Consider the following 56397-nt stretch of genomic DNA (forward strand, 5'->3'; position numbering starts at 1 on the left):
CCAGTGGGAGAGGACATGGTTAAGGAGAACACATGGTAGTTATTCGTATGGCCCGGGGCGGCGCCAAAAAGCGGCCTTTTTATCACATCGTGGTGACCGATAGCCGTAATCGTCGCGATGGCCGTTTCATTGAACGCCTGGGTTTTTATAATCCCATTGGTGCTACCGCCGAGTTGCGGATTGACAAAGAACGTGCCGCTTACTGGCTGAGCCAGGGCGCCCAGCCTTCTGACACGGTGGCCGGCTTTTTCAAGAAAGAAGGCGTGAGTAAGACGGGTGTTGCCGCCGCCTGAGTCGGAAGAATGGGTGGTGCTGGGAAAAATTTCCGGCATCTACGGTGTGCGCGGCATGGTCAAGGTGTTTTCCTTTACCGATCTGCGTGATGCCATTCTCGACTACTCACCCTGGTTGCTGGGGCCTGAGCGCCACGCCTACCGGCTGGAAGAAGGGCGCATGCAGGGTGAAGGGGTGGTTGCCAAGCTGGTCGGTGTGGATGACCGGGAGCAGGCGCGTGCGCTCATTGGCCAGGAGATCCGGATTGCCCGAGCGCACTTGCCGGAGCTGCAGCCGGGGGAGTTTTACTGGCGTGATCTGCTCGGGATGCAGGTGCTGAATCAGGAAGGCCAATGTCTGGGAACGGTAAAGTCTTTTCTGGAAACCGGTGCCAATGACGTCATGGTGCTGGACGATGGAAAAGGCGGGGAACTATTGATTCCCTGGTCGGACGAGACGGCTGCCGGTGTGGATAGGGACGCCCGGCAGATTCACGCCGATTGGCAAGCGGATTGGTGATGCGCTTTGATATCATCACCATTTTTCCGGAGCTGATTCACGGTTATCTGCGTGAGGGGGTGCTGGGGCGCGGTCAGGCCAAGGGGTTGATTCAGGTGCATACCTGGAATCCCCGGGATTTCAGCGATAACGCCTACCGCCGCGTTGATGATCGGCCCTTCGGAGGTGGTCCGGGGATGTTGATGATGGCGCCGCCTCTGCTGGCTGCCATTGCTGCGGCGCGAGCGGCCAACCCCGGAGCGCCGGTGCTGTATTTGTCGCCCCAGGGGCAGCGTCTGCAGCAGTCTGCAGTGCAGGACTTTGCGGGCACGGAAGGATTGATTTTGCTGGCAGGCCGCTACGAGGGCATCGATGAGCGGGTGCTGGCTGAGGTGGATGCTGAGTGGTCCATCGGCGATTATGTGCTGGCGGGCGGTGAACTGCCGGCCCTGGTGCTGATGGAAGCGGTAGCCCGGCAGTTGCCGGGTCTGCTGGGACATGCCGACTCGGCCGCCGAGGACAGTTTTGCGGACGCGGGATTGCTGGATTGTCCCCACTATACGCGTCCGGAAGTAGTGGGCGGGAAGAAGGTGCCGGAGGTTTTGCTGTCCGGGGATCATGCCCGGATTCGCCGTTGGCGCTTGCAGCAGTCCCTGGGGCGTACCGCTGAGCGGCGTCCGGATGTGTTGGCGCAACGGGTTTTGAGTGCGCAAGAGCAGCAGTTATTGGAAGATTATCGCCGTCAGGACGGCGAGGTGCAGTAATACTAGGTGAAGGAGCAGGGCTGTGAACATCATTGACGAAATCAACAAAGAACAGGTGCAGTCGGAGCTTCCGGCTTTTGGTGCGGGCGATACCGTGGCCGTACACGTCAAGGTCAAGGAAGGCGACCGTGAACGTATCCAGATTTTCGAAGGCATTTGCATTGCCCGTCGTAATCGCGGTCTGCATTCCGCCTTTACGGTCCGGAAAATCTCCAATGGAGAAGGGGTGGAGCGTGTTTTCCCCTCATACTCGCCGCTGGTGACCAAGGTAGAAGTCAAGCGTCGCGGTGATGTGCGTCGCGCCAAGCTGTACTACCTGCGTAATCTGTCCGGCAAAGCGGCCCGCATCAAAGAAAAACTGGGCTGATGATATCTGCCGCGCTACCCGGCAAAGTCCGGGTTCGCTGTGGATAATCGGGTGATGACGCCAGCGTTCGGGGAAATTCTGGAACACTGGCGTTCTGCGTCCGGCGCTGACCAGGCGGCACTCTGGGCGGACCCGGGTCAGAGGGTATTGCTGCGCTCGGCCTGGCAGCAGGATATCCTGCCTTGCTGGTGGGGTGCTGGAGGAGATACCGAAGCCCTGCAGGTGGTAGTGGATAGCCAGTCCATCTGGGCCGAAGCGGAGCAGCTTCCGGTGGAGCTGCTGGCTGCTGCGTTGGTCATTCAGGAAAGCAAAAGATTGCAGATGGACAAGCCGGCCCTGCCGGATGCTTTGCTGCTGGAAGCCCGCCCACCCATGCCTCTGGATATGGAAGTCGATCTGCTGTCCAAGGCGGTGGAAGAAGCTGACCTGGAGCAACTGTCTCCCCTGCTGCAAAGCATGGCGGATGATGATCATGCCCGGCGGATTGTCCTGAACCGCCTTGCCCAGCGTCTGGCCGATGACAGTCATGCTCAGGGTCTGCGCAGTATTCTTTTCGGGCAGTGGCACGACGCCGCTGCCGAACTGCCCGCACGGCCTTTTGCGCTGGGTGCTCTGGCCCTCCTGCACAGCCACTGGCAACAACCTGCCGGGGTGGCGGTGGTGGTTCCCGAAGGGCGCGCCAGCCGCGATAGCGAAGTGGACAAGCCCTTGCTGCATGCTTTGCGAGAACGGGATCTGCCCGCCTTTATGGGGCGGGTGCGGGCCATGGGTGATCAACCCCTGGATGCCATTCGTCAGCTTTTCCTGACCGTGACCCTGATGATTATTGAGGGCGGGCACCGTCATGAACCCCAGGCGTTGATGCGCCTCTATGTCTGGCTGGGCACCTTGCTGACTTTGCCCCATCGTAGTTTGCGCCAGGCCCGCAAGGTCCTGTTCAGTGCCGCCGCGAGCACTTTCAGCTTTGCGGGGTGGCAGCGCCGTGAAGACTGGCCGGATTTCAGTACCCTAGCCGCTTATCGCGAACGGGCCTGGTCTGAGCCTGTTCCGGCGCCGTTTACCTGGCAGGGCGCATTGTATGCGGCGGCATCCGGTACGGCTGCCGACTGGTGGTTGCAGGTGGCCGAAAGAGCGGTTGATCAGGATAATCCCCCGGGTTTTTGGCCGGTCTGGCGTACCGCCCAGCGTGCCGGAACCATTACCGGGGGACCATTGGCGTGGATTCATCCGCTGGTGGTATTACGTTTCTATTTTGATTGAATAAGCGCTTGCAGGCCGATGGCGCAGCCTTCCATTGAGGATCGTCAGCGTATTGATGGCTTTCTGGATGCGCTCTGGCTCGAAAAAAATCTCGGTGAAAATACCCTTGCTGCCTACCGGCAGGATCTGCTCCAGTTATCTACCGCCCTGGCCGAGCTGGATGTCGATTTAATCAGCGCCGATACCAGTCATCTGGGGCGTATTCTCGGGCAGAAACTGCAATCGGGTGCGGCCCTGCGTTCCGTGGCCCGGCTTCTGTCCAGCACCCGTCGCTTCTACGGTTATGCCCTGCGTGAGGGCTGGATTACCCGCAACCCCAGCCAGAACCTGCAAAGCCCCCGTCTGGCCCGTTATCTGCCCCATGTGCTCAGCGAGACGCAAATCGAGGCCCTGCTCGCTGCTCCCGATCTGACCCGGCCTCTAGGCTTGCGTGATGCCGCCATGCTGGAATTGATGTATGCCTGCGGGTTGCGGGTTTCCGAACTGGTCAATCTGGAAATGCGGCAACTGGACTTGACGGCGGATCTGGTGATGGTTTTCGGCAAGGGGCGCAAGGAGCGGCTGGTACCCATGGGCGAGATGGCGGCCGAGCGGGTATCAGCATATTTGCAAAACGCCCGCCCGCAGATTCTGGGTGAGCGGATTTCTGCCGCCGTATTTGTGACCGCGCGGGGAGCGGCCATGACCCGCCAGCGTTTCTGGCAGAATATCGAGGGCTATGCCAAAGTGGTGGGAATTGAGCAAACAGTTTCCCCGCATAGTCTGCGTCATGCTTTTGCCACCCATCTGCTCAATCATGGTGCCGATCTGCGCAGCGTGCAACTGATGCTGGGTCATGCCAATCTGGGCACCACCGAAATTTACACCCATGTGGCCCAGGCCCGCCTCAAGGCCCTGCACGAAAAGCATCACCCCCGCGCGTAGAAGGGGCGTGGGTGGGGGTGGTTTTTTGCTCCTACGTTCCTTGCAAGCTTGCGCGATTCGACTAACTGACATCAAGAAATCTCAGCCCAAGCCGTGGAGCAGATCACAATGTCCCTTCCCGCTATACATCCTCAACGTGACCCCGGCACCGGTATAGTCACTATCGACAATGAACCCGTGGTTTTCCACTGCAATCATTACAACCGGTTTTTACAGTTGGTGGTCGAGGACTGCCACTATATCCAGCGGGATCCCATCCTCAAGCAGTCTGCCGCCGAGGTGAGTTTCCGGCAACTGCGCAGACATTTTCAGGGCCATCCTGACTGGACCGTGGAAGAACGGCTGGCTTATGCCGAAGCCGTCTATCGTTTTTGCGGCTTTGGTGATTTGCCCCTGGCTTCATTTCGTCTGCCGGATGATCCGGAAAATGCCTTTCAGATGGTCGAAAAACATTCCCATTATGGTTTTGCTTTGCGCCTGAATTACGGAAAAAGACGCTGGGCAGGAGAACATTTTGATCTGGGCTTTGCCATTGGTGCCTTATCTGCAGTTTATGAAAAGCCTTTTTCAGGTCATCTGGGCAATCGTTCAGGAGATCAGGCCCTGAGCCGGGGAGATGAACAAACAGAATTCTGGATGAATGAAGTGCATATAGCTCATCCCGATGGCCAAATGAGCGACGCGCAAAAAAGTATGCTGCTGCCACAAGTAACAGAAGTAGTGGATATTCCTGAGCGTACATTTGGGCTTCATGTGGATGAATCGGCCATCATAGCCGCCGTAAGCGGCATGCCCCTGGCCGGTGACGCGGATGGATTGATTCGTGAATTCGGGGTCTGTCTGACCCGCCACTATGCGGACTACTACAATCTGGTGTCATTCCGTTTTGAGGAGGCGCTGGTCAACGCCCTGGCCACCCATCCGTTGCTCGATGAAATGTTGTGGTACGAATATCCCGCCCTGTTTTATTACAAGGAAAAATTTTCCGGATTGCGGGGTAAAGAGCTGGCCGACACCCTGCTTATTGAAGCAGGTCATATTTGTGGTTTCAACACGATGGGCGGGATCATGCGCTCGGACCCCTGGTATCAACTGGTGGTTCCCCAGTTACATTGTCGGGAAGACTGGATGGCGGGTATTGTGGCCTGTATCAACGCGCTCGGCTGGGGAGTCTGGCGGATTCATGAACTGGTGCCCAATGAACGCCTGGTGTTGAGAGCCTGGTATCCCTATGAATCATTGGGTTACCTGCGGGGCTTTGGCAAGGCCGATCATCCGGTGGATTACCTGATGACGGGGATTGGTGCTTCACTGATGAACCTGCTCTACAGCGCCGATATTACCACCAAGCCGGACCTCACCCTCGACTTCTATTACCAGGTGAATCGTTCCAAATCCGGTTTCTGGGGACGGCAAAGTGCCTGCGTGGCGATGGGCGATCCCTATTCAGAGGTTATTGTCGAACGTAACGTCCTCTGACGCTCAAACCGCAGTCCCCGGGGACTGCGGCAACAGGTCCGCCGAAAAGCCCTATTTTTTGGACAGGGTAATCACCACATAAATGCTGGCTTTACCCTGACGGACCAGAAGGGGAATGGGTTGGTCGGCAGGTAGTCCGGCGACAATGCTGGCCAGCGTGCTGACATTATTGACTTTCTGCTGATTGATCTGCTGGATGATCATGCCGGGCATGAGGCCGGCTTCGGCAGCCGGGCCTTCGCTGACCCCCACCACGACGACGCCATGATGCACATCCAGCTGTTTTTCAATGTCCGGGTTCAGATCTTGGACATGGATATCCATGCGCGGAATTTTCAGGGTTTTGGTTGGTGCAGAGGGTAATGCACTGCTGCTTTTTTCATCCATTTTTTTCGGCAGAGCAGTCACCAGCACGTTTTTGGTTTCCGCCACGCCATGATGGAGGATACCGACGCTGGCATGGCTACCCGGAACGGTGTTGCCGACCATGGGCGGCAATTGCCCGACGTTATACACCGGCTTGCCGTTGTAGGTGACAATGACATCGCCGGGCTGGATCCCGGCCTTGGCCGCCGGGCTACCGGGCATGACCGAGGCCACCAGCGCCCCGACCGGTTCCTGCAGGTGCAGGGCCTGGGCCATTTGCGGCGTCACATCCTGCACCTCAACACCCAGATATCCGAACTGAATGGGCTTGTGATCCTTGAAATCCTGGACCACGCGCATCACGGTATTGATGGGAATGGAGAATGACAGCCCCATGTAGCCGCCGCTGTTGGTATAAATCTGGTCGTTGATGCCGATCACCTGGCCTTTCATGTTGAACAGCGGCCCGCCGGAGTTGCCGGGATTGATGGGCACATCACTCTGAATGAAAGGAATATATTCATCATCGGGCAGGGGCCGGTTCATGGCGCTGACCACGCCCTGAGTGACGGTATTATAAAAGCCGAAGGGCGCACCCACTGCCAGCAGCCATTGGCCTACTTTCAGATGGTCAGAATTACCGAGAGGTACTGTCGGGAGATCCTTGGCATTAATTTTCAGTAGGGCCGTATCATAACGCACTGAAAGCCCGATGAGCTTGGCCGGATAGGCATGGTGGTTGGTCAGGGTGACAACAATATGATTGGCCCCACGCACCACATGCCCCGCCGTCACAATGTAGCCATCGGGACTAATGATGAAACCAGAGCCCAGGGACTGGATTTTTTCGTGTTGCTGATGCTGGGGGCCGCCCCCTTGTCCGGGAGCCCCGAAATGCTGAAAGAACTGATAAAAAGGTGAATTGGGCGGAAACGGATTGGTCTGCTGATGGATCACCTTGTTGGTGGTGCTACTGATGTTGACCACCGCCGGACCGTAGCGATCAATGATGGGCGTAAAATCCGGGAGAGCTACCAGAGCCTGTTGCGGCGCCGTATTGGTGCTGATGGATAAAGCGGGCGCGGTGGCATCCGCCTGGGCCCATTCCGTGGCACCGAGGCTAAAACCAAAGCAGGCGGCAACGATGGCGGTGATGAGCAGTTTCGGGCGTTTTAACAGGCTGTTGGGGCGACTATTCGCCATAGGACTCTCCTTTGGAGTTTTGATTCTCTAGGACACTAAATTGAAAGGTTTGGTTCCTGTGTGTGAGCTACCATAGCACTTAATACAGGGCGCGGGACAGTTTGGTCCGATATTGTTCCACCATCGCTCCCTGATTGCCGTGCAGGGCAAAAATTTTCAGGATCGTTTTGCGGGCGAGGCCATCCTCGTAATTTTTATGGCGTTCCACCATTTCGATCAGCTGATCTAAGGCATCTGTTTCCTGGCCCTGCAGGAGCAGAACCAGGGCGCGTTGATACATGGCCAAGGCGCGGGCGTCGCCTTTTTCCTGGGCAATGGTTGCCTCGAGGGTCGGCATGGGCGGCGCTTTGCGCGCTTCTGCGGTAAACTCCAGCAGCGCCTTCAGACCCTCCACCTCGGTTTCCATCTGAAACAGAGGCGACATGGCATCAATCTGCGCCTGCGCCTCGGCGTGCTGGCCCTGCTGGATGGCCAGATGGGCCAGCGCCAGTCGTGCCTGGTCATTCCGGGGATTCTGCTGGAGGGCTTCTTCGAGCAAGGCCTGGGCTTCGGCAGTTTTGCCCTGGGCCATGGCATTCATGGCTGCAGCGCGCAGGTCATCGCCGGGCTTGGGCAGATGTTTTTCCAGAAACTGACGAATGGCAGATTCGGGAAGTGCGCCGGTGAACTCATCCACGACCTGACCGTTTTTGAAGGCCTTGACGGCAGGAATTCCCCGCACCTGATATTTTTGCGAGAGTTCCTGATTTTCATCGGAATTGATTTTAGCCAGAACAAAAGCCCCCTGCATTTCTTCCGCCAGTTTTTCGAGGATGGGACCGAGGGCGCGGCAGGGCCCACACCAGGGCGCCCAGAAATCCACGAGGACCAGGGTCTTTTGGGAAAGCCCAATGACGGCTTCCTGAAAATTGCCTAAGTTGACTTCGCGGATATGTTCACCAGTGGCCATGCAATACTCCTGAAAAATAAAATGACGTTAGCTTGGGAAATAAGGGCAGGAAAAGACTATTTCAAGTTATCCTGGCGCATGAGAGATTAATGCAGCTCGGCCTTGGCGAGTTCATCCAGGACCCCCTGCAGCAGGCTGCGCCCCAGGGGACCCATGCCTTTTTCCAGTTTACGGCGATCGTCGAGGCCTCTGGACAAGGGCCCGAGGGCGGCGCCCATGCGCGCCATATCACCCCCCGCTTTTTGCATCTGGCTGGCCATCTGCCCGAGCCAGGCCACGGCCTGGGGGTCGCCCCGGCGGGCGGCGAGGATGACGCTGGCCAGTCCCGGCGCGGCCATGCCCGGGTCCGCCTGACCGGCAGGCTGAGGCAGAGTTGCCGGGTTTTGCAGACCCATGAGGATGGATTCGACAATGACGCTGTCTTCCTCATCCAGTCCTTGCAACAGGCCTAGCTCACGCTTGCCGCCGAGAATCTGCTGCAGTACCGCCACCAGATCGCCCCAGCCATTGGCAGCAGCAACGCGCAGATGGTCTTCCACCGGCGGGCGTAACTGGGTGTTCTGGCAGGCGGCCACCACTTGCAGGATGAGGGCGGCGTGGGCGCTACGGATTTGTTCACGACGTTCGGGGAGAACGGACATATTCACGGCTCCAGGTCAGATTTACGGCCATATTGTGCAATTTATCGGGCTAAATGTCGCGCCAGGTAGTGACCGGTGTAGGAAGCCGGATGGTGGGCGACTGCATCCGGGCTGCCTGTGGCAATAATCTGGCCGCCCCCAGATCCCCCTTCCGGACCGAGGTCGATAATCCAATCGGCCGTCTTGATGACATCGAGATTATGTTCGATGACCACGATGGTATTGCCGGCGTCGGCGAGTTTCTGCAGCACCACCAGGAGCAGGGCAATATCATGGAAATGCAGGCCGGTGGTCGGCTCATCGAGAATATACAAGGTCCGCCCGGTGTCGCGCCGGGATAATTCCCGGGACAGCTTCACCCGCTGGGCTTCCCCTCCCGATAGAGTGGTGGCGGACTGGCCGAGGCGCAGGTAGCCCAGCCCCACGTCCAGAAGAGTCTGCAATTTACGGGCAATGGCCGGAACCGGTGCAAAAAATTCCCGGGCATCTTCCACGGTCATCTCCAGAATTTCGTGAATGTTTTTGCCCTTGTAATGCACATCCAGGGTTTCCCGCTTGTAGCGTTTGCCGGCGCATACGTCGCAGGGGACGTAAATGTCCGGCAGAAAATGCATTTCCACGCGGATAACGCCATCGCCTTCGCAGGCCTCGCAGCGCCCGCCCTTGACGTTGAAGCTGAAACGGCCGGGATTGTAGCCTCTGGCCCGGGCTTCACTGGTGGCCGCAAACAGTTCCCGAATCGGGGTGAACAGTCCGGTGTAGGTGGCCGGGTTGCTGCGCGGCGTACGCCCGATGGGGCTCTGGTCGATGGCAATCACCTTGTCCAGTGCTTCCAGCCCCAGAATTTGCTGATGGGGAGCCGGGCTCTGGGTGCTGCCCATCAGCGCCCGCGCGCAGGCCGGATACAGGGTGTCGTTGATGAGAGTGGATTTGCCCGAACCACTGACCCCGGTGATGCAGGTAAACAGGCCGATGGGAATCCGGGCATGGACCGCCTGTAAATTGTTGCCGGTGGCACCGATGACTTCCAGCCAGCGTTGCTGGTCATGGCGCCGTCGTTCAGGAACGGCAATACACAGGTCGCCGGTCAGATAACGGCCAGTGAGAGAATCGGGATTGGCGCGGATATCCTCGGGGGTACCCTGAGCGATAACCGAACCGCCGTGGGTGCCGGCCCCGGGCCCCATATCCACCACATGATCCGCAGCGCGAATGGCATCTTCGTCATGTTCCACGACAATGACTGTATTGCCGAGATCGCGCAGGTGTTTGAGGGTGCCGATCAGGCGGTCATTATCGCGCTGGTGCAGGCCGATGGATGGTTCATCCAGCACATACATGACCCCCACCAGTCCGGCCCCAATCTGGGAGGCCAGGCGAATGCGCTGGGCTTCTCCGCCCGAGAGAGTTTCTGCCGAACGATCCAGGCTCAGATAGGCCAGCCCCACGTCCACCAGAAATTTCAGGCGACTGCCGATTTCCTTGAGGATTCTTTCGGCGATGACGGCTTCCTGTCCCTCCAGTTGGAGCTGCTCAAAATGTTGCAGTGACTCGCGAATGGGCAGGGCGGAGACTTCCTGAATGGCCAGCGGCCCGACTTTGACCATGCGCGCCTCTTCACGCAGGCGGCTGCCCTGGCAAGCGGGGCAACGCAAGCGACCCATATAGCGCATGATTTCTTCCCGGGCCAGATTAGATTGGGATTCGCGCAGGCGGCGCTCCAGGCCGGGGATGACCCCCTCGAAATGCATCTGATGACTGCGGGAGCCCTGCTGCACGGATATGCGTTCGTCAGAGCCGTGCAATATCTGTTCGCGTATCTCAAAAGGGAGATCCTCCCAGGCAGTCTCCAGAGAAAAGTGAAAATGGGCGGCCAGCGCCTTCAGGAGCGGGGCATAGTGTTCCTTGTGACGCTTGGTCCAGGCGGCAATGGCCCCGCTACTCAGGCTCAGGCGCGGGTCAGGCACCACCAGATCAGGATCGAAAAAAGTGATTTCCCCCAGACCATCACAACGTGGGCAGGCTCCCGCCGGATTGTTGAAGGAAAACAGCCGGGGCTCCAGGGCCGGAAAGGAGCGTCCACAGCTGGGGCAGGCATGGTGCGCCGAAAATAACCGTTCTTCCTGATGTTGCGGCCCCATCAATACGGCAATGGCCTGGTCATCGGCCAGACTGAGGGCAGTCTCCAGGGATTCGGCCAGGCGTGGCCCGCTGTCAGGGCGCAGCACCAGCCGATCAATGACCGCCTCGATGCGGTGCTTGCGTTTTTTGTCCAGGCTGGGGATTTCGTCCAGTTCAAGCATCTCGCCATTCACCCGGGCGCGGATCAGGCCCCGGGCGCGTAGGGTGCTGATCACTTCTTCATGGCTGCCTTTGCGGTCACGCACCAGAGGGGCAAGAATCATCAGCTTTTCGCCTTCTGGCAGAGCCAGTAACTGATCCACCATCTGGCTGATGGTCTGGCTCTGGATGGGTGCCCCGCAGCACCAGGGCGTGCCGGTGCGGGCATAGAGCAGACGCAGATAATCATGAATTTCGGTCACCGTCCCGACCGTCGAGCGGGGATTATGGGAAGTGGATTTCTGTTCGATGGAAATGGCGGGAGACAGTCCTTCAATGGCATCCACATCGGGCTTGCCCATCAGCGACAGAAACTGTCGGGCATAAGCCGAAAGGCTCTCCACATAGCGACGCTGGCCTTCGGCGTAGAGGGTATCAAAAGCCAGGGAGGATTTGCCTGAACCCGACAAGCCGGTGATGACAATGAGGCGGTCCCGGGGCAGAGTCAATGAGATGTTTTTGAGGTTATGGGTGCGTGCGCCCCGGATATGGATGTGTTCCATCTAGCCACAGCCTTTTTTTGCCTTGGGAATGAGATTTTCTGCGAATGAGTTAGTATAGAGCTTTCGGGGACAGCCGTCCCCCTGTACATAAGGAGATCTGACAATGGCGGGAGTGAACAAGGTCATATTATTAGGACATCTGGGCCGGGACCCGGAGATGCGCTATCAGCCCAGCGGGGCGGCTATCGCCAATTTCAGTTTGGCTACCTCTGAAACCTACAAGGATCGGGACGGCAACAAGCAGGAGCGCACCGAATGGCATCGTGTAGTGTTTTTCAACCGTACCGCTGAAATCGCCGGGGAGTATCTGCGCAAGGGCAGCATGGCCTACGTGGAAGGCCGCCTGCAGACCCGCAAATGGACGGACAAGGACGGTCAGGAGCGCTACACCACGGAAATCATCGGCGACCGCCTGCAGCTGGTAGGATCACGCGGCGGTAGTGGCGGTGCCGCCAGTTTTGATGAAGAAGATCATGGCGGTGGACGCTCCTCAGCTGCCCCCGCAGCAGCCGGAGCAGGACGCAAGCAGGATGCTCCCCCGCCCATGGAAGATTTTGATGATGATATTCCGTTCTAGTTCCCACTAGATCTGTAGTTGTAAATAAAAACCCAGACATCATTGTGATTTCTGGGGTGGTGTTATGGACCTCAAGCGCAGCTTGCGGGTGGTCCAAAGGGATCCCGAGTTGTGCGGCACCCTCGCCGGGAGGCAATGCGTTTGCGGGGTGTCGACTTAAGAAGACGCAGCCGTTGCGTAACCAGTGTGGATCGCCGAGCTCGTGAAATTCAGACGCGGAGCTATTGAGGAGTGCGCCGCTTTTGGCGCGTTCCGCTTGAATGAGAAGTTAGACTGGGCAAAGATTCTACAAGGCGCCCCGACACAAACTTGTGAAGGACGCTGGCGATTAACGTCTGATATGGCATACCTTCTTCAAGCGCACGTGCTTGAATATCCATCAAGTCTGGCGCGGAAAGGCGAATGTTAACCCGCTTTTCTTTCAGAAAGGTGGCTGTAGCAGCCGCTTTGAATTTTGCCAACTCTGCTTTTGAAGGGGATGTGGACTTGAACTCCCCTCTTTCATAGGCTGCCAAAATGTCTTCTTCAAACGCATCAAGCTTTTTCATCTGGATTACCCCTCAGCAAATAGTCTCTGGTAGCCTTTCTGCTGGGGATTACTGTCTTCAAAAAATAGTAATCCGGCTCTTCAACGTAAGGCACCAAGTAAGCATAACCATCAAATGCTACGACGAAAACGGATTGATTCGGATATTTTTCCGTGTTTGGGTGGCGCAATTCATCCAGCAGGCCATCAGCCTCAATAGCAAGCGCTACAATCTCGAATGAAATGTCGCGCTCAATTTTCAGCGCCTCATTCTTTTCGTGGTTCCAGCGAAATGGTTTCATGCCCCAAGTCTATCTTGATGTGTGCCTATTGTCACCTTTCTGGTGAGATGCCTAACGAATAAGGTTAGATCGTGCAACGTTCAAATTGAGGAGCGCGCGGCTTTTGGCGCATCCCGCTCGAATGCAGAGTTAGGAGGGTCAATTCACCTGCCCCAAATGATTACGCTCGGCGAAGACTTCCTTGGCTGCAAAAATACCATTGAGCGCTGCAGGAAACCCGGCGTACACAGCCATTTGAATCATGATTTCGACGATCTCTTGCCTTGTGCAACCGACGTTGAGTGCTCCATGAATATGTACTTTGAGTTGGGGTTGTGCATTACCCAAGGCGGCCAAAGCAGCAACGGTGGCAATTTCCCGCTCCTTTAGCGAAAGAACTCCACGGGAGTAAACATCACCAAAAGGAAACTCAATGGTGTAGCGGGCGAGATCCGGCGCAATGTCCTTCAATGCATCAATCACCTTCTCGCCGGCGTGACCGTCGATCTCCTTGAGTTTTTCCCAACCACGTTTATAACGATTTGATTCCACTGGTAACTCCTAACGTTGAAGGTAAGGGGCTCCCAGAAATTGGATCCCAACTTGTGACAGCCCAAAGCTCATGCCTCCAGTACCGCAGAAGAAAGCGACGGCACGAAGAGAAGAAGTCTCGCTGGGTTCAGGGATGTTATCTAGTTTGGACATAACGGGATTTTTAGAGTCATCCGAGGCGAAGTTTGCAAAATGGGCAATCAGTGTTACACCGATCTACCTTTATTTGGTACGAGTCTAACAGACATACAGTACGAGACACTATCCTACAATCATGATGGAAACTCAGGGGACGCGACGCAACTTCATCGCGGCGCGTCCCCTAGAACGACGGGTTGGACACCTAGCGCCTAATGCTGTACAGTAAGACGTACATTTCAGGAGCCACCCATGGACGCAATTACCTATACCACTGTTCGTGCAAATCTCGCCAGCGCAATGGATAGGGTTTGTAATGATCATGAAGCTTTGATTATCACGCGCAACGGCGAACAATCCGTTGTGATGCTTTCGCTTGAAGATTTCAAAGCGCTTGAGGAAACAGCCTATCTGTTGCGCACACCTGCCAACGCCAAGCGTCTTCTCTCCGCCGTTGCACAACTGAACGCAGACAAGGGTGTCGAGCGGAAACTGGCAAAGTGAAGTTGATTTTTGCAGACGAGGCATGGGAAGACTACCTATATTGGCAGAAGCAAGACAAGCGAATGGTGGAGCGGATCAACAAGCTGATTCGGGAGATACAACGCGAACCATTCAGCGGTGTGGGTAAGCCGGAGCCACTGAAGCACGCGCTGTCGGGCTTTTGGTCGCGCCGAATTACGGATGAGCATCGCATGGTGTATCGCGTCGTCAATGATGCGTTAGAATTCTCGCAACTTCGGTTCCACTACTGACCTGAGACGTCCAACGTCATTCAGGTACAACAATCCTAGCAACAATCAATATGTGCCGAACATGCACATAAAGGAGGCAATAATGGCAGCGTATAGTGAACGTATTCCAGTTCTGGTGACGGTACAGGAAAAGGCACTGATTGCCAGAATGGCCCAGGAGGCGCACATATCCATGGGGGAGTTTTTGCGCCGTGCCGCCTCGTCCTTCCGCCCGGGCGAAGATGAGCAGATGCTGGAGGGCATGATGGACCAGATGTTAAAGACCACCGCCCAGGCCAGCAGGGTCATTGATGACACTTTATCTTTTGTGGAGGCGTCCAACCAACGTATTGCCAGTCTGGAATCCAGCCGGAAAGAGTGATGGCTATCACCGACAAAATGTGGGAGGCCTTGACCACGGTCATCAAGATGAATGACAAGGTGGAGCGTCTGGCCGAAGCCGTAAAATCCCAGCAGGGTAAAATCGAAACGCTGACGGAACGGGTCATCCGCCTGGAAACAGCGCTGGAAATCGCATTATCGCGCCCGGTGATGACCAGGACGGGCGCTACGCAACTCGACGAACGTAAAGACTGAAAACAACGCCAGCGCGAACTGCCGGCGGTCTTTTTCAGCGCCCCAGCGCTTTCTGGATTTTCTGATCGGTTTTGTACTGACTCAAGGCATACACGGCCCAAATGGCAGCTGGAATCCAGCCCAGTACCGTGATCTGCAGGATCAAGCAGATAATACCGGCCACCGGCCGGCCGATGGTAAAAAACACCAGAAATGGTAAAAAAATAGCCAGTAGCAGACGCATGGTTTTCCCCTCTTTGGATCATTATGCCTGCATAGTAAATGGCGATTTCTCCTGAAGGCAAGCCCCTGTGCTAAACTCCCGAACATGACCACGAATCCAGAGCAATTTCCTGAACTTCCATTGAATCCCCGCACCCCGGTACGGCGCCGGTCATTGCAGAATATGCGGCGCGGGGCGCTGGCTTTACTGGTGCTGGCGCTACTGCTTTTTATACTTTCGGCCAGTCGGGATTTTCAGGGCATCTGGGCCTGGACCGGGGCTTTTGCCGAGGCGGCCATGGTGGGTGGCCTGGCCGACTGGTTTGCCGTGGTCGCACTGTTTCGGCATCCCTTGGGTTTACCCATCCCGCATACGGCCATTTTGCCGCGTAACAAGGCGCGGCTGGCCAAGCGGTTGTCCGGCTTCATCCGCGATCATTTTCTGGAAAGTGAGGCCATCGTGCGCCTCTTGCGCCGTGCGGACCCCGCCGCCTGGCTGGCGCAGTGGCTCGCCCAGCCAGAAAGCAGCGAATTGTTGGCCAGGCAGTTGCTGACCCTGCTGCAAAAAGCTCTGGCTTTGAGTGATGATGCCGAATTGCGCAAGGCTTTGCGGGGAGCACTGGGCCGCCAACTGCAGCGGGTGGATGGCGCCCGCTGGATAGGGAGTATCCTGGCCTTGCTGACCGAAGACCATCGTCATCAGGCGCTGCTGGATGATGGTATTCAACGCCTGCGCCAGTGGCTGGATGGAGAAGATACCCGGAGTCTGTTGGCAGAGCATATTGCCGCCATTCTCAAGCGGGCTTATCCCACCTTGTTTGCGTGGATGAGTACGCTCATGGACCCTGCTACCCTGAGCGATAATCTCGCCCGCAATCTGGTCAAGGCAGCGCATCAGCTGCTGCAAGAGATCGAGGATGATCCGGAACATCCCCGTCGTCTGGCCTTTGATCGTTGGATGGCCGAGGCTATTCAGCGGTTACAGACGGATGGTCCTTTTCAGGAGCGCATCCGGCGCTGGCAGCAGGGCTTGATTGCCCATCCTGCAGTGCAGGAATATGCCGACGGCGTACTGCGTGATCTACGCGCCTGGCTGGATCGGGATTTGCAACGTCCCGACTCCCGTCTCCAACATCAAGTCCAGGAACTGGCCGCGCAACTGGGTGCTTTTTTGGGGGAGCAGGCGGTTTTGCGCGAAGCCATCAACACTTACCTGGAAAGCAGTGTGCGGCGCCTGGCCCCGGCAGTGCGGGATGGGCTCGCCCAGCATATCGAAAAAACCATTCTCGACTGGCCGGAAAAAGACCTGATCCGTTTGCTGGAAGAGGGTGTTGGGACTGATTTGCAATATATCCGGGTGAACGGAACGCTGGTGGGGGGATTGGTGGGCGTGCTCATTCATGCGCTGGCTCTGGCTGTGCCTTTGCTCATCTAGTCGATGGCTCCCCGAAAATGGTCCGAAATGGTCCCCCTGCACGCCGGGGGGTCTGGCCCATATCGGCCATTTTGCTGCTGTGTTCTCCTAGTTGTTTTAGATTGTTGAGCTTATTCATCCGGATGCAAAAAAAGGAACAAATCCTGCTAGTACATCGTCTGGAGTATTGTCCGTATTGGCAAACAGAGTCCGAGGGAGGTGCATTTATGAAGCGTGTGATAATGAGTGTAGTGGCGGCAGGCACATTGATGATGGCAGGTTTTGCGGTAGCGTCCGATGTGACGGCAGCAGATGCCCAGCAGGCTTTGTCGGCGGCCAAAACCGCCATGGCCAAGACTTCTGCCGTGCATTATTTATGGCTTTCTACCCCCAAAATCTACAAAGAGGCGGTTGCTGCTGATAAGGCGGGTAAATATGATGAAGCCGTCGTCAAGGCCAAACATGCTGAAGAACTGGCGAACCTGGCGTATGCTCAGGGAGAAGCCCAGGCCAAGAAATATGGCGTGAAGCTGACGGATCAGGGCGTTCAGCTCGACTGAGTCCGGATGCCATGGGCGGCCAGCAGCTGTCTGGCCACTTGGGTTTTTGCCGCCGCTTCTGCCGTAAAATGAAAATCGATGGATGCTTCCCCGGGTAGTTCCGGGCAGGCATCCGTTTGCAGAGGAATATCCAGTCTGCGGCAGAGTTGCCGCGCCACGCCGTCATTCCCATCCAGGGTAGGAATCGCCCGCCCTGCCAGTCCTGATGACCATTCGCTGATCCAGCAATAATGGGTGCAACCCAGAACGATGGCCTGAATGTCAGGCGTACAGGCCGGCAACACCTGCCGGTGCAGGTATTGCCGAACCTGCTGTTGCCAGTCGATACGCTGGGATTCAATGCGTTCCGCAAGGCCGGGGCAGGCAAGGGGAATGACCCGTTGCCGGGCATCGGGTAGCTGGGTGAGCAACTGTTCCAGTTTGGCCCCCGCCACGGTCATGGTGGTGGCCAATAGCAGAATCCTGCCCTCGGGATACAGAGTCAGCGCCTTTTTGATGGCGGGTTCAATGCCAATGACAGGAACATCGGCATACTCTCGAATGGGAGATACTGCCGCACTGGTGGCGGTATTGCAGGCCAGCACGACCGCATCCACTCCTGCCCGGATGAACCAGTCATAAGCGGCTTCAGTCCATTGCCGCACCTGCTCGGGACTTTTGTCCCCATAGGGACTATGGGCGGTATCGCCGTAAAACAGAAAATGGGCCTCGGGAAGGTAACGCAGGCAGGCCAGCAGGGTGCTGAGACCGCCTATGCCCGAATCGAAAACGCCGATACGCATCATTTAGCAGTCAGTCTAGGCTGAGTTCCTGCTCGGCCAGCAACGCGACGCCGCGCATGCCGGCAAGATCATCATCATTACCGCGTTTCACTTCCACCTGCCCGCGCAGAGCGGGAATCAGGTCGGCGTCCAGACGCTGCAGCAATGCCGGGGCAAAGCAATCCCAGGCGGCACTGACCCCACCACCGACACGAATGACCCGGACATCGGCTACTTTGAGAATATGGGCCAGAGCTTGTCCCAGATAATCTCCCGCCATCTGAAACACCCGGGTGGCCTCGGGGCGACCATCACAGGCCATTTGCGCAATGACCGCCGTATCGGGACCGGTGCCTGTCAGTTCCACATAGCTGGAGCGGATGCCCCGTGCCGAGGCGTATTGTTCCAGACAGCCCTGGTTGCCACAGCCGCAGCGCCGTCCGCCCGGAACCACAATAAGATGACCAATTTCCATGGCGGTGCCATGTTCGCCGCGCCAGGGCCGGTCTTCGTGAACCCAGCCGCCCCCTACGCCAGTACCAAGCCCGACATAGAGCAGATCGCGCAGCTCGGGAGCATCCTGTTTTTCTTCCCAGAATTCGCCATAACCGGCGGCATTGGCATCATTTTCGACCAGTACCGGGAGCTGGCAGGCCTGCTGCACAGCAGATTGCAAGTCAAAGTCGATGAGTTGGGGAATATTGGGCGATTGCAGCAGCACCCCTCGGGCGTTCACAAAGCCGGGGACGGCCACCCCCACCCGACTGACTTCGGGATATTGATGACGGAGCTCGGCGATGCCATTCTCCAGTAATCCGGTAAACAGTTGGGCGGCTGCTTCCGCGTCTGCTGCTGCCGCACATTTGTCGCGCAGGTCCACGGCATGACGAATACTGTCCAGGCACTCATGACCCCGAAACACGCCAAAACGTAAATTGGTGCCGCCGATATCAATACCAATGGTCAGACTTTCAGCCATGCGCAATCAGCTCCGTTAGAATTTCGATATTTTGCGTCGTGCCGGTCGTTATATCCCAGTAAAAATCCAGTTGCAAAGCCTGCATGATTTTCTCAAAGCCCGCCTCGGACTGAGAAACCGTCAGGTGGGGAGCTGCTTCCCAGCGTACAGGCGGTTGGCAGTTCAGCCGGATTTTGCCGCCCATGACCGCATCGTCCAGCACAATCTGCCGGGTTTTTTCGCCTTGAATGGGCTGACCAAAGCCCCCTTGGGATGTGCCGTCGGCAAAAAACTGGCCGGCCGGACCGTCGCAACTGGGCATGGCCAGATACAGGCGGCAATGAAAGCTATGGGATACCGTGTTAGTCTGCGCAGATTCTATCCGGTACTGCACCAGCAGTCCTTTTTCTGAGAGATGATATCCCTTGCTGACGGCCCAGCTATCGGCGATTCCGCCCGTAAAATGGGGAGTGTTTTGCACTATATGGCTTTCTGAGTAGCTGACCGCTGCATCATCCAGCCATTCCTGGAAGCTGTGACAGGGGGCCGTATCCATCACCAGGTCTTCGGCGGTGATTTCCGTTTTGAAACTGATACGGTCGTGGGCGGAAGCAATTCCTTCGCTGGGGGCGGCATGTTCCACCGCGCCGTGGCGGATTTTGTCATAATAGGCTTCGTCGCGGCGCGCCAGCGTGTCACCGAGATTGTGGTGGAGTGAATAAGCATCCCATTCCACTATGGCAGCGGAAGGTGCCGGACGAATAATGAGCTGTTGCTGGTCATTGTGATAATACAGTTCATCCTGCCCATCCATGTCCACATCCAGGGACTGCAAGTCAGGGCGGGGCTGAATTTGATCCAGACGCGCTTCCAGGCGAACGATGGCATGGTAAACCGCGCGGCGCAGATGGGGCAGATAAATGCCGCCGAAAAGGCCGTGCCAGTAGGCGTCATTGGCCTGGGCCTCGTGCAGGTCAGTGCGCATCTGCTTGCTTTGCTGGCGCTTGGGCAGGGCGTGAAAGCGCTGGGATAATTGCAGCATACGTTTTTGCATCCAGTTGGATTCCGGATAGCGGGTCAGGAAGTTTTTCCAGATACCCCCACGAATCAGAGGTTTGCGCTCCTCCAGACGGCCAGCGCTCTTTTCCTGATCCAGAAAAGCCGCATAGCGGCGGGCGGCATCGGGAGCCAGAGTCCATTCATTCATTTCACTGTAGGAAACGGTGGGCAAATAGATGATGCCCTGGGGGCGATGGGCTTGCAGATAATCCTTGAAGCGCATCGGTTGAATATGCGGCGAATCCAGCACGCCCCTGAGAAATTGTTCCAGCCAGCCTTTTTCGTACACCCAGCTGTAGGTTTCCGGCCAGACACCGAACTTTTCGATATCGTCAAAATAAATCCCGGCGCTTCCGGGATTGTGCAGGGAGATTTCCTCAATAAAGGTGACCGCGGCGGCAGCTTCTGAAAAGGGCAGGCGATAGCGCAGGGCTTCGGAGATAGGGAATACATCCACCGCCTGACCATTTTCTTCAGTTCGATGAAAACTGCCGAGCTGGTCGGCTGCGGCGCCCGCGCAGAGAAAGTGATAATCGTCAACCATCACATAGCGAATGCCCGACTCCTGCAGGGCAGGAACGACGCTGGGATCCCAGACCCGCTCGGTCAGCCAGGCTCCTACCGGACGCTGTCCGAAGTGCTTATCGAGCCGTTCCGCCATGGCCTCCAGTTGGGTGATGCGGTCGGCATGAGGAATGGCCGCCAGCACCGGCTCGGTATCACCGGCTCCCACCAGTTCTGCCTGATTACGGTGGACCATGTCCTGCAAAAGCTGCGTCGTTTGGGGATGGACGCGCAGCATGTAATCCAGTAACCAGCCGCTGATGTGAATGGCAAAGGGGAATTCCGGAAAACGATGCATGGCCTCAAGGAATGGGTGATAACAACGCAGTACGGCGTCATCCATCACATGGGGAAAATTACCGACCGGCTGATGGGCGTGGACGCCCAGGAGGAGGGGGGTGCTGTGGGTCATACATTCATCCTTCTGTATGGGTGCGGCGCATGGTACCTCCGGATTCTGCCGAACCCCCGCCATGGCTGATGGGCTCGTTCAATGCCTCTGGAGGGGAAATTTCCATCAAAATATACAATTTTCGTAGATTCATGCGAAACAGGTCATCAAAATCTCGCACGGAGTCCGCCGGATTGTAATCCCCAAACCACCAGAACCAGTCCGAGCCTTCGCAGCGCCCGAGCTGTTCCGTGATTTCCTCCTGTTTTTCGGGACTGAGTGCATCGAGATGCTGGTCCACATCGCGCTTGGCCGCACACAGCAGATCCCAGGCGCGGTTTTTGGCGCCATCGCCAATCCAGGTGCTGAAATTGCCATAAACCCAACTGCCTGCCGCAAGATCCGTCAGATTCTGGATGGCTTCTGGATGGTCCTGCACATAGTCACTGAAGGTACACATTTTGATGTGAGGATGATTGGACAGGGAGCGATACAGCTCCGAGAGAAAATAATAGCCGTTATAAGGATAATATTCCCAAGCATTTTCTCCATCCAGAATGATGCTGACGACAGGATGCTCTTGATCTTCCGTCTGTCGCCAGATGGATTCCAGTTTGTGCATGAAATCGGTGACGGCATCGTGTCCGAACCAGGTCTTGTAATCAAAACCGATGGTATCGGAGAGTGCGTCATCGCGGAAAAACAGGGCAGGTCCCTGACCATTCAGACGATAGGATCGATACAAATACTCGGCGCGGCTCCGGGGCGCGGCATCCGTATCGCTGCGCAGCAGGCTATGGGTCAATACGCCCTCCCCGGATGCGGTCCAGGTGACCTGAGCTTCGCCCAGCATTTGCACGAATGCCGCCGAAACCCCGCCTTCTGCCGGCCACATACCCTGGGCAGCAATGCCAAACTGCTGAGGATGACTGGCCTGGGCGCGCTGGATGTGCCACCGAGCGCGCTCCCGTCCCCCCGGATAATGGGTGGAGACGGGCAATGGCGCTTCGGGAACGGCTTCCCGGGCGGCCGCAAAATCCAGCATCAAGGGACCAATGGGATGATAGTAAGGCGTGGTGGAAATCTCGATGCGGCCAGCCTCGGCCAAGGCGCGGTAACGGGGGATCAGTCCGGAGATCAGGTCGCCCAGAAAATGCAGAAGCTCCTGACGATCTTCAGGACTGAAACCACGTCCCTTGGCCATCAGTTTTTGGACAAGTGGGCTGTTCCGGCGCACGGTTTCCCCGGTCCAGGCAAGGTGATACCAGACCAGCAGATCCGCCACAAACTGAATGGACAAATAATCGGATAATTCCACCGGATCGTCGCGCATGCGCAGATAAATTTCATGGAGGCGGCGGTATCCGGGAAAGGGATTGAGCATATGCTCCGGATCCAGCCGGAAACACTGTTCCATGAGGTGATGGCGGTCTTCGTTACTCAGCGTTTTGAGGTCGTTGCTGGCCAGGGCCATCAGCAGGGGATCGCGAAATGCATTGCTGGCAAACTGGTCGCTGTAATCTTGTATTTGCTCGACCAGGATGGGTACACAGTTGAATACGCCCCGGGCCAGGGGGTTTTCTTCATAATGGGCGATCATGTCTGCATAATCCTTGCAGGCATGAAGGTACGTCCACGGCAGGGCATAAACACCCTCTGCATTGCGGTAGTCGGGCTGGTGCATGTGCCAGCAGAAAATGACATGGAGGGCGCGTGCCGGGGGCATATCTCACCTCACAAAATGTAGTTGCTGGCCGAGTAACTCCGGAGTAATGAGGGTAACCCCATTGGGGGTACGATAAAAGCGGCGGGCATCTTCGGCAGGATCTTCACCGACCACCAGCCCGTCGGGGATGATGGTGCCCTTGTCCACCACAACCTTGCGCAGTCGGGCACCTTCTCCCATCCGCACATTGGGGAGGATGACCGAGTCTTCGATGAGGGTGTGCCCATCATTGACGCGGACGTTGGAAAAAAGCAGGGAGCGCCGCACGGTGGCGCCACTGATGATGCAGCCACCCGAGACAATACTGTCCAGGGCCATGCCCCGGCGTCCTTCATCATCAAACACGAATTTGGCCGGGGGGAGCTGTTCCTGGTAGGTCCAAATGGGCCAGCGGCTGTCGTACAAGTCCAGGTCGGGGGTGACGTGGACCAGATCGATATTGGCGGACCAGTAGGCATCCACGGTGCCCACATCCCGCCAGTAGCAGCGGCTGGCCTTGCCTTCATTACTGCTGATGCAGCTGTTGCGGAAGCGGTGGGCCATGACCCGGTAGCGGGAAACCATATACGGAATCAGGTCGTTACCAAAGTCGTGGGTGGATTCGCGGCTGTCGGCATCACGAATGAGCTGTTCATAGAGGAAATCGGTGTTGAATACGTAAATCCCCATGCTGGCCAGGGCCCGGTCGGGATTGTTGGGAGTCGGGGTCGGATCACTGGGTTTTTCGGTAAAGCCGGTGACGCGATCTTCATGATTGACGGTCATCACGCCAAAACCCTTGGCTTCTTCCAGAGGGACCTCAATGCAGGCCACACTCATATCCGCCTGGCTTTGCACATGTTCGGCGAGCATCTGACCGTAATCCATTTTGTAAATATGGTCCCCGGCAAGGACAATCACATAGCGGGGACGGTGGGCGCGCAAAATGTCGATATTCTGGAAGATGGCATCGGCGGTGCCCTTGTACCAGCCGGTATTCATGCGCTGCTGGGCCGGAAGGATTTCGATGAACTCGCTGAATTCACCGCGCAGGAAACCCCAACCCAGTTGAATGTGGCGGATCAGGCTGTGGGCCTTGTATTGGGTCAGAACACCAATGCGGCGGATGCCGGAGTTCATGCAGTTGGAAAGACAAAAATCGATGATGCGGAATTTACCCCCAAAAGGTACGGCCGGTTTGGCCCGCCAATCGGTGAGAGGGCCGAGACGGCTGCCACGGCCACCGGCCAGAACCAGGGCCAGGGTATTTTTAGTGAGATTACTGACGAAGCGCGGGGAATTGCTGGGGCCACTCTGGGTTTCTTCGGACATACTGCTCTCCTTATCGGGCACTGGTGCTAACCTGACTTGGAGTATAGACAGGATTCCCTGTGCTTTCGCTTTTAAGGTACTGAACTTGAGGGATTGCGGCAAGTGTGGAAATGACACCCATGGACTTTCCCGCTGATGTGTTATGCTCAAGTGAGAACGGCTCCCCAATCAAAAACATGAAAAGGAGATTGTGGTGAACTCATCGTCCAAAAAACAGCATGACGAAAGTGTGGATGTGGAGGAGATGGCGATACGTGAAGCCCGCCATCATGATCCCTTTGCCTGGTTGGGGCAGCACCGAAATGCTGCCGGGCAGGGGACACAGCGGGTATTTTTGCCCGGCGCTTCCGCCGTTGAGCTGCAGACCCCCCAGGGTTGGGTGGCCATGACCCGGCAACATGCCGACGGAATATTTACCCATAATGGCGAGGTGCTGCCGGTGCCCTATCGCTGTCGCTGGCAGGATGTCCTGGGTACCCATGAAGCCTATGATCCTTACGTGTTCGGTCCGGTGCTGGGCGACCTTGAAGTCTATCTGTTCAGTGAAGGGCGCCTGTACGAAGCCTATCGCCATCTGGGAGCACATCTCCGTAACCACGAAGGCGTGGATGGGGTGTTGTTTGCGGTCTGGGCACCCAATGCCGAACGAGTCAGTGTCGTCGGTGACTTCAATCGCTGGGACGGGCGTTGTCATCCCATGCGGGTGCGGGGAATGAGCGGGCTCTGGGAGCTGTTCATCCCCGGTCTGGAGCCGGGTGAAATCTATAAATTTGAAATCCGTCATCGCGATTCCGGCGTGGTTTTTGTCAAGACCGATCCCTACGCCAATACCTTTGAAAAGCGCCCCAGTACGGCCGCCCGGGTGGTGGCAAGTCAGCATGTCTGGAAGGACCATGACTGGATGACCGCGCGCATGCAGGCTGACTGGCAGCATGCGCCGATGAACATTTATGAAGTTCATCTGGGTTCCTGGCAGAGGGATACCGATGGACATTTTCTGACTTATGGAGAACTCGCCGAGCGCTTGCTGGGCTATGTGCAGGACATGGGTTATACCCATATCGAACTGATGCCGGTGATGGAGCATCCGCTGGATGAATCCTGGGGGTATCAGGTCAGCGGTTACTATGCGCCGACCAGCCGTTTTGGCAGCCCCGATGATTTCCGGGCTTTTGTTGATCATTTTCATCAGGCGGGCATCGGGGTGCTGCTGGATTGGGTACCGGGACATTTCCCCAAGGATGACTGGGGCCTGGCGCGTTTTGATGGAACGCCCCTGTATGAGTATGCGGATCCCAGGGAGGGTGAACATCGGGATTGGGGAACCTACATTTTCAATTTTGGCCGGAACGAAGTGCGTAATTTCCTGCTGGCCAATGCCTGTTATTGGGCAGATTGCTTTCATATTGATGGCTTGCGGGTGGATGCGGTGGCTTCTCTGCTCTATCGTGATTATTCCCGGAATGCCGGCGACTGGATTCCCAACCGTTATGGGGGCCGGGAAAATCTGGAGGCCATTGAATTTCTGCGGGAAATGAATGTAGTGCTCAATGAGCGCTATCCCGGCATCCTCACCATTGCCGAGGAATCCACATCCTGGCCCATGGTGTCGCGGCCGACCTATGTGGGAGGTCTGGGCTTTTCCATGAAATGGAACATGGGCTGGATGAATGACACTCTGTCCTACATGCAGCAGGACCCGGTCTATCGCCGCTTTCATCAGAATGCTCTGACTTTCAGTCAGCTGTATGCCTATGCCGAGAATTTTGTCCTGCCTCTGTCCCATGATGAGGTGGTGCACGGCAAACACTCGTTGCTGGATAAAATGCCCGGAGACACCTGGCAACGTTTTGCCAATTTACGCCTGTTGCTGAGTTATCAGCATGCCCATCCGGGCAAGAAGCTCAATTTCATGGGCAATGAATTTGCCCAGGGCAAAGAGTGGAACTGTGGAGCATCCCTGGACTGGGATTTGCTGGAGACCCCTTGGCATCAGGGAGTACAGCGACTGAGTCGGGATCTTGCCCATCTGTACCGGGATCGACCGGCCCTGCATGACCTGGACTTTGCTTCGGAGGGGTTTTCCTGGGTGGACTGTCATGATGCCGATCAATCCATCCTCAGTTTTTTGCGGCGTGATCGGCAAGGACATTTTGTGCTGGCGATATTCAACTTCACCCCCGTATTGCGGCAAAACTATCGCATTGGTGTACCGGAACCGGGGATTTATCGGGAAATTTTCAACAGTGATGCCGCCGCTTACCAGGGCAGTAATGTGGGGAATAATCCGCTCTTCGCAGAAGCGCTCAGTTGGATGGGCCTGCCTTGTTCCCTGAAAATGACCCTGCCGCCGCTGGGGGCTTTGTTTTTGCAGCGCGAATGAGGCGTTGCCGGCACTGAAAGGTGACTACCATGCTCTTCGTCTATGTCATTATTGCTTTTGTGGCTGGCGTGGCCGAACTGTTTACCGGAACTTTTTATCTGGCGGCAGTGGCATTGGCCGCCCTGTTTACGGCCATTACCGGGCTTTTGTTGCCCGGAACCATTTTACATTGGGTGTTTCTGGGCTTTTGTCTGGTGCTGCTGCCTGCCGGTATGGCTTTTCGTCATCATCTGGCCAGTAAAGCCCAAGGGTTGCAGGACTTTGATCTGGGCCAGGGCGTCGATGTCATCGGTGGTCCCGACCAGAACGATCACTACACGGTGCGTTACCGGGGAAGTGAATGGATGGCGGTGGTGGATGATGGACCCGCTCCCTGCGCGGGCGATCGTGCGGTGATCATCGGCAAGACTGATAACCTGCTACATTTAGGCGTATTACCCCGGCAAGATGCCGACAAGGAGTCTCTATGTCCTCCCTCATCATCATCCTGATTGTTATTGTTGCGGCATTCCTGATCCTGCGCACCACCATCCGGGTCGTGCCGCAACAACGTGCCTGGGTTATCGAACGTCTGGGCAAATACCACGCCGTTCTGGAACCCGGCCTGAATTTCATTATTCCTTTTCTGGATCGGGTGGCCTTTCGCTTCGATATGCGCGAAGTACCCATGGAAGTCCCGGCCCAGGCCTGTATCTCTTTGGATAACACCACCATGACGGTGGATGGTGTGCTTTATCTGCAGATTACCGATTCGGTGAAGGCCGCCTATGGTTCCAGCAATCCTTTTACCGCCGTCATCCAGCTGGCCCAGACCACCATGCGTTCGGAAATCGGCAAGTTGCACCTGGATGTGGCCTTGTCTTCACGGCAGTTGCTCAATACCGCCGTGGCTTCTGCGGTAGATGAAGCGGCGCTGAACTGGGGCGTGAAGGTGCTGCGCTATGAGATTCGGGATATTACTCCGCCCGCTGAAATCATTCGGGCGATGGAGCTTCAGATTACCGCCGAGCGGGAAAAACGCGCCATGATTGCCAAATCAGAAGGCCAGCGGCAGCAGCAGATCAATACCTCAGAAGGCCAACGGCAGCAGGAAATCAATGTGGCGGATGGGCGCAAGCAGGCTGAAGTGCTGCGCGCTGAAGGCGAAGCCACGGCCATAAAGTTGGTAGCCGAGGCGACGGCCGGGGCCATTCGCGTGATTGGCGAAGCTGCTCACGAACCGGGTGGTTTTGAGGCCCTGCAAATGCAGTTGGCCAAAGATTATATCGAAAAATGGGGAAATCTGGCCAAGAGCAGTACCAGCCTGGTCATCCCGGCAGATCTGGGCAATGTGGGGGCGTTGGTGGGTACCGCCTTGTCCATGGTCAAGCAGTCCCAAGCCAGCGCCAGCGAATAGCTTGTGGGCGGCGGCACGCCTGTTGCCGTCTATCGGGTTTCTGGCAATATTTCCGGCCAGGCGGCCATGTCCAGCCACACATCAGCATCACTGCCCACTGTCGTGGCCGGAATAGGCGCGTTCTGCAGCCAGGCCCGCAGAGCATTTTGTTTGCCAGCGCCACAGACCAGAAAAAACAGGGCCCGGGTTTGACGCAGCCGCCAGGCACTGAGGCTGACTCTCTCCGCCGGAGCCTTGGCGGCATCAAAAATAGCCAGAGTGGCGGGTGTGCGTGTGTCCTGGCCCCAGTCATGGCCGGGAAACAGGCTGGCGGTGTGACCATCCTCGCCGAGACCGAGAAGGACCAGATCGAAGGGTTGCCGGGGCAGCACTTCGGCATAGATCCGGGCGGCTTCTTGTGCGCCCTTTTCTGCCGGGATGTGATGAATCTGGGTGCGGGGGATGGGCACTTGGGATAACCAGGTGGCTTCCAGCATCACGCTGTTACGTTCGGCAGCGTCCACCGCCAGGCAGCGCTCATCGCCATGATAAATATGCCAGTGCTGCCAGTCGCTCCCCAGCGCGGGCAAATGGACATAGGCGGCGCGAGGGGTATTGCCGCCTGCTAGCACCAGATGAAAAGCCCCACGCCGGGCGATAGCTTCAGCGGCCATCCGGGCAATGGCGGCAGCCAGTCGGGTGCTGATTTCTGCGTTATCGGGATAAATATGCCATCGCGGTGAGATTTTTTCTCGAAGCATGCTGAATTCCTTCTGACGTCGAAACCTAGCTGATGGCCTGACTCAGCAGATGACCGACCAGTGCCGTAAAAGCCAATGCCACACTCCCCCAGAATAGCACGCGCAGCGCTCCGGCGCGGACCTTGGCGCCGCCGATGCGCGCCGAAATCCCTCCTAACAGAGCCAGCAAGATCAGGGTAATGATAAACAAAGCCGGCAATGCATAGGCATGAGGCATCAACGTGCTGATCAGTACCGGCGGTAGAGCGCCGCTGATAAAGGAAATTGCGGAGGCTGTGGCCGCCTGCAGCGGGCGCGCCTTGGCTACTTCTGTCAACCCCAGTTCTTCTCGGGCATGGGCTTCGAGGGGGTCGCGCTGCATCAGCTGAAAAGAAACCTGTCGAGCCAAGGCCTCATCCAGTCCCCGATCCATGTAGATTTTACAAAGCTCCAGTTGTTCCAGTTCGGGGTTTTTCCGAATTTCCTGGGCTTCCTGATGCAATTGGGCTTTTTGGCTGTCGCGCTGGGAGCTGACCGAAACATATTCCCCCGCTGCCATAGATAAGGCCCCGGAGAGCAAGGCTGCTACTCCGGCCAGCAGGATCTGGTCATGATTGGCCTGGCCGGCAATGACGCCACTGAGCAGTCCAGCCGTGGAGAGCAGGCCATCATTGGCACCCAGTACACCAGCACGCAGCCAGCCGGTATTTTTTTCGTGATTTTCAGAGTGGTTGTTGTCCATTGCCGGTTTTGCTGTCGACTTTAGTGAAGGGGCAAGATAGCCCATCTTTGCCGCTTGGGTCTATGATGAAGGCCTATCCGGAAACGATATGAGGAGAACAGGATGGCTGGTCTGGAAGACTGGGTGGGCAATACGCCCCTTTGCGAATTGAGTAGTCTGGCACCCCGTGCCGGCGTCCGGATTTTTGGCAAGCTGGAGGGCAACAATCCGGCGGGTTCCGTCAAGGATCGCCCGGCCATGAACATGATCCGTCGCGCCCTGGAGCGGGGCACCATCAACACTTCCACACGCCTGATTGAGCCTACTAGCGGAAATACCGGGATTGCCCTGGCTATGGCTGCTTCGGTGCGGGGTATTCCGATGACCCTGATCATGCCCGAAAACATGAGCATTGAGCGCCGCCAAGTAATGCGCGCTTATGGCGCCGAGGTCATATTGACTCCGGCAGAAGGCAGTATTGAGGGTTCCATTGATCTGGCCCGGCAGATGGTGGCAGCTGGTGAAGGGGTCATGCTCGATCAGTTTTCCAATCCGGACAATCCGGAAGCCCATTATCTCAGTACCGGACCGGAAATCTGGCGGGATACCCGGGGCACAGTGACCCATTTCGTATCATCCATGGGCACCACCGGCACGATCATGGGAACTTCCCGGTATCTGCGGGCCGTGAATCCAGCTATTCAGATTGTCGGCGTACAACCTGCTGAAGGAGCGAAAATACCGGGAATCCGCCGCTGGCCGGAGGCCTATCTGCCGAAAATCTATCATCGCGAGATGGTCAGCCAGATTGAGGACGTGACCCAGGAAGAAGCCGAAGATATGACCCGGCGTCTGGCCCGGGATGAAGGGGTGCTGGCGGGTATTTCTTCGGGGGGCGCGGTGGCTGCTGCCCTGCGCGTGGCCCGCAATCTGGAGCAGGGGGTGCTGGTTGCCATTATTTGCGATCGTGGTGATCGTTACCTGAGTACGGGTATTTTCCCGGCCTGAGTGGCGATGCAGGCTTTCACCATGTTCCGTGCACGGGCGTTCCTCCGGGGCTGGATCAGCCTGTTGCTGCTCTGCGGCTGTGGACTCTTGCTCGCGGACTCTGCCGGGGCGCAAACCCTGGAAATCAGTGCCGCCAGCGTGCAGGGGGCAGGCTGGCAAGCGCAGCACCTGCGGATGTTGCTGCAGACCCGTTCCCGCAGCGTCGCTCAGCTGCAAATGCAGGCTGGAGCCGTGACGACGGGCAAGCAACGGATATGGCAAAAAATGCAGGGTCATTGCATCTTGCAGACCCGGCATGGCTGGTCCTGTACCGGCCTGCATCTGGCGGTTTCGGGAAGTCCCTGGGGAGGGCTGCAGAGTGGCGGTCGCTTACAGGCGCTACGTAGCGATGGCGCGGGTAGCTTGCAGCTCCATCTGCAAGGGGCAACATTCGGGCACCTGGCCCTGCATGCCCGGAGTGGGGCAACGGGGCACTGGCAAATGCAGGCCCAGGGAGAGCTGGCTCTGAAAGAATGGGTCCCCGCCCTGCATCTCCTTCCCGCTCACTGGCAGGCGGGCGGCGCGCTGCATTGGCAGGTAACGTCTGATGGAGAAAACTGGTCACAGGTAAAGCGGATGCATTTTGTGGCGCAGCTGCAGAAGGGGCAGTTCAGTAGCCCTGATGGTTTGCAAGCCGCCCAGAATGTGGCCGCAACGCTCACGGGTGATGGCCAATGGCAGCAACACTGGCAGGGACAAATGCAGCTTCGCTGGAGCGAGGGCGGGGTATTGTGGAGTCCCTGGTACTGGGCGGCGCCGGTGCATCCGGTGATAGTGCATAGTGATTGGCAACAGACGGCGCAACAGTGGCGTCTGGACCGGGGCCGTATCGACTGGCCGGAACTCGGCACAGCCAGTTTCGCCGTGAGTCGGCCGATTCATGGTGCTTCCATGCGCTGGGATTTGCGCGATGTGGATGTCGGCTTGGAACCTCTCTTCGCGACCTGGATCAAACCCTTGTTGCCGGCCAGTAGTTTTGCGGCGCAAGCCCTGCTGGCCGGACGCCTGCACTTTTCTGTGGGCGGCGATCCGGCGTTGCACGCCCTGCGTTGGGATCTTCAGAACGGCAGTTTTTCTAGTCCGCCCATGAGCTTGCAGGGGGTCAGCAGCCATGGGGCCTGGGGCGAACATTCGCCGGTGGAAAGCGCGGTGTTTCATTGGCAGCGCGCTACCCTGTACCACATTCCTCTTGGACCCGTGGCGCTGCGGCTGGCTCTGCACCCTGGCGGTTTTGCCTTGTACCATCCCCTGGATATTCATCTTCTAGGTGGTGTTCTGCATTTTCAGCAACTCTCCGGGCATTGGCGGGGGACGCATTCCGGCTTTGCCATGCGTGGTGACCTGAAGGGGCTGAGTATGCGATCACTGACCCGGATCATGCACTGGCCGCCATTTACCGGGACGATTCAGGCCACCATACCGGAACTGACCTACCATGCCGGTACCATTCGCACCAGCGGCGAATTGAGTGCGGGTATTTTCGGGGGCAAAGTCCGGGTCCGTGATTTGCAGGTGCAAAATTTCCTGGGTGTGATGCCCCTGTTGCGGGCCAATATCTCGGTACAGGGGTTACAGTTGAAGCCGCTCACCGAAGCCTTTCACTTTGGTTATATCAGCGGCGTGCTGGATGGGGATTTGCGTCATCTTTACCTGCTGAACTGGTCTCCCGAGGCTTTTCAGGGCCGTTTCGCGACCGTAAAGACCCCGGGCGTTCCCCAGAAAATCAGTTATCAGGCCGTTCAAAGCATTACCAAATTAGGCGGGGGAGAGGGCATCAGCGGCTTTTTTCAGGGGATGTTTTTACGTTTGTTCAAGACCTTCAGTTACCGTCAGTTGGGAATGGGGATTGACCTGGACAATGGCATCGCCGAGCTTTCAGGAGTGGGGACAGAAAATGGTGGTTTTGTGATTTTGCAGGGACAAGGGCTGCCCAGGGTGGATATAGTGGGGTACAATCGCCGGGTCAGTTGGGATGAATTGCTGGCCAGACTGAAAACGGCCATGGAAACCGGACCGCAGATGCACACAGGAGAATAGACAGAGATGATCAGGCAAAATTGGCTGAAAACCCGCAGCGCCCAGGCACTGTTGCTGCTGGGCATGCTCGTGGGCCTTTCGGCTTGCGTCACTGTGAATATTTATTTTCCGGCTGCGGCGGCCAAGCGCCTGGCGGACCAGGTGGTGGGTGAGGTGTATAAGGCGGCTGCCCATGGCGCAGTAGTTACTCCCCCGGCCCCCGCCGCTGCAGTGCCTGATCAGTCAGCTCCGGCAGCAACCGCCCCTGCCGCTTCGCCGGCCCCCAGCGCTTTTGAGCGCCTGACCCCGGCCCATGTGGCAGGATATCTGCTGGCTACGGGGTTTTCGGTCGTGAGTACTCCGGCTGAAGCGGCGGCCGACTTGAATGCCTCCAGCCCCGGGGTGCAGGCTGCCCGGGCTCAGCTGGAAGCCATTGCCGCGCAGATGCGCCCCTATTTCGAGAGTGGTGCAGTGGGCTGGACTGCCAATGGCCTGGTCGCCATTCATGACGCAGCGGCGGTGTCCTTGCAGGCTCGCGCTGGTCTCAGCGGGTTGGTCAGAGCAACAACAGTGCCCTGCAGAATCTTTATCAGCAAATTGCCAATGCCAATGGGCATCCCGACTGGGAAGGACAAATTCAGCAGACCTTTGCCCAGACCTGGATCAGCAAGGCTCCGGCCGGATACTGGTACCAGAATGCCAGTGGGCAGTGGCAGAAGAAATAAATCCTACTTTGCAGAATATCCTGGTTTTTGATATCGAGACCATTCCGGATATTGCCGGAGGTCGGCGTCTGCATGGTATTGACCTGGCCGATGATGCGGGTGTGGCGGAGTTGCTGCAGCATCAACGCCGTATTGAAACCCAGGGAGCCACTGAGTTTTTGCGCCCCTATCTGCATCAGGTGGTGGCCATTTCCGCCTTGTGGTGGCAGGGCGATCAGGTCAAGCTCAGCAGCTTTGGAGCGTTAGGCGATAGTGAAGCCACCCTGGTGCATGCCTTCTTCCAGATGATTCAGCGCCACGCCCCGCAACTGGTGTCCTGGAATGGTGCCGCTTTTGATCTGCCGGTGCTGCATTACCGGGCTTTCCTGCACGGCATTCCGGCGGCGCGCTACTGGGAGCAGGGGCAGAGTGACAGTAACTATCGCTGGAATAATTACACCAGTCGTTATCATGAACGCCATCTGGATCTTATGGACCTGCTCTCCGGGTATCAGGCCCGGAATGTAGCTCGTCTGCAGGACATGGCCTTGTTGCTGGGTTTACCCGGCAAGCTCGGTATGAGTGGTGCAGAAGTGCTGACGCATTACCAGCAAGGGGAAATAGCCTCCATCCGCCATTACTGCGAAGTGGATGTGCTCAATACCGCCTTGATGCATCTGCGCTTTGAGTTCACCCGGGGGCACCTCGACAAATCCACCTACGAAGCCCGACAAACCCAGTTGCGCAGCTATTTACAGCACCGTGATGAGGTCCATATCCGGGAGTTTCTCGACTTGTGGCCGGAAAACCTGCATGTCGCGCCCTAAACTTATTCGCGATGCCGTACCCGAAAGGGTGCATATTGAGAGCCTGGATGGCGAAGGACGCGGTATTGCCCGGGTCGATGGTAAGGTGCTGTTTGTGGATGGTGCCCTGCCCGGCGAATATGTGCTGGCCCGGCGCACGGAAAATCACAAGACCTTTGAGCGGGGGGAAACGGTAGCTCTCCTGAAAAGCTCGTCCTTGCGGGTGACACCGCCCTGTCCGCATTTTGGACTCTGCGGCGGTTGCAGTTTGCAGCATCTGGAGTTGACGGCGCAGGTGGCCATCAAGCAACGACAGTTGGAGGATAATCTCTGGCGCATTGGCAAAGTGCGTCCCCAACGGATTTTGCCGCCTATTTTCGGAACAGGCCTCGGCTATCGCAGCAAGGCGCGACTGTCGGTGCGCACGCCCAAAACCCGGGGGGCACTGGTCGGCTTCCGGGAGCGCAGCAGCAACTATGTGGTGGACATGCAGCAATGTCTGGTGCTAGACCCCAGAGTGGGACAGCGTATTGCGGAATTGCGGGCCTTGATCAGTCAGATGCAGTCGCCCCAGGATTTTCCCCAGATTGAGGTGGCCTGCACGCCTGATGCCGTGGCCCTGGTATTCCGGCACATGCGTCCGTTGGCAGACAGTGATATCCAGCATCTGCGCCAGTTCGGGCAGGATCACGACCTGCAAATCTGGTTGCAGCCGCGCGGTCCCGATACCCTCCATCCACTTTTTCCCGAACAGCCTCCCGCCCTGCATTATGACCTGCCTGATTATCAACTGCGCATGCGCTTTGATCCGCTGGTTTTTACCCAGGTGAATCAGCCGGTCAATCAGGTGATGGTGCGTCGCGCCATGGCCTTGCTGCGCCCCCAGGCGGGTGACCATATCCTTGATTTGTTTTGTGGGCTGGGAAATTTCACCCTGCCCATCGCCCGTCTGGGTGCTGAAGTGCTGGGTATCGAAGGCGATGCGCGACTGGTGGCTTTGGCCACGGAAAATGCTGCTGCTAACGGTCTTTCTGCCCTGGCCCGCTATCAGGTGGCAGATCTGACCCGGGCGCAGATGGGCGATTTTCAGATGGCAGGGAAAATCGACAAAATGCTTATTGATCCTCCCCGCAGTGGGGCCATGGAAGTGTTGCAAAGCCTGACCCCCAGCGTTGCCCGTCTGGTCTATGTGTCCTGTAATCCGGCGACCCTTGCCCGGGATGCCGAATATCTGGTGCATCAGCGCGGCTATACCCTGCGCGCTGCCGGTGTCGTCAACATGTTCCCCCATACTGCCCATGTCGAATCCATCGCCCTCTTTGAAAAATGACCCCCCTGCCCACTGGCTGTGGGTGGACGTGCCCAGTCAGCAACTGCGGGTGATGGCGGCTCTGGACGAGCAGACCCAATATCCGGTGTCTACGGCCCGCAACGGCTTGGGAGAGTTGCGTGACAGCGCCTGTACGCCACGCGGCTGGCATCAGGTCCGCGCAAAAATCGGCGCGGGCTTGCCGAATAACGCCATCCTGCGCGGGCGGCGCTGGACCGGAGCGTGCTTTTCTCCCCGGGATGCGACCGATATCCCCCAGCAAGACTGGATACTGGGGCGGATTCTCTGGCTCTCGGGGATGGAGCCGGGACTGAATAGCGGCGCCTTGCAAGATACTTTTCGCCGTTATATTTACATTCATGGCACGGCTGATACCACGCGGCTTGGCCAACCTGTTTCAGCAGGCTGTATTCGTATGCATCCCGAGACGATATGCAGCCTTTTTCCAGCGATTGCGCCGGGATTCCCGGTTTTTATCGGGCTACAACCCCCTGTTGATTTTCCCCCGTTGAGGAGGTCCTGAATGGCCTGGATTCGCTTACCCCGATTTCGCCGCGCCGTAAACGTATTCAACCCGAAACTGTTTGAGAGTTTGTCCCTGGCGGCCTTTCTGGCCTGGGTGGGGTTGGGATCAGACGCTTTGTCCTCGTCGGCCTATGGTCCGCCGGAAATTTATTATGCCTTGAAGGGCCATGAATATCTCGCAGTTTTTCTGGCGATTGGTATCCCGATTTCGGTATTCATCATTTCGGCGGGTTATAAACAGGTGATTGCCCTCTTTCCGGATGGAGGCGGTGGTTATCACACCGCCTCGACCCTGCTCGGTCCCAAGGCGGGGCTGGTCAGCGGTTCGGCCCTGATTGTGGATTATGTGCTGACGGCGGCCATTTCCGTAGCTTCGGGTACCGAAACGCTGCTCAGCAGTTTACCCGCCTACTGGTACAGCGAACGCATTCTGATTGATGTGGCCATTCTGCTATTCCTGATTTTCATCAATCTGCGGGGCATGAAGGAATCCATCAAGATTCTCCTGCCCATTTTCATGGCGTTCGTCGCCACCCACATCATCATGCTGGGTTTTGGTCTGGTCAGCCATGTGGGCGATTTTCCGAGTATTGCCAGCAACACTATAGCCGGTGCCCGGAACGACGATCAGCTCTATGGCTGGATATTCATCGCCGCCCTGGTCATGCGCGCTTTCAGTCTGGGTGGCGGAACCTACACCGGTCTGGAGGCAGTGGCCAACGGCGTGCACATCATGCGTGAACCGCGTATCCAGACCGGGCAGCGTACCATGACTTTGCTGGCTACCTCCCTGTCACTGGTGGCGGGAAGCCTGATTTTTCTGTATCTGATGTACCATGTTCATGAACACTCCGGGCAGACCCTGAATGCTGTTCTCTATACGGCTATCACCAGCGACTGGACCATTGCCGGGATCCATTTTGGTCCCACGGCCACGGTCATCACCCTGGTGACCGAAGGCCTGCTGCTGTTCATCGCCGCCAACACCGGTATTATCACTGCTCCCATTGTCATGGCCAATATGGCGGTGGACCGCTGGCTGCCCGAACGTTTTTCCTACCTCTCGGATCGCTTTGTATCGCGCAACGGCATTCTTCTGGTGGGTTTTGCGGCAGTAGCCATCTTGCTGGCTACCGGCGGGCATGTCAGCATTCTCGTGGTGCTCTACAGTATCAACGTGTTTATCACCTTTACCTTGACCATGGCGGGATTGAGCAGGCACTGGTTTACCCAGCGCCGTCACGAACCCCACTGGAAAGGTCGCCTTACCATCAGTGTGTTGGGTTTTATCGTGACGGCCTCTATTCTGGCCATCACCATTTTTGAAAAATTCGATGCCGGTGGCTGGTTTACCTTGCTGGTGACCTTGATTGTGGTGGTGCTCGGCTATCTGATTTACCGGCATTACAAGAGCATTCGCAAAATTACCGCCGAGCTGGATGAAACCATGCTGGATGTGGTTCCCGAGCACCTGGAGCCCGGCCCCAATTTACCCCTGGATCCCCGGGGGGCGACGGCGGTGTTTTTTGTGAGCCGTTTTGATGGTCTGGGCTTGCATACCCTGCTGACGGCCCATCGGATGGTGGGTGGCTTCGTCAAAAATTACGTGTTTCTGCTGGCGGGTATTGTCGGGCAAGGCGAATTCAAGGGTATCAAGGCGTTGGAAGACCTGAAGGTGTATGTAGAAGCAGAAGCCAATCAATATATGGCCTTCTGTCGTAATGAAGGGATGGCGGCTACCTGGTTTGCCACCTATTCCACGGATCGGATTCTGGCCATGGAAGAGTTGGCCGATGTGGCCATCCGTTATTTTCCGCAAAGTATCTTTTTTGCGGGGCGCGTCATCGACAATCGGGCCAGGGGACCCTTCCATGGTCTGTTGCATGATGAAGTCAGTTTTATTGTTCAGGATCGTTTGCAGCATGACGGATTCAGTATGATGATCGTCCCGGTGCATGTGCATGGTATTCCCAGTCAGCCGCCGCGCATTGAGCTGCCGATTTCCATGTCGCCGGACATGGAGCTGGTCCAGCAGGAAGACGCAGACAAGGAGGGCAGCAAGGCCAAGGCCCAAGCGCAGGAAACCGGCGAAGCAACAGAACAGCCGACGAGCGGAAACTCCCAGGATGCCCCCCGGAACTGAACGAATCATGCCGCGTGGTCCCCTGATGGTGGATATCGCCGGCCTGCAGCCTATGCCGGAAGAGCGGCAGATGCTCTGCGAACCGGCCGTCGGCGGCGTGATTCTCTTTTCCCGCAACTGTCAGGATGCCCGCCAGGTCCAAGCGCTCTGTCAGGATATCCATGCCCTGCGCAGCCCGCCGCTGCTGATCGGCATCGATCAGGAAGGCGGCCGGGTACAGCGTCTCAAGGAGGGGGTGACCCGTTTCCCGCCCATGGCCAGATTGGGCTACCGGGCTGAGCAGCAGGGGCTGCAAAGTGCCCAATCCCTGGCTTATGGCTGGGGGCGTCTGCTCGGTGCGGAATTACGGGCGCTGGACGTGGATTTCAGTTTTACCCCTTGCCTGGATCTGGATCGCGGTGTTTCCCGGGTGATCGGTGATCGGGCCATTCACCGCAATCCCGCATGGGTAGCGGCCCTTGCCAAGCGTCTCTGGCAGGGGATGTCTGATTCTGGTTTGCAGGGGGTGGGCAAGCATTTTCCTGGTCATGGCGGCGTAGCAGCCGATTCCCATCATGATTTGCCCAGGGATGAGCGGCCGCGTAGCGCCCTGGAGGAGGATATGCGCCCTTTCAGGGACTTGATCCAGGCGGGGCTTCCAGCCATTATGCCTGCCCATTGTCTGTATCCGCAGGTGGACTCCGAAAATCCTGCGGGCTTTTCCAGTGTCTGGCTCAAGGACGTGCTGCGGCAAGAGATGGGGTTCACAGGGGTCATTGTCAGTGACGATTTGAGTATGGGCGGAGCTCATGGGGCAGGTGCAATGACCGCGCGGGTGGATGCGGCGCAGCAGGCCGGCGCCGATCTGCTGCTGGTTTGCAATGATCCTGACGGTGCTCGTATGGCCATTGCCCATCTGCAAAATCAGGGGATAAGGGCTGGCGCAGCACGGTTGGCATCCCTGGCGGGAACAGCCGGAACGCCACTGCCAACGGCCGAGCGCGCCCACTATGTGCGGGAAATTGCCGAAATATCCAGTTAAGCTCTTGTTTTTCCCACGCCGCGTATTAGAATACGCCCTCACCAATTTTTACTCCTTGTTCGGACGATGGGCGTCCGGACTCCGCAGTGAACCATAAGGAGCAACGTTTGCGTCATTATGAAATCGTGTTTCTGGTCCATCCTGATCAGAGTGAACAAGTTCCCCAGATGATTGAACGCTATCGCGGCATGATCGAAGCCGATGGCGGTCGTTTTCATCGTTTGGAGGATTGGGGCCGTCGGCAGCTGGCTTACCCCATCAAAAAGGCCCACAAGGCCCATTATGTGCTGATGAATGTCGAATGCAGCGGCACGGCTCTGGCTGAAGTCGAAGATGCTTTCCGTTTCAACGACGCCGTATTGCGGCATCTGATTCTGGCTCGCGAAGAAGCGGTGACAGAAGCTTCCTTCTTGGCCCGTGATGAAAATGACCGGCGTGAGCGCGTTGAAACTGACGACGAAGAAAGTGAAAGCATTGACAATGAAGCCGTTGAGACGGCCTGATTCAAGGAGCAGACAAGATGGCATTTAATCGGGATAGAGATCGGGATGGTGATGGTGACAAGCGCGGTGGCGGCAATTTTACCCGGCGCCGCAAGTTCTGCCGTTTCAAGGCGGAAGGCGTCAAGGAAATTGATTACAAGGATCTGAAAACCTTGCAGGCTTATGTGGGCGAGACCGGTAAAATTGTCCCCAGCCGGATTACCGGCACCAGCAATTTGTATCAGCGGCAGTTGACCACCGCCATCAAGCGCGCGCGTTTCCTGGCATTGTTGCCCTACGTTGTGCGTTAAGGCACTGACGGAGCGGTGACGGCGCTGCCACAGGGTGGAGTTCTGCGCTGGTTTCTCAGCGGACGCTGGCAAGCCGGTTTAAGTATTGCTGTTCTGTTCAGTCTGGCCGGATTGGTTCCCTTTCTGGCGGCGCCGCTGTTTTTGAACTGCGTGGCCCTGGTGGCGCTGGTAACGGTGCAGGCAGGTCGCAAGGAAAGCCTGGAGGTACTGGTCATCGCTGGCATTGCCAGCATGCTCTTTACCCTCAACCCCTGGTTTGGGCTGATGTTTGTCCTGGTGGCCTGGCTGCCCGGCCGTTTGCTGGGCGAGGGGCTGCGCTGGGATACCCAGTGGAGTGGGGTGGTCTGGGTGCTGATGGGCCTCTCTCTGCTGACGCTGGTGCTGATGTTGTGGGTAGTCCCGCTGGGAGCCGGGCCAGGATTCTGGCAGACCCAGATGATGCAGATGCTGAAGCCGCTCAGTGCGGAGATCAGCAATGCACAGATGACTGCCGTGTTGCGGATGGCGCCTCTGTTGCCGGGGATCGCGGCTGCCGGTCTGGTTTTACTGTGGATGCTGGCAGCCCTGCTGGCCAGCCGTTGGTTAGAGCGGTATCAGGGCCTGGAACGGCCGCAACGGGTTTACGGCAATCTGGAATTGCCGGGATGGCTGATCTGGCTGGTGGTGGCGACCCTGCTGGGTGTCAGCCTGTTGCACGGACCGTGGGCCTGGCCTTTGCAGAATCTGGGGCTGCTGCTGGGAACCTGGTACCTTTTGCAGGGTTTGAGCTTTGTGCATTTATGGTTTGCGGCCAGGGGCTGGCCGGCAATGGCGCTGGTGGGGCTGTATATCGTCCTGATTTTGTTGTCACAGCTGCTGCTGGTGCTGAGTGTGCTGGGGGTGCTGGATCGGGTGTTCCACTTGCGGCATAGACTATTGAGACCGCGTTCCTGAGGAACGTTTTGCAAGGATTTTTGGGAGGATTTGGAAGATGAAAGTGATTTTGCTGGAACGGATTAACAAATTAGGTCGTCTGGGCGATGTGGTTGAAGTCAAACCTGGCTATGGACGTAACTTTCTGGTGCCCCAGGGCAAGGCGGTAGTCGCCAACCAGCGCAATCTGGAAGAATTTGCCGAGCGCAAGGCTGCCCTGGAGCAGGTTGAAATGGAACGTCTGCAGGCTGCTCAGCAGCGCGCTGCCGCCCTGGCGGAGGCCGTGGTAAAAATTGCCCTGCAGGCGGGTGAAGATGGCCGCCTGTTCGGTTCCGTGGGTTTGCATGATATCAGTGCGGCTCTCAAGGCCCAGGGACATGAAGTGGCCCATACCGAAATCCGCCTGGTGGACGGCCCCATCAAGCGGATTGGTGAATTTCCGGCGCGGGTCCATCTGCATCCTGAAGTCGAGCTGGATGTCATGGTGTTTGTCGAGCGGGCCTGATTTTCTGACCGGTCGAGGCAGCGATCTTGTATGAAGGGGATGACTACGGCGCTGGTGTAAAAGCGCCGCCCCATTCTATTGAAGCCGAGCAATCGGTGATTGGCGCGCTGCTGATTGATCCGGAATCTGCGGATCAGGTCATGGAAGCTGTCGCTGCCGAAGATTTTTATGAACGTCGTCATCGGCTGATTTTCCAGACGATTCACGATATGCTCAACGCCGGGCGCGTGGTTGACGCAGTCACGGTGTCCGAGACCTTGCAGGATCACGAACAGCTCGCCGATGCGGGCGGCGTTCAATATCTGCTTCTGCTCGCCAATGAAACTCCCTCTGCCGCCAATGTACTGGCCTATGCCCGCATTGTCCGGGAGCGGGCTGTTTTGCGTGAGCTGATTCGGGTTGGTCGGGAAATTGCCGAATTGGCCTACCGACCCGAAGGCCGGGCTGCCCATACCCTGCTGGATGAAGCCGAAAGTCGGGTTTTTCGTCTGGCCGAAGGCCAGCAGCGGGCTGGCAAAGGGTTCTTGCAGTTGAAAGAGGCCCTGCCCGCCGTGATTGACCGTATTGAGGCTATCGCCCGCGAAAAAAAGGGCGTTACCGGTCTGGCTACCGGCTTCGTCGATCTGGACGAAAAAACCTCCGGGATGCATCCCGGCCAGCTGGTGATTGTGGCGGGACGTCCCAGTATGGGCAAAACCTCTTTTGCCATGAATATTGCTGAGCATGTGGCCTGTGTGGAGGGTAAAAACGTGCTGGTATTCAGCATGGAAATGCCTACCGACGAAATTGTTTTGCGCGCCTTGTCGTCCCGGGGGCGGGTGGACCAGCACCGGCTGCGCAACGGCACCCTCGGCAACGACGATTGGCCGAGATTGGCCCACGCTATCGGCGAGTTGGGTACGGCCCCGCTTTTTGCCGATGATTCGGCGGCCCTGTCGCCGGCAGATTTGCGTTCCCGGGCCCGGCGTCTGAAGCGGGAACAGGGCCTCGATCTGATTGTCGTGGATTATCTGCAGCTCATGCAGGTTCCTGGCCGGGGAGACAACCGGGTGGCCGAAATATCCGAAATCAGCCGTTCCCTGAAAGCTCTCGCCAAGGAATTGGCCATTCCAGTCATTGCCCTGTCCCAGCTCAATCGCAGTCTGGAAAACCGGACGGAAAAGCGGCCGCAGATGTCGGATTTGCGCGAGTCAGGCGCCATTGAGCAGGATGCCGATTTGATTTTGTTCCTGTATCGGGATGAGGTGTACAACAAGGACAACGAAGAAGTGAAGGGTATTGCCGAAGTGATTATCGGCAAGCAGCGCAATGGTCCCATCGGCACCGTGCGAATGAGCTTTTTCGGAGAGTACACCCGCTTTGAAAATTATGCCCCGACGGGTGGCGACTACCCCCACTAGCTTTTTCGTTTTCCGGAATTTTTACTCGGGTTTTCAGCCTGCCTTGGGGTATGATAACGATCATGACCCGTCCGATTGTCGCTGAAATTTCCCGCTCTGCTCTGGCCCATAATCTCCGTGTGGCCCGAGACCACGCGCCCCGTTCCAGAATCATGGCGGCAGTCAAGGCCAATGCCTACGGGCATGATGTGCAGCTCTGTGCCCCGGTCCTGGCGGCTGCCGGAGTGGATGCCTTTGCTGTGGCTTCCCTGGAAGAAGCCGAAACCATCCATGCCTTGAATCTGGGCAAGCCCATCTGCCTGCTGGGCGGCCCCTTTGCCGCCGAAGAAGTATCTGTGGCTGCAGAACGGGGATATTGGCTGGTCATTCATGAAGACCGTCAGTTACGCTGGCTGGAAAATCGGGCGGCGCAGCAGGACCTGCAGGTTTTCATCAAGGTGGATACGGGAATGCATCGTTTGGGTTTTGCGCCCGAGGGCCTTGCGGAAATTTTCGCGAAACTGCAGGCCTACCCACACTGGCAGGTATTGGGGCTGATGAGTCATCTGGCCCGCGCGGATCATCCGGAAGATCCTTTTAATTCGCAACAGATCGGGGTTTTTGACCAGGCGCTGCAGAGCTTTTCCGGGCAGACACTGGGGCAGCATAGTCTGGCCAATTCCGGCGCTGTTCTGGCCTTGCCCGCAGCCCATCAATACTGGGTGCGTCCGGGGTTGATGCTCTACGGATTGTCTCCTTTTGCCGACCGGAACGGGATTGATATCGGCCTGCAACCCGTACTTTCCTGGCGCAGCGAGATTGTCGCCACGCGTCAGCTCCAGGCGGGTGAATGGTTGGGTTATGGTGCCACCTGGCAGGCTCCGGCGGCTTGTCGGGTCGGCGTGGTTGCGGCGGGCTACGGAGATGGTTATCCACGTCAGTTGGGGACGGACACAGCGGTAACAGTGGCCGGCCAGCCCACCCGGACGCTGGCGCGGGTCAGTATGGACATGCTCTTTGTGGATATTACCCATATTCAGGCAGATATTGGCAGCGTGGTGCATTTGATGGGTGCCGGAGGTCCTGCGCTGGAGTTCATGGCTGCAAGCCTGGATACCATTCCATACGAAATGAGTTGCCGTATTCAGATGCGGGTGCCGCGCAGGCTGGGTCCATGAGCCGGGATAAAAACGTGTTCGTCTGTCAGGACTGTGGCAGCAACAGCAGCAAATGGCTGGGCCGCTGCCCGGATTGTGGTGCCTGGAACAGTTTTGTGGAACAGCGGGTTGAAAAAAGCAGTCTGCGTGCGCAAACAGCTTTCAGTAATGCCAGCCCGCCGCAGTTTCTCCATGCCGTCCCTCTGGAAGATCTGGGCCGTCGCACAACGGGATTGCAGGAACTGGACCGGGTGCTGGGCGGCGGGCAAGTGCCGGGGGCGGCCATATTGCTGGGCGGCGAGCCGGGTATCGGCAAATCCACCCTGCTGTTGCAGACTGCTCATCATCTGAGCCTGAACAGCCGGGTGCTCTATGTGACCGGAGAGGAGTCTGCCGCCCAGGTTGCTATGCGCGCGCAACGTCTTGGCATCGCCCGGAGCCCGCTGCGGGTACTGGCAGAAAACCATCTGGAAGCCCTCGAAGTCCTGCTCCAGGCAGAAAAACCCGATTTGTTGCTGGTGGACTCCATCCAGACCCTGTACACCGACAGTCTGCAATCCGCGCCCGGATCGGTAGCCCAGGTGCGGGAATGTGCGGCGCGTCTGGTACGTTTTGCCAAAGCCAGCGCCACGACCCTCTGGTTGGTCGGGCATGTCACCAAGGAGGGTGCCATTGCCGGCCCGCGTGTGCTGGAACATATGGTCGATACTGTATTGTATTTTGAAGGTGAAGCGGGCAGTCCTTACCGGATAGTCCGCGCCATCAAGAACCGCTTTGGTGCCGCCAATGAGTTAGGGGTTTTTGAGATGCAGGAAGCGGGGCTCAAGGAGGTCGCCAACCCCTCCCAACTGTTTCTTTCTCAACATGAAAAACCAGTGCCCGGCAGCGTCGTCCTGGCCACCCAGGAGGGCACCCGCCCACTGTTGGTCGAAGTGCAGGCGCTGGTGACCCCCAGCCCTCTGGCGAATCCCCGCCGGGTGGCCATTGGCCTGGATCCCAATCGCTTGTCCTTGCTGCTGGCAATTTTGCACCGCCATGGGGATACCCAGTTTTTTGATCAGGACGTGTTCGTCAATATTGCCGGAGGTATCCGGGTCAATGAGCCTGCTGCGGATCTGGCGGTGGCGATGGCTTTATTGAGTAGTTTTCGCAACAAGGCACTGACAGGTCGGCGGGTGGTTTTTGGTGAATTGGGTCTGGCAGGAGAAGTGCGGCCTGTGGCCGATGCCCAGGGACGTATTCGTGAGGCCGTCAAGCTGGGTTTCACCGGAGCAATAATGCCGCGCAGTGATCAGTTGCCGGCCCCTGACAATTTCAGGATCACTGCGGCGTTGCGCCTCGGGGACGCCATGGATGCCGCATTTTAGGGTGATGGGGACGGCTTGCAAAATCGCTTGGGAGCCGTTAGGGTAGCGACTGTATGTTTGCCAAGTGTTCACATAATATACTGATATATGTCGTTTATTTTGCTTGTCCAAGAGGAGAAATAGCATGCGGAAATCATTGATTCAGTCCCTTCGTTCCGGTCTTGTGCTGGCAGCGTTGGGTGTTGTGGGATTGGGCAGCAGCATGGCTTTTGCCGCCACGGCGGCAAGTCCTGCCCAGGTGAAAGATTTTGCCCATGCGGTGCAACAGATCAAACCGTTGAATGAGCAGGCGCATGCTGAAATCAGTCAGAAAGGCGTCAGTAAAGCAAAGCAGGATGCGGTCAAAAGGTCCTATATGCAAAAAGTGGATAAGGTGCTGGAGAGTAATCACCTGAGCGCTGCTGAGTATTCGAACATGCTCAAGCAGACCCAGACGGATCCGGCTTTTGCCAAGGAAGTCGAAGCGGCCATGCACTAGTTCTCGGGGCCCATTGCATGCAGTGATGTACCTCCGATAGTCACGTTTTGCGGCTTGTAACGGGTAACTATTTTTAACCCAACCGCGTTTGTGGCATCATGGGGCCATAGGAGATATGCCCCATGACCCAATTACCTACTCCCGATTATGTTTCCCGCAGACGCCAGCTCATGCAGAAAATGCATGACGCCTCTGTGGCGATTATTCCTACCGCTCTTCCCAAGCAGCGTAACAGCGATGTGCAATATCCCTTTCGGGGAGACAGTGATTTTTTGTACCTTACTGGCTTTAATGAACCCGAAGCCGTACTGGTGCTGGTTCCCGGTCATCCTGACGGAGAGCAGATCCTGTTCTGTCGCCCCCGTGACCCAGCCCGGGAAACCTGGGATGGACGGCGGGCGGGCCTGGAAGGAGCCCTCAGTCAATGCCAGGTGGATCAATGTTATTCCATCCATGACCTGAACGAGCAGATGCCCGGGTTGCTGGAAAATCGGGAGTTGTTGTTCTATCCCATGGGCCAGAGCAGCGATTTTGATGCCAGAGTGATGCACTGGCGCAATCTGGCCAAAGGCAAAACGCGTCAAGGTGTACGCTATCCTCAAGAGGTTGTTGATGTCGGCAGCCTTATTCACGAAATGCGGTTATTAAAAGACGCAACTGAGCTGGAATGTATGCGGGCTGCTGTAGGCATCAGTGGCGCCGGACATCGGCATGCCATGCGCCAATGCCAACCTGGAATGATGGAGTATGCGCTCTGTTCGGAAGTGGAGCATGTTTTCCGGCGTCTGGGCTCACCCAGTGTGGCTTATCCCAGCATTGTCGGAGGCGGTGAAAACGGCTGTATTCTCCACTACACCGAAAATAATGCTGAATTACGGGATGGTGATCTGGTCCTGATTGATGCTGGTGCAGAGATTGCGGGTTATGCAGGAGATATTACCCGGACTTTTCCGGTCAACGGTCAGTTCAGTCCGGCCCAGCGGGAAATCTATGAAATCGTGTTGGCTGGCCAGGAAGCCGGAATTGCCGCAGTGCGGGCGGGTCGTCCGGTTTCTGATTATCATGATGAGGCCGTCAAGGTGCTGGTGGATGGGTTGCGTGACCTGAAAATCCTCACCGGCAGTCGTGATGCGCTGATCGAGCAGGGCGCCTACAAGGCTTTCTACATGCATGGCACCGGACATTGGTTGGGGCTGGATGTGCACGATGTCGGGCAGTATCGTCGCGCCGACAAGTCCTCACGGCCACTGGAACCAGGCATGGTATTGACTGTTGAGCCGGGACTGTATTTCGCACCAGCCAATCCATCCGTGCCGGAAAGATGGCGGGGAATCGGCATTCGCATTGAAGATGACGTGGTAGTGACTGCGGGCGAGCCGGAAATTCTTTCCCAATCGGTTCCCAAGAAAATCGCCGACATAGAGGCGCTGATGGCTGCCGGGCCCCTCTGAATAAAAGGTCAGACGCCGTGCGCGGCGCTGTGATAGGCGTGGACAAAGCGTAGACGGGCTTGCCTGACCCCAAAATCCAGGGCCTGTTGCACACTGCCCATCAGGATGTCTGCAGCCATGTGGAAGCGTGGGCTCATGGTATCCCAGACCACACCATGAATGATGGTGCCTGAGGGGAGAATGATGTCGATTTTTTCACCGCAGCGGTTACTGCCATTTCTACGTAGAAAAAGATCCGGAGACAAGGCAATCTGACCCGGGCGAGTGGGTCCGCAGGCGGACATCCCTGGATTTCCATTGGTTTGGCTGGGAAGGGCATTATATGCCGTCACCCGGCGCAAATAAAAAACCTGATGGCGGGCGATCAGCGCTCCATCTCCAGGGCTGTCAGGGGTTGCTGTCTGTTGATGCGGCTGATCTCCTGTATTTTCCAGAGCATCTGGATGGGCAGGATCAGTCCTGGCGAGCTTTTTTTGAACGATCTGCGTGAGTATGCCGGCAGGCAATCCGGAAGGATCCAGGGCCAGAGCATTGGGTAAAAGCAAAGCTATCAGGGCGACCCCCACGCCGGTGGATAGGCTTTTAATCATGCATATCTCCGATTTTGAGTAGGACTTCTTTCTCAAATCATCAAACGGAACAATATTTTATAAAAAATAAAGGAAAAATCAAGAAGATAATTTTAATTGTTTAAGAACATATGCTTGCGTGGTGGTTGGCGATGTCCGAAGCAGGGGGTTGCAGGTTTTGCAGTCAAAATGCGGCCAGTACAATGTAATAGCATAAATGGTACTAGCGTATTGTTGTTTTTTTGGCTATTATTCCTCTGCTCGTTTTCCAACCCAACAAAGGAGACTGCTATGAGCAAGTTCACCACCGCTTTGAAAGTAACTGCGCTGATTTTGCCCTTGGGCCTGGCCGGTTGCGCTACCAGTTCTGACCTCGCCAAGGTTTCTGCCAAGGCTGACGCCGCGCAGTCCACCGCCAACGAGGCTCTTGCCAAGGCCAATGCCGCGCAGAGCACGGCTACCGACGCCCTGAGCAAGGCCAATGCCGCGCAGAGCACGGCTGATCAGGCCATGAGCACTGCCAATGCTGCCAACCAGAAGGCTGAAGAAGCCAATGAGAAGGTAGAGCGCATGTTCAAAAAGGCGATGATGAAGTAATTTATCGCTGTAGTGTATGTGAAAAGGCCCCGGCGGGTTTCTGCCGGGGCCTTTGTTTTGGCATTCTCTAACCGGCAGTACCTCTGATGGTGCCCCTTATTTGTAATCATAAATGTTCACAATAAGAAGATATATGATCATCTGAGAATTTTGGCAGTGTCATCATTCTGTCATCAAAGCTTAATCGTATTGTCATATTACATGTCTATACTTCTGTTCCTTGTTCAATTCAATCGTTGCCAAAGGACATGCGTATGACAGCAAAAAATATTTCGCGAGTAACAACCAGCCTGTTACTCGCACTTTGCGCGTTGCACTCCGATACCTCTCTTGCTGAGCTTGTTACCGCACCCACCCAAAGTGCGGTAGACGACCATGCTTTAAATATAGGGGAAGTATCCAAAGCGGATGGTTCCTCAGTTTATGTAGCTAAAAAATCAGCAGTTCCCAGTAAACGCCAGATATTTCGATCGGGTCTGGCCGAGAAAGTCATTGGTAGAAAGCAGATTGAAGCAGCAGGCCCGGGGGCGTCCGGTAATGAAATGTTAAGTATGGCGCCAGGGGTTAATGTGATCAGCGGTTATACGGCCACAGGCGGCGGCAAAACCCAGATTAGTATCAATGGTGTCAAACAGGGTTGGCACATACCTGGTGGTGCAATTGACGATGGGAGTATCGCCACGACTTTCGATGGTGTACCTATGGCCAATCTGGCCACTGGATTATGGGCTTCTCCCGATGTGAACCAATCATCGCTGATTAGTGGCATTCAACTCACTTACGGACCCGGCAATCCGGAAAACCGCTGGTACAATAGTATCGGCGGTACTATCAACTACATCCCCCTGCAACCCACCAAAAAAGCGGGTGGAAACATTGGCATGTCCTATGGAAGTTATGATTTCAAGAATATTCACTTCGCCATCAACACTGGCGAGCACGACGGCTTTGCTGCAGTAATCGGGGGTGGATCAAGCTCCGGGAACAGTTACTTGAGCGCTCCAGCGGGCTCGATTGTCAGACCGTTCGGCAGTAGTAATATGTCGAGTTACAGTTATGCCTGGTATTTCAAAGGGGTGAAATCGTTTAAAAATGGTAATGTGAGCCTGGGCGCCTATCTGGCAAAAGGGCAGTCTTACAAACCCTTTATGCAGCTTCTTTACCCGATTGAAGGTATTACTATCAATGGGCAGGATGTACATAAAAAACCTATTCCTGGTCCACTCTATAGTCAACAAACGTCCGGATTTTATCGGGCACTACCATATAAGGACGATAGTAATACCTTATGGATGATTTATCAAAAAATCAATGTTGATATTGGTGCGCATACTGAACTGCACAACATGCTGTGGTTTCGTCATGGTGATCGCTTGCATTATCAGATTAGTCGCTTCTTTCCGGAAGATTATGAGTATTATACTCCACACACTAATGCTTATGGAGACAAGCTGAGCTTTGTGACACATCTGCCCTGGAATGAACTGGAGTACGGTGGGTACTTTATCAATGAACGCTATACAGTGGAAAATAATAATTTTCCTTACGGTACTTATGATCCTTCAGCAGCTTTTAAACAAACGTATTTGTATAAAACCTTTGATTCAACTGCTTTGGCGGCATATTTGCAGGACCGTATCTCACCGATCAAGTCTTTGGACATTACTCCTGGAGTTCGCGTCGTAGGCTATCAAACACGCTACACCCCCAACATGTGTGCAGAATCGCCGAGCGCCTGTGCTCTGGATCCTAAGGGTGCTGATGCCAGTCTTCCTGCGTCCTCCAAAAGCTATGAACAAGTAGAGCCCTCGTTGGCGATTAACTGGAGAGCGACTCATCATCTTGCGCTGTTTGCCAGTTATGCAGTGGCGTACAAGACGCCAGGTGCAGCAGATGATGGTGGTGGCGTATTTCAGAGTATCCCAACCAGTGCTTTAAGTCTGGAAAAGGGTCAGGAGTACCAGGCTGGAATGAAATTTCATGTGAAAAGTGCCGCGTATCTACATAATTTCTTCGCGAGTGTGAACTGGTATTTTCTGCATTTTTCGAATCAGTTTATACCTATTACGCTGCCTGACAATTCGGTTATCAATGCTCAGGGAACTTCCGATTATGATGGCGTGAATATTTCTTTAGAAGATGAACCGGTATATTGGTTGCATCTGTTTAGCAACCTGAGCTTTGAGAAAGCAAATTTTACCAATTATACATTGCAAGGTGGAAAATCATACAGTGGTTTGCCCCTGCCTTATGTGCCAGCGCAAACGGCCAATGTGGGATTATATACCCAGAACTACATCGCAGGGATAGATTTAGAGCCCCGGTTGTGGATGACGTACACTGGCCCGCAGGCGGTGTTTGACTCTATTACGAATGCACCATCTCCAGATATCAAAATGCCGGCGTTCACCTTGGTGAATTTTTCTTTAGGTGCGAAAGTGCCGGTGCACCTTATGGGGATGAAGTACGTCAGCAGTAAGCTGGAAATCATGAACCTGCTAGGCCGAAAATATAATAGGTATGTGCAGGTGGATAGCGGTAGTTCTGGGCAATTCGGGCCTCTAGGTGCAGGAGCCCTGGTTGGTTATGCGGGGGCACCGAGACTGGTTTACTTTAGCGTTTCTGCAAAGTTCTAGTTAGCGAGGTATAGATGCAGAGGTTTTGTTCATCAATATCTCTGCTTGCCTGCGTTTGGTTGCAAGATGTCTGATTTTACTTCAAGGATCAAATCGCCAGATGAAAATATTTGCCAATGAGATTTGAGTGATTTTATATGGGGTGGCTGACGGGGCTCGAACCCGCGACAACCGGAATCACAATCCGGGACTCTACCGACTGAGCTACAGCCACCATAATAATGAATCGAGATAATACAACGGGAAGGGCCTCGCCGCAAGGCGAAAAACCCGGATCAATCCATGAACAGGGAGCTGACGGAATCTTCTTCGGCAATACGACGGATGGTTTCAGCCATCAGTTCGGCGACGGACAGTACCCGGATTTTGGGACTCTCCTGAGCCTCTTTGCTGAGAGGGATGGTATCGGTCACGACCAGTTCATCCAGTTCGGAGCGGGCAATACGTTCCATGGCCGGGCCAGACAGCACCGGGTGCGTACAATAGGCACAGACCTTGACCGCCCCTTGGGCTTTGAGCGCATGGGCTGCCTCGCAAAGGGTGTTGGCGGTATCCACCATGTCATCAACCAGTACGCAGGTGCGACCTTGCACATCGCCGATGATGTTCATGACTACGGACTCGTTGGGACGGGGGCGGCGTTTGTCGATGATAGCCAGATCTACTTCGAGACGTTTGGCAATGGCCCGGGCACGGACTACACCACCCACATCGGGGGAGACCACAATCAGCTCTGGATAGCTTTTGCGCCAGATATCTCCCAGGAGGATGGGTGAGGCATAAATATTATCCACAGGCACATCAAAAAATCCCTGAATCTGATCAGCATGCAGGTCCATGGTCAACACCCGGTTGGCGCCGGCACTGGTAATAAGGTCGGCCACCAGTTTGGCGGTGATGGCCGTCCGCGAACGGGATTTGCGGTCCTGGCGGGCATAGCCGAAATAGGGCATGGCCGCAGTGATGCGATTGGCAGAAGCACGCTTCAGGGCATCAATCATGGTGAGTAATTCCATGAGATGATCGTTGGTGGGTGCGCAGGTAGGCTGGAGCACAAATACATCCCGCCCCCGCACATTTTCCAGGATTTCCACAAACACTTCGCCATCACTAAAAGAGCTGACTTCAGCGCGACCCAGGGGGATTTGCAGAAAGCGGGCCACTTGGGCAGCCAGTACAGGATTGGCGTTTCCACTGAACACCATAAGGTTGCCATGGGCCATGTGATGTCATTCTCTCTTAGCAGGTGGCAAAACAGTCCGAGGACAATTTGGCTGGGGCGCCAGGGATCGAACCTGGGAATGCCGGAATCAAAATCCGGTGCCTTACCGCTTGGCTACGCCCCACTAAATCAATGCTCGGCAGGATCATACAAGGGATGCTGATTTAACCCTTTGACCGCCCAGGACCGCCACGATGGAGGCACCTGACTGGCGATGTTCCGGGCACTTTCAGCATCTTCGGCAACCCCGAAAACACAGGCACCGCTGCCCGTCAAACGAACATCCCGCAAACTCTGGCTGTGCAGCCAGTGAATGGCAAGTTCGACTTCCGGGTAACGGGTACATACGGTGCTTTCGAGGGTGTTGTTCATGGCCCCGCCGAGAAACGCGCCTATTGTGCTGGGCGGGTGCTGTCGTGTCAATTCTGGCGCCGTAAAAATTTCCCGGGTGCTGACCGCAATGCCGGGATGCAAGAGAACATAATGGGATTCGGGCAGATTCTCCAGAGCGGTTAACTGTTCACCGATGCCTTCCGCCCAGGCGCTACGCCCGAAAATGAAAATCGGCACATCGGCGCCCAATTGTTTTCCCAAGGTCATCAATTCTTCGCGGCTATAACCGGTGCGCCAGAGGCGATTGAGCACGATCAGGGTACTGGCCGCATCGGAGGAACCGCCGCCAATCCCCCCCCCCAGCGGCAGCACCTTGTGCATGTGAATATGGACGCCTTCACGGATGCCGGCACTTTCCATCAGCAATCGGGCGGCACGAATGGTGAGATCATCGGCTTCACTGACGCCTTCAGCGCCGCCAGTGCGGGAAAAATGCCCCGGTGGCTGTGAGCTGAATTGCAACTGATCGGCCAAATCAATGAACTGAAAAACCGTCTGGAGTTCATGGTAGCCGTCAGGGCGCTGGCCAATGACCCGGAGCATCAGGTTCAATTTGGCCGGGGCAGGATAGCTGATGTTCATGGCTGCGCGCTACGGCCCATTTGCCAGTGGGTAATAGCCATGCGCAAAGCGATGCCATCGGGACCATTGGCCTGTAATAATTGCGGCATGGTCAGTCCACCGACTGGAGCATAGTGTAGATAATGCACCTGCCAGGGACCGCTGCGGAGGATTTGCGGCAATCCTGCAGCGTTATTAATGACGGTACTGCTGTTGCCGGGTAAGCCCAGCATCCAGTCCGGCAGTTCCCGGGCGGGCAGGGAAACATGCAGCACCATGCCTAACAGAGTCGACAAATTTTGGGCTTGGCGATGCTCGCCGTTAATGGTTTCCAGGTGGGCTCCGGTAGCATCTACGGTGATACGCGCTACGGTTCTGCCCAATGGGTCGTAAATGGACAGCTTCTGAAGCTGAGGGGATTGTTCCCAGCGAAAGCCAAAGCTTTCATGGGTTTTGGGCGTGCTGAGAGCCGCTTCGCCACTGGCCCGCCAGTATTTCAGACTGGTAATCACCTGATTACGCTCGCTGGTAGGGAGCAGGGTGGAGGGGCCGGGGTGGATGGGCGTCACAGTGGCACAGCCTGCCAGGATCAGCCCCAGAAGAGATCCCGCCAAAAAGCGGGGCAGGGACGATCTGGTCGAGGCCCGAGCAGGGATTTTAGGAAAAATTGATCTCATGGCTGGCGGGAAAGTTCCTGGCGGAGAGAAGCGTCATTGGGGTTTTTATCCAGCGCCTGTTGCCAGGCGTCGCGGGCTTTCTGATATTGACCCAGTGCCCACAGGACGCGTCCCAGATGCAGGCTCAGTTCGGGGTCGTCGGGCAGGGCCTGATGGGCCTTTTGCAGATATTCCAGGGCTTTTTGATTGTCGCCCTGGCGATGGTGGAGCCAGCCGATGCTATCAAGAATTTCCGGGTTGTCCGGTTCCAGAGTAATGGCCTTGTGCAGAAGTTTGCCGGCTTCAGCCAGATCCTGATTTCTTTCTACCAGGCTGTAGCCGAGAAAATTGTAAGCCTGGGCATTATCGGGAGCGAGGCGGATCACCTGATGCATGGATTTCTCCATGGCCGGGTAATCCTGAAGTTGTTCCTGTACGGCACCCTGGGCATACCAGAGTTCGGCACTGTCTGGCAGATGTTCCAAGGCTTTCTGGATAATCTGCAAGGCTTGCTGAGGCTGACCGCTGCTTTGCAGCAGATCTGCCTGAAGCAGAGGGATCTGAACCTCTTGAGGGTGTGCCGCTGCGATTTTTTGCAGATGATCCAGCGCTTTTTGGTGATCCCCCAGCAGGTATTCCACCCGGGCGCTGCGAAGTTCTACATCGGAATACAAGGGACCGGAGTGAATCCGCTGATACCATTGCAGGGCTTCGGCCCAATGGCCCTGGGCCTCATACAGCCTGCCCAGGTAATAAATGGGCGCAGGAGATTGGGGGGCGAGATCGCGCGCGCGCTGGAGCTGGCTTTCGGCGGCTTGCCAATGCTGTCGCTCCATTTCCATGATGCCCAGAGACAAGGCAATTTCCGGATTTTCGGGATTTTGCCGGGCCATCTGTTGATACAGCCGATAAGCCTGGGTCAGGCCTCCCATTTTCAGATACAAAGCCGCCAGATACTGATGTGCCAGGGTCGCATCGGGATGGCTGGCGGTAAAAGACTGGATGCTGTGCAGGGCGACCGTCGGGCCTTGGGTGGCTTGCAGGGCCTCCGCCAGATGAATGGCTGCTTCCTGCCAATCAGGGCGCAGGCTGAGGGCTTTCTCCAGCCAGGGGATAGCGTGATCGGGCTTGTTTTCCATCAGATCAATCCGGCCCAGAGTGTAATAGGCGCTGGCCGAATGGGGATCCTTGTCTGCCAGAGCGGTCAATAATCGCCGGGCTTCGCCGCTTTGTCCGTGGGCAATGAGTAATTCGGAGAGTTGCAAAATGATTTTTGGATCATTGGGGAAGCGTGCCAGTGTCGCCTGGAGCAGTTGTATGGCTTGTTGTTCCTGACCCTTGGTCAGCAGCAGGGCAGCCTCGAACTGGTCAGCCTTGGCGCTGTCCGGCGCCAGCTCCCGCCAGTGCTTGACCAGCTTCAGGGCGTCGTCAAAGTCACCAAAGCGGGCGGTGACCTGGGTGGCACGTTCCAGCACATTGGCTTCAGGAGCGAGTTTGGCGGCCTCGTTCCATGCCGGTATGGCCAGCCTGGGTTCTTTTTGGGTGGTCGCAAATTCGGCGACCAGCAGGTAATACAACTGTTCGCCGGTCATTCCCGCGCTGCTGGTATCGGCCAGGGCTTTTCCGGCGATGAGGCCAAGCAGTACTCCTGCGACCATAGCGCCCAGCTTACTCCTCATGCCCTCATGCTCCGGATCAACCCATTTCAGCAGGCACAATAACTGCTGGCGAAGCGGCTTGCAATCCTGAGCGCGGTCGGCGACAATTCAGCCCCTCCAACGTCGCTCTGCAGGGACGGTTGCTGCCATTTTCTGTTTTGGTTTAAGTCATCATACGGCTCCGATTGCGGTTCGGGAAAAGGTTGCCTTTTCTCCGGAATCTCTGGCTGTGGCCCATCGTGATCTACTCGATCAGGGGCTCGCCAAGGAAGCGCTGATTGTGTCTACCTGCAATCGCACCGAGATTTACGTCCATGGTGGTCATGGCCTGAATCGTCAGGCACTGCAGAATTGGCTGAGTGCTTTCCATCAAATTGATCCCCGCTCCCTGGATGGGCATGTGTACCACTCCAGCGATGCCGAAGCCGTTCGTCATTTGTTTCGGGTAGCCTGCGGCCTGGATTCCATGATCATTGGCGAACCCCAGATTCTGGGGCAGGTGAAAGACGCCTATCAGGTGGCTGCGGATACGGCTTCGGCGGGTCCGGTACTGAATCGTCTGCTGCACTGGACTTTTCGGGTGGCCAAACGGGTGCGCTCGGAAACGGCGATTGGTTCTGCACCGGTCAGTGTGGCCTATGCGGCGGTCAGTCTGGCCAAGCAGTTGCTGGGTGGCCTGGAAGGCCGTTCGGTATTGCTGATTGGTGCCGGAGATACTATCGAACTGGTCGCCACCCATTTGCGCGAGCATGGTGTCAGCACTTTTTCCGTCGCCAATCGTAGCCCGGAACGGGGAGAACAACTGGCGAGCAAGTTTGCCGGTAATGCCCATGCGCTGGAAATGATCCCCAGCCTGCTCCATGAGGTGGATGTGGTGGTGAGCTGCACGGCCAGTACCCAGCCCATCGTCAGTCGGGAGGCAGTATCGGCCGTCATGGCCCAGCGTGAACGTGGTGATTTGATGCTCGTGGATCTGGCGGTGCCCAGAGATATTGCCCCCGAGGTGGAAAGCATTGAAAAGTGTTACCTCTACACCCTGGATGATCTGAATGATATCGCCCAGGCGGGAATGCGCGCCCGGCGCGAAGCCGCTGCAGCCGCTGAACTGATTATTGCCGATGAAGTCAGTCAATTTCAGCAGTGGCGGGAAAGTCTCGACGTGGTTCCGGCCATCCGCCGTTTGCGCGATCACGTCGAAGAACGTCGTCAAGACGAAGTGCGGCGTTTCCAGCACTACCTGGATCAGGGTCAGGATCCTCACGCGGTCCTCGACGCCTTTTCCAAAGCCTTAATGAATAAAGTCCTGCATGACCCCATTGCGACCCTGCGGCAACC

The 56397-nt window shown here is 56.6% G+C and carries 57 protein-coding genes and 2 tRNA genes (1 of these 59 only partly in view); 37 read left to right on the plus strand and 22 right to left on the minus strand.

Annotated elements, in window-relative coordinates; genetic code table 11:
- Nucleotides 1-32 precede the first annotated feature (32 nt).
- From rpsP to AC2VLR_RS08120, 7 genes are all read left to right on the plus strand, one after another.
- Entirely contained in the window at nucleotides 33-293 is a 261-nt protein-coding gene (gene rpsP, locus AC2VLR_RS08090) for a 30S ribosomal protein S16 (RefSeq protein ID WP_010637598.1), read from the plus strand.
- The gene (gene rimM / locus AC2VLR_RS08095; RefSeq protein ID WP_486881680.1) at nucleotides 277-792 is read left to right on the plus strand and encodes a ribosome maturation factor RimM; all 516 of its coding nucleotides are present in this window, start codon (nucleotides 277-279) and stop codon (nucleotides 790-792) included. The genes rpsP and rimM overlap by 17 nt, the downstream gene beginning before the upstream one ends.
- A complete protein-coding gene (gene trmD / locus AC2VLR_RS08100; RefSeq protein ID WP_486881681.1) occupies nucleotides 792-1535 on the plus strand; it encodes a tRNA (guanosine(37)-N1)-methyltransferase TrmD in 744 nt (247 codons plus the stop codon). Before rimM ends, trmD begins: the two co-directional genes overlap by 1 nt.
- A gap of 22 nt (nucleotides 1536-1557) precedes the next feature.
- Nucleotides 1558-1902, plus strand: coding sequence for a 50S ribosomal protein L19 (rplS, locus tag AC2VLR_RS08105; RefSeq protein WP_010637603.1), 345 nt, complete (start codon nucleotides 1558-1560; stop codon nucleotides 1900-1902).
- Nucleotides 1903-1956: 54 nt separating this feature from the next.
- Entirely contained in the window at nucleotides 1957-3162 is a 1206-nt protein-coding gene (locus tag AC2VLR_RS08110) for a hypothetical protein (protein ID WP_486881682.1), read from the plus strand.
- Between the two features lie 18 nt (nucleotides 3163-3180).
- On the plus strand, nucleotides 3181-4086 hold the full coding sequence (gene xerD, locus AC2VLR_RS08115; protein WP_486881683.1) for a site-specific tyrosine recombinase XerD: 906 nt from the start codon (nucleotides 3181-3183) through the stop codon (nucleotides 4084-4086).
- 108 nt (nucleotides 4087-4194) lie between these two features.
- A complete protein-coding gene (locus AC2VLR_RS08120; RefSeq protein WP_486881684.1) occupies nucleotides 4195-5565 on the plus strand; it encodes a hypothetical protein in 1371 nt (456 codons plus the stop codon).
- Nucleotides 5566-5616: 51 nt separating this feature from the next.
- On the opposite strand, the gene AC2VLR_RS08125 is transcribed toward AC2VLR_RS08120, so the two are convergent.
- The 4 genes from AC2VLR_RS08125 to uvrA all read right to left on the minus strand — a co-directional run bounded on the left by AC2VLR_RS08125 (nucleotide 5617) and on the right by uvrA (nucleotide 11567).
- Entirely contained in the window at nucleotides 5617-7134 is a 1518-nt protein-coding gene (locus AC2VLR_RS08125) for a Do family serine endopeptidase (protein WP_486881685.1), read from the minus strand.
- A gap of 79 nt (nucleotides 7135-7213) precedes the next feature.
- Nucleotides 7214-8083: a thioredoxin gene (trxA, locus tag AC2VLR_RS08130; RefSeq protein WP_486881686.1), complete on the minus strand. Its 870-nt coding sequence runs from the start codon at nucleotides 8081-8083 to the stop codon at nucleotides 7214-7216.
- Nucleotides 8084-8169: 86 nt separating this feature from the next.
- Entirely contained in the window at nucleotides 8170-8724 is a 555-nt protein-coding gene (locus AC2VLR_RS08135; RefSeq protein ID WP_486881687.1) for a hypothetical protein, read from the minus strand.
- A 41-nt stretch (nucleotides 8725-8765) separates the two neighbouring features.
- Nucleotides 8766-11567: an excinuclease ABC subunit UvrA gene (uvrA, locus tag AC2VLR_RS08140; RefSeq protein ID WP_486881688.1), complete on the minus strand. Its 2802-nt coding sequence runs from the start codon at nucleotides 11565-11567 to the stop codon at nucleotides 8766-8768.
- A gap of 103 nt (nucleotides 11568-11670) precedes the next feature.
- Between uvrA and AC2VLR_RS08145 the strand changes: the two genes are divergently transcribed.
- Nucleotides 11671-12144: a single-stranded DNA-binding protein gene (locus AC2VLR_RS08145; protein ID WP_303646333.1), complete on the plus strand. Its 474-nt coding sequence runs from the start codon at nucleotides 11671-11673 to the stop codon at nucleotides 12142-12144.
- A gap of 221 nt (nucleotides 12145-12365) precedes the next feature.
- On the opposite strand, the gene AC2VLR_RS08150 is transcribed toward AC2VLR_RS08145, so the two are convergent.
- The 3 genes from AC2VLR_RS08150 to AC2VLR_RS08160 form a co-directional block, all read right to left on the minus strand.
- Nucleotides 12366-12692 carry a hypothetical protein gene (locus AC2VLR_RS08150; RefSeq protein WP_215844329.1) on the minus strand — a complete coding sequence of 109 codons (327 nt, stop codon included), beginning with the start codon at nucleotides 12690-12692 and terminating at the stop codon, nucleotides 12366-12368.
- Nucleotides 12679-12972: a toxin gene (locus tag AC2VLR_RS08155; protein ID WP_215844328.1), complete on the minus strand. Its 294-nt coding sequence runs from the start codon at nucleotides 12970-12972 to the stop codon at nucleotides 12679-12681. Before AC2VLR_RS08155 ends, AC2VLR_RS08150 begins: the two co-directional genes overlap by 14 nt.
- 138 nt (nucleotides 12973-13110) lie before the next feature.
- A complete protein-coding gene (locus AC2VLR_RS08160) occupies nucleotides 13111-13503 on the minus strand; it encodes a carboxymuconolactone decarboxylase family protein (RefSeq protein ID WP_486881689.1) in 393 nt (130 codons plus the stop codon).
- A gap of 390 nt (nucleotides 13504-13893) precedes the next feature.
- Here AC2VLR_RS08160 and AC2VLR_RS08165 point away from each other — a divergent pair, with 390 nt between their 5' ends.
- The 4 genes from AC2VLR_RS08165 (at nucleotide 13894) to AC2VLR_RS08180 (ending at nucleotide 14972) form a co-directional block, all read left to right on the plus strand.
- Nucleotides 13894-14145 (plus strand): type II toxin-antitoxin system Phd/YefM family antitoxin, encoded by a 252-nt coding sequence (locus AC2VLR_RS08165; protein ID WP_215844326.1) that lies wholly within the window; start codon nucleotides 13894-13896, stop codon nucleotides 14143-14145.
- Nucleotides 14142-14396, plus strand: coding sequence for a Txe/YoeB family addiction module toxin (locus AC2VLR_RS08170; protein ID WP_486881690.1), 255 nt, complete (start codon nucleotides 14142-14144; stop codon nucleotides 14394-14396). The genes AC2VLR_RS08165 and AC2VLR_RS08170 overlap by 4 nt, the downstream gene beginning before the upstream one ends.
- Before the next feature lie 82 nt (nucleotides 14397-14478).
- A complete protein-coding gene (locus AC2VLR_RS08175; protein WP_486881691.1) occupies nucleotides 14479-14757 on the plus strand; it encodes a plasmid mobilization protein in 279 nt (92 codons plus the stop codon).
- Entirely contained in the window at nucleotides 14757-14972 is a 216-nt protein-coding gene (locus tag AC2VLR_RS08180) for a hypothetical protein (protein WP_215844321.1), read from the plus strand. The genes AC2VLR_RS08175 and AC2VLR_RS08180 overlap by 1 nt, the downstream gene beginning before the upstream one ends.
- 34 nt (nucleotides 14973-15006) lie before the next feature.
- On the opposite strand, the gene AC2VLR_RS08185 is transcribed toward AC2VLR_RS08180, so the two are convergent.
- Nucleotides 15007-15195 (minus strand): YqaE/Pmp3 family membrane protein, encoded by a 189-nt coding sequence (locus AC2VLR_RS08185; RefSeq protein WP_486881692.1) that lies wholly within the window; start codon nucleotides 15193-15195, stop codon nucleotides 15007-15009.
- Between the two features lie 84 nt (nucleotides 15196-15279).
- On the opposite strand from AC2VLR_RS08185, the gene AC2VLR_RS08190 reads away from it, so the two are divergent.
- Nucleotides 15280-16608, plus strand: coding sequence for a DUF445 domain-containing protein (locus AC2VLR_RS08190; RefSeq protein ID WP_486881693.1), 1329 nt, complete (start codon nucleotides 15280-15282; stop codon nucleotides 16606-16608).
- Nucleotides 16609-16814: 206 nt separating this feature from the next.
- The gene (locus AC2VLR_RS08195; protein ID WP_423856016.1) at nucleotides 16815-17147 is read left to right on the plus strand and encodes a hypothetical protein; all 333 of its coding nucleotides are present in this window, start codon (nucleotides 16815-16817) and stop codon (nucleotides 17145-17147) included.
- Here AC2VLR_RS08195 and murI read toward each other — a convergent pair.
- From murI to glgC, 5 genes are read right to left on the minus strand one after another with little or no spacing between them, the layout of a single operon-like run.
- On the minus strand, nucleotides 17135-17932 hold the full coding sequence (murI, locus tag AC2VLR_RS08200) for a glutamate racemase (RefSeq protein ID WP_486881694.1): 798 nt from the start codon (nucleotides 17930-17932) through the stop codon (nucleotides 17135-17137). The genes AC2VLR_RS08195 and murI overlap by 13 nt on opposite strands.
- A gap of 7 nt (nucleotides 17933-17939) precedes the next feature.
- Complete coding sequence (locus AC2VLR_RS08205) at nucleotides 17940-18887, minus strand: ROK family protein (protein WP_486881695.1); 948 nt, start codon at nucleotides 18885-18887, stop codon at nucleotides 17940-17942.
- Entirely contained in the window at nucleotides 18880-20901 is a 2022-nt protein-coding gene (locus tag AC2VLR_RS08210) for an alpha-amylase/4-alpha-glucanotransferase domain-containing protein (RefSeq protein ID WP_486881696.1), read from the minus strand. Before AC2VLR_RS08210 ends, AC2VLR_RS08205 begins: the two co-directional genes overlap by 8 nt.
- A 4-nt stretch (nucleotides 20902-20905) precedes the next feature.
- Nucleotides 20906-22606, minus strand: coding sequence for a glycoside hydrolase family 57 protein (locus AC2VLR_RS08215; protein ID WP_486881697.1), 1701 nt, complete (start codon nucleotides 22604-22606; stop codon nucleotides 20906-20908).
- Between the two features lie 3 nt (nucleotides 22607-22609).
- Entirely contained in the window at nucleotides 22610-23917 is a 1308-nt protein-coding gene (gene glgC / locus AC2VLR_RS08220; protein WP_486881698.1) for a glucose-1-phosphate adenylyltransferase, read from the minus strand.
- 244 nt (nucleotides 23918-24161) lie between these two features.
- Between glgC and glgB the strand changes: the two genes are divergently transcribed.
- The 3 genes from glgB to AC2VLR_RS08235 are packed head-to-tail and all read left to right on the plus strand — an operon-like array spanning nucleotide 24162 to nucleotide 27696.
- Nucleotides 24162-26300, plus strand: a complete 2139-nt coding sequence (glgB, locus tag AC2VLR_RS08225; protein ID WP_486881742.1) for a 1,4-alpha-glucan branching protein GlgB — start codon at nucleotides 24162-24164, stop codon at nucleotides 26298-26300.
- Nucleotides 26301-26329: 29 nt separating this feature from the next.
- Nucleotides 26330-26791, plus strand: coding sequence for an NfeD family protein (locus AC2VLR_RS08230; RefSeq protein WP_486881699.1), 462 nt, complete (start codon nucleotides 26330-26332; stop codon nucleotides 26789-26791).
- Nucleotides 26767-27696, plus strand: coding sequence for an SPFH domain-containing protein (locus AC2VLR_RS08235; protein WP_486881700.1), 930 nt, complete (start codon nucleotides 26767-26769; stop codon nucleotides 27694-27696). The genes AC2VLR_RS08230 and AC2VLR_RS08235 overlap by 25 nt, the downstream gene beginning before the upstream one ends.
- 29 nt (nucleotides 27697-27725) lie before the next feature.
- Here the strand turns inward: AC2VLR_RS08235 and pgl are convergent, their stop codons facing one another.
- Nucleotides 27726-28436, minus strand: a complete 711-nt coding sequence (gene pgl, locus AC2VLR_RS08240) for a 6-phosphogluconolactonase (RefSeq protein ID WP_486881701.1) — start codon at nucleotides 28434-28436, stop codon at nucleotides 27726-27728.
- A 25-nt stretch (nucleotides 28437-28461) separates the two neighbouring features.
- On the minus strand, nucleotides 28462-29157 hold the full coding sequence (locus tag AC2VLR_RS08245; protein WP_486881702.1) for a VIT1/CCC1 transporter family protein: 696 nt from the start codon (nucleotides 29155-29157) through the stop codon (nucleotides 28462-28464).
- 102 nt (nucleotides 29158-29259) lie between these two features.
- Here AC2VLR_RS08245 and cysM point away from each other — a divergent pair, with 102 nt between their 5' ends.
- From cysM to pepP, 17 genes are all read left to right on the plus strand, one after another.
- Nucleotides 29260-30144: a cysteine synthase CysM gene (gene cysM / locus AC2VLR_RS08250; protein WP_215844126.1), complete on the plus strand. Its 885-nt coding sequence runs from the start codon at nucleotides 29260-29262 to the stop codon at nucleotides 30142-30144.
- Nucleotides 30145-30165: 21 nt separating this feature from the next.
- Nucleotides 30166-32220 carry a hypothetical protein gene (locus AC2VLR_RS08255; RefSeq protein ID WP_486881703.1) on the plus strand — a complete coding sequence of 685 codons (2055 nt, stop codon included), beginning with the start codon at nucleotides 30166-30168 and terminating at the stop codon, nucleotides 32218-32220.
- A 575-nt stretch (nucleotides 32221-32795) separates the two neighbouring features.
- Nucleotides 32796-32924, plus strand: a complete 129-nt coding sequence (locus AC2VLR_RS08260; RefSeq protein ID WP_486881743.1) for a DUF1318 domain-containing protein — start codon at nucleotides 32796-32798, stop codon at nucleotides 32922-32924.
- Nucleotides 32909-33730 (plus strand): 3'-5' exonuclease, encoded by an 822-nt coding sequence (locus AC2VLR_RS08265; protein ID WP_486881704.1) that lies wholly within the window; start codon nucleotides 32909-32911, stop codon nucleotides 33728-33730. Before AC2VLR_RS08260 ends, AC2VLR_RS08265 begins: the two co-directional genes overlap by 16 nt.
- Nucleotides 33717-35039 (plus strand): 23S rRNA (uracil(1939)-C(5))-methyltransferase RlmD, encoded by a 1323-nt coding sequence (gene rlmD, locus AC2VLR_RS08270; RefSeq protein WP_486881705.1) that lies wholly within the window; start codon nucleotides 33717-33719, stop codon nucleotides 35037-35039. The genes AC2VLR_RS08265 and rlmD overlap by 14 nt, the downstream gene beginning before the upstream one ends.
- A complete protein-coding gene (locus AC2VLR_RS08275) occupies nucleotides 35029-35562 on the plus strand; it encodes a L,D-transpeptidase family protein (RefSeq protein WP_486881706.1) in 534 nt (177 codons plus the stop codon). Before rlmD ends, AC2VLR_RS08275 begins: the two co-directional genes overlap by 11 nt.
- Nucleotides 35563-37707: an APC family permease gene (locus AC2VLR_RS08280; protein WP_486881707.1), complete on the plus strand. Its 2145-nt coding sequence runs from the start codon at nucleotides 35563-35565 to the stop codon at nucleotides 37705-37707.
- 7 nt (nucleotides 37708-37714) lie between these two features.
- Nucleotides 37715-38728: a beta-N-acetylhexosaminidase gene (gene nagZ / locus AC2VLR_RS08285; RefSeq protein ID WP_486881708.1), complete on the plus strand. Its 1014-nt coding sequence runs from the start codon at nucleotides 37715-37717 to the stop codon at nucleotides 38726-38728.
- A 107-nt stretch (nucleotides 38729-38835) separates the two neighbouring features.
- The gene (gene rpsF, locus AC2VLR_RS08290; RefSeq protein ID WP_215842639.1) at nucleotides 38836-39231 is read left to right on the plus strand and encodes a 30S ribosomal protein S6; all 396 of its coding nucleotides are present in this window, start codon (nucleotides 38836-38838) and stop codon (nucleotides 39229-39231) included.
- A 17-nt stretch (nucleotides 39232-39248) separates the two neighbouring features.
- Entirely contained in the window at nucleotides 39249-39521 is a 273-nt protein-coding gene (rpsR, locus tag AC2VLR_RS08295) for a 30S ribosomal protein S18 (RefSeq protein ID WP_010637680.1), read from the plus strand.
- Between the two features lie 15 nt (nucleotides 39522-39536).
- Entirely contained in the window at nucleotides 39537-40454 is a 918-nt protein-coding gene (locus tag AC2VLR_RS08300) for a DUF2232 domain-containing protein (protein WP_486881709.1), read from the plus strand.
- Between the two features lie 37 nt (nucleotides 40455-40491).
- On the plus strand, nucleotides 40492-40938 hold the full coding sequence (gene rplI / locus AC2VLR_RS08305; protein WP_486881710.1) for a 50S ribosomal protein L9: 447 nt from the start codon (nucleotides 40492-40494) through the stop codon (nucleotides 40936-40938).
- Between the two features lie 26 nt (nucleotides 40939-40964).
- Nucleotides 40965-42338 (plus strand): replicative DNA helicase, encoded by a 1374-nt coding sequence (gene dnaB / locus AC2VLR_RS08310; protein ID WP_486881711.1) that lies wholly within the window; start codon nucleotides 40965-40967, stop codon nucleotides 42336-42338.
- A 62-nt stretch (nucleotides 42339-42400) separates the two neighbouring features.
- Nucleotides 42401-43495 (plus strand): alanine racemase, encoded by a 1095-nt coding sequence (alr, locus tag AC2VLR_RS08315; protein WP_486881712.1) that lies wholly within the window; start codon nucleotides 42401-42403, stop codon nucleotides 43493-43495.
- The gene (radA, locus tag AC2VLR_RS08320; protein WP_486881713.1) at nucleotides 43492-44841 is read left to right on the plus strand and encodes a DNA repair protein RadA; all 1350 of its coding nucleotides are present in this window, start codon (nucleotides 43492-43494) and stop codon (nucleotides 44839-44841) included. The genes alr and radA overlap by 4 nt, the downstream gene beginning before the upstream one ends.
- A gap of 124 nt (nucleotides 44842-44965) precedes the next feature.
- Nucleotides 44966-45319 (plus strand): DUF4168 domain-containing protein, encoded by a 354-nt coding sequence (locus AC2VLR_RS08325; protein WP_486881714.1) that lies wholly within the window; start codon nucleotides 44966-44968, stop codon nucleotides 45317-45319.
- 122 nt (nucleotides 45320-45441) lie between these two features.
- Nucleotides 45442-46770, plus strand: coding sequence for a Xaa-Pro aminopeptidase (gene pepP / locus AC2VLR_RS08330; RefSeq protein ID WP_486881715.1), 1329 nt, complete (start codon nucleotides 45442-45444; stop codon nucleotides 46768-46770).
- An 8-nt stretch (nucleotides 46771-46778) separates the two neighbouring features.
- Here the strand turns inward: pepP and AC2VLR_RS08335 are convergent, their stop codons facing one another.
- Complete coding sequence (locus AC2VLR_RS08335) at nucleotides 46779-47360, minus strand: RlpA-like double-psi beta-barrel domain-containing protein (RefSeq protein ID WP_486881716.1); 582 nt, start codon at nucleotides 47358-47360, stop codon at nucleotides 46779-46781.
- A gap of 270 nt (nucleotides 47361-47630) precedes the next feature.
- On the opposite strand from AC2VLR_RS08335, the gene AC2VLR_RS08340 reads away from it, so the two are divergent.
- Together AC2VLR_RS08340 and AC2VLR_RS08345 are read left to right on the plus strand one after the other, a co-directional pair.
- Nucleotides 47631-47936: an Lpp/OprI family alanine-zipper lipoprotein gene (locus tag AC2VLR_RS08340; RefSeq protein ID WP_215842630.1), complete on the plus strand. Its 306-nt coding sequence runs from the start codon at nucleotides 47631-47633 to the stop codon at nucleotides 47934-47936.
- Between the two features lie 254 nt (nucleotides 47937-48190).
- Nucleotides 48191-50572, plus strand: coding sequence for a TonB-dependent receptor (locus AC2VLR_RS08345; protein WP_486881717.1), 2382 nt, complete (start codon nucleotides 48191-48193; stop codon nucleotides 50570-50572).
- Nucleotides 50573-50710: 138 nt separating this feature from the next.
- Here AC2VLR_RS08345 and AC2VLR_RS08350 read toward each other — a convergent pair.
- From AC2VLR_RS08350 to AC2VLR_RS08375, 6 genes are all read right to left on the minus strand, one after another.
- Nucleotides 50711-50786, minus strand: a tRNA-His gene (locus AC2VLR_RS08350).
- Nucleotides 50787-50847: 61 nt separating this feature from the next.
- A complete protein-coding gene (locus AC2VLR_RS08355) occupies nucleotides 50848-51795 on the minus strand; it encodes a ribose-phosphate pyrophosphokinase (protein ID WP_101537768.1) in 948 nt (315 codons plus the stop codon).
- Nucleotides 51796-51843: 48 nt separating this feature from the next.
- A tRNA-Gln gene (locus AC2VLR_RS08360) sits at nucleotides 51844-51918 on the minus strand.
- 5 nt (nucleotides 51919-51923) lie between these two features.
- On the minus strand, nucleotides 51924-52769 hold the full coding sequence (gene ispE / locus AC2VLR_RS08365; protein WP_486881718.1) for a 4-(cytidine 5'-diphospho)-2-C-methyl-D-erythritol kinase: 846 nt from the start codon (nucleotides 52767-52769) through the stop codon (nucleotides 51924-51926).
- Nucleotides 52766-53425 carry a lipoprotein insertase outer membrane protein LolB gene (gene lolB / locus AC2VLR_RS08370; RefSeq protein ID WP_486881719.1) on the minus strand — a complete coding sequence of 220 codons (660 nt, stop codon included), beginning with the start codon at nucleotides 53423-53425 and terminating at the stop codon, nucleotides 52766-52768. The genes ispE and lolB overlap by 4 nt, the downstream gene beginning before the upstream one ends.
- Nucleotides 53422-55083 carry a tetratricopeptide repeat protein gene (locus AC2VLR_RS08375; protein ID WP_486881720.1) on the minus strand — a complete coding sequence of 554 codons (1662 nt, stop codon included), beginning with the start codon at nucleotides 55081-55083 and terminating at the stop codon, nucleotides 53422-53424. The genes lolB and AC2VLR_RS08375 overlap by 4 nt, the downstream gene beginning before the upstream one ends.
- A gap of 127 nt (nucleotides 55084-55210) precedes the next feature.
- On the opposite strand from AC2VLR_RS08375, the gene hemA reads away from it, so the two are divergent.
- A protein-coding gene (gene hemA / locus AC2VLR_RS08380; RefSeq protein WP_481124201.1) for a glutamyl-tRNA reductase crosses the window boundary here: on the plus strand, nucleotides 55211-56397 show its 5' portion. 76 nt of this gene lie beyond the right edge of the window; the window shows 1187 of its 1263 coding nt (coding positions 1-1187); its start codon is at nucleotides 55211-55213; its stop codon lies off the right edge, out of view.

Source organism: Acidithiobacillus sp. TH-A117 (assembly GCF_057473465.1).

Coding starts and splice junctions, on each gene's coding strand:
- trxA (WP_486881686.1), bottom strand. CDS start 8,083: ATGGCCACTGGTGAACATATCCGCGAAGTCAACTTAGGCAATTTTCAG.
- AC2VLR_RS08135 (WP_486881687.1), bottom strand. CDS start 8,724: ATGTCCGTTCTCCCCGAACGTCGTGAACAAATCCGTAGCGCCCACGCC.
- AC2VLR_RS08335 (WP_486881716.1), bottom strand. CDS start 47,360: ATGATTAAAAGCCTATCCACCGGCGTGGGGGTCGCCCTGATAGCTTTG.
- AC2VLR_RS08245 (WP_486881702.1), bottom strand. CDS start 29,157: ATGGACAACAACCACTCTGAAAATCACGAAAAAAATACCGGCTGGCTG.
- AC2VLR_RS08195 (WP_423856016.1), top strand. CDS start 16,815: ATGAAGCGTGTGATAATGAGTGTAGTGGCGGCAGGCACATTGATGATG.
- AC2VLR_RS08185 (WP_486881692.1), bottom strand. CDS start 15,195: ATGCGTCTGCTACTGGCTATTTTTTTACCATTTCTGGTGTTTTTTACC.
- lolB (WP_486881719.1), bottom strand. CDS start 53,425: ATGAGATCAATTTTTCCTAAAATCCCTGCTCGGGCCTCGACCAGATCG.
- AC2VLR_RS08110 (WP_486881682.1), top strand. CDS start 1,957: ATGACGCCAGCGTTCGGGGAAATTCTGGAACACTGGCGTTCTGCGTCC.
- AC2VLR_RS08235 (WP_486881700.1), top strand. CDS start 26,767: ATGTCCTCCCTCATCATCATCCTGATTGTTATTGTTGCGGCATTCCTG.
- AC2VLR_RS08150 (WP_215844329.1), bottom strand. CDS start 12,692: ATGAAAAAGCTTGATGCGTTTGAAGAAGACATTTTGGCAGCCTATGAA.
- AC2VLR_RS08375 (WP_486881720.1), bottom strand. CDS start 55,083: ATGAGGAGTAAGCTGGGCGCTATGGTCGCAGGAGTACTGCTTGGCCTC.
- AC2VLR_RS08190 (WP_486881693.1), top strand. CDS start 15,280: ATGACCACGAATCCAGAGCAATTTCCTGAACTTCCATTGAATCCCCGC.
- alr (WP_486881712.1), top strand. CDS start 42,401: ATGACCCGTCCGATTGTCGCTGAAATTTCCCGCTCTGCTCTGGCCCAT.
- rpsP (WP_010637598.1), top strand. CDS start 33: ATGGTAGTTATTCGTATGGCCCGGGGCGGCGCCAAAAAGCGGCCTTTT.
- AC2VLR_RS08355 (WP_101537768.1), bottom strand. CDS start 51,795: ATGGCCCATGGCAACCTTATGGTGTTCAGTGGAAACGCCAATCCTGTA.
- AC2VLR_RS08340 (WP_215842630.1), top strand. CDS start 47,631: ATGAGCAAGTTCACCACCGCTTTGAAAGTAACTGCGCTGATTTTGCCC.
- rplI (WP_486881710.1), top strand. CDS start 40,492: ATGAAAGTGATTTTGCTGGAACGGATTAACAAATTAGGTCGTCTGGGC.
- AC2VLR_RS08255 (WP_486881703.1), top strand. CDS start 30,166: ATGTTCCGTGCACGGGCGTTCCTCCGGGGCTGGATCAGCCTGTTGCTG.
- AC2VLR_RS08345 (WP_486881717.1), top strand. CDS start 48,191: ATGACAGCAAAAAATATTTCGCGAGTAACAACCAGCCTGTTACTCGCA.
- pepP (WP_486881715.1), top strand. CDS start 45,442: ATGACCCAATTACCTACTCCCGATTATGTTTCCCGCAGACGCCAGCTC.
- AC2VLR_RS08280 (WP_486881707.1), top strand. CDS start 35,563: ATGGCCTGGATTCGCTTACCCCGATTTCGCCGCGCCGTAAACGTATTC.
- rlmD (WP_486881705.1), top strand. CDS start 33,717: ATGTCGCGCCCTAAACTTATTCGCGATGCCGTACCCGAAAGGGTGCAT.
- rpsR (WP_010637680.1), top strand. CDS start 39,249: ATGGCATTTAATCGGGATAGAGATCGGGATGGTGATGGTGACAAGCGC.
- pgl (WP_486881701.1), bottom strand. CDS start 28,436: ATGCTTCGAGAAAAAATCTCACCGCGATGGCATATTTATCCCGATAAC.
- xerD (WP_486881683.1), top strand. CDS start 3,181: ATGGCGCAGCCTTCCATTGAGGATCGTCAGCGTATTGATGGCTTTCTG.
- AC2VLR_RS08175 (WP_486881691.1), top strand. CDS start 14,479: ATGGCAGCGTATAGTGAACGTATTCCAGTTCTGGTGACGGTACAGGAA.
- AC2VLR_RS08325 (WP_486881714.1), top strand. CDS start 44,966: ATGCGGAAATCATTGATTCAGTCCCTTCGTTCCGGTCTTGTGCTGGCA.
- nagZ (WP_486881708.1), top strand. CDS start 37,715: ATGCCGCGTGGTCCCCTGATGGTGGATATCGCCGGCCTGCAGCCTATG.
- AC2VLR_RS08210 (WP_486881696.1), bottom strand. CDS start 20,901: ATGACCCACAGCACCCCCCTCCTCCTGGGCGTCCACGCCCATCAGCCG.
- glgB (WP_486881742.1), top strand. CDS start 24,162: ATGGCGATACGTGAAGCCCGCCATCATGATCCCTTTGCCTGGTTGGGG.
- AC2VLR_RS08145 (WP_303646333.1), top strand. CDS start 11,671: ATGGCGGGAGTGAACAAGGTCATATTATTAGGACATCTGGGCCGGGAC.
- cysM (WP_215844126.1), top strand. CDS start 29,260: ATGGCTGGTCTGGAAGACTGGGTGGGCAATACGCCCCTTTGCGAATTG.
- AC2VLR_RS08120 (WP_486881684.1), top strand. CDS start 4,195: ATGTCCCTTCCCGCTATACATCCTCAACGTGACCCCGGCACCGGTATA.
- AC2VLR_RS08180 (WP_215844321.1), top strand. CDS start 14,757: ATGGCTATCACCGACAAAATGTGGGAGGCCTTGACCACGGTCATCAAG.
- uvrA (WP_486881688.1), bottom strand. CDS start 11,567: ATGGAACACATCCATATCCGGGGCGCACGCACCCATAACCTCAAAAAC.
- trmD (WP_486881681.1), top strand. CDS start 792: ATGCGCTTTGATATCATCACCATTTTTCCGGAGCTGATTCACGGTTAT.
- AC2VLR_RS08230 (WP_486881699.1), top strand. CDS start 26,330: ATGCTCTTCGTCTATGTCATTATTGCTTTTGTGGCTGGCGTGGCCGAA.
- AC2VLR_RS08125 (WP_486881685.1), bottom strand. CDS start 7,134: ATGGCGAATAGTCGCCCCAACAGCCTGTTAAAACGCCCGAAACTGCTC.
- AC2VLR_RS08155 (WP_215844328.1), bottom strand. CDS start 12,972: ATGAAACCATTTCGCTGGAACCACGAAAAGAATGAGGCGCTGAAAATT.
- AC2VLR_RS08215 (WP_486881697.1), bottom strand. CDS start 22,606: ATGCCCCCGGCACGCGCCCTCCATGTCATTTTCTGCTGGCACATGCAC.
- ispE (WP_486881718.1), bottom strand. CDS start 52,769: ATGAACATCAGCTATCCTGCCCCGGCCAAATTGAACCTGATGCTCCGG.
- radA (WP_486881713.1), top strand. CDS start 43,492: ATGAGCCGGGATAAAAACGTGTTCGTCTGTCAGGACTGTGGCAGCAAC.
- glgC (WP_486881698.1), bottom strand. CDS start 23,917: ATGTCCGAAGAAACCCAGAGTGGCCCCAGCAATTCCCCGCGCTTCGTC.
- AC2VLR_RS08205 (WP_486881695.1), bottom strand. CDS start 18,887: ATGGCTGAAAGTCTGACCATTGGTATTGATATCGGCGGCACCAATTTA.
- murI (WP_486881694.1), bottom strand. CDS start 17,932: ATGATGCGTATCGGCGTTTTCGATTCGGGCATAGGCGGTCTCAGCACC.
- AC2VLR_RS08165 (WP_215844326.1), top strand. CDS start 13,894: ATGGACGCAATTACCTATACCACTGTTCGTGCAAATCTCGCCAGCGCA.